The sequence below is a fragment of the Aeromonas sp. FDAARGOS 1411 genome (assembly GCF_019047125.1).
Classification (GTDB): domain Bacteria; phylum Pseudomonadota; class Gammaproteobacteria; order Enterobacterales; family Aeromonadaceae; genus Aeromonas; species Aeromonas veronii.
In genome coordinates, this window is sequence record NZ_CP077214.1 from 3,413,046 (window position 1) to 3,470,000 (window position 56,955).

General features: G+C 61.1%; 48 protein-coding genes, 1 tRNA gene and 3 rRNA genes (2 of these 52 running past the window's edge). 15 read left to right on the forward strand and 37 right to left on the reverse strand.

The window, feature by feature from the left end; translation table 11 throughout:
* The 6 genes from I6L41_RS15410 to I6L41_RS15435 all read right to left on the reverse strand — a co-directional run.
* A protein-coding gene (locus I6L41_RS15410) for an Rrf2 family transcriptional regulator (RefSeq protein WP_005339654.1) crosses the window boundary here: on the reverse strand, positions 1 to 98 show its start. 355 nt of this gene lie to the left of the window's left edge; only the first 98 of its 453 coding nucleotides appear in the window; its start codon is at positions 96 to 98; its stop codon lies beyond the left edge, outside the window.
* Between the two features lie 344 nt (positions 99 to 442).
* Positions 443 to 1,282: a PfkB family carbohydrate kinase gene (locus I6L41_RS15415; RefSeq protein WP_005339652.1), complete on the reverse strand. Its 840-nt coding sequence runs from the start codon at positions 1,280 to 1,282 to the stop codon at positions 443 to 445.
* Positions 1,283 to 1,388: 106 nt separating this feature from the next.
* A complete protein-coding gene (locus I6L41_RS15420; protein ID WP_033114758.1) occupies positions 1,389 to 2,360 on the reverse strand; it encodes a LysR substrate-binding domain-containing protein in 972 nt (323 codons plus the stop codon).
* Between the two features lie 154 nt (positions 2,361 to 2,514).
* On the reverse strand, positions 2,515 to 3,243 hold the full coding sequence (locus I6L41_RS15425) for a glutamine amidotransferase (protein WP_216959836.1): 729 nt from the start codon (positions 3,241 to 3,243) through the stop codon (positions 2,515 to 2,517).
* 83 nt (positions 3,244 to 3,326) lie between these two features.
* Positions 3,327 to 4,823 (reverse strand): CoA-acylating methylmalonate-semialdehyde dehydrogenase, encoded by a 1,497-nt coding sequence (locus I6L41_RS15430; protein ID WP_204384682.1) that lies wholly within the window; start codon positions 4,821 to 4,823, stop codon positions 3,327 to 3,329.
* Between the two features lie 91 nt (positions 4,824 to 4,914).
* Positions 4,915 to 6,246 (reverse strand): aspartate aminotransferase family protein, encoded by a 1,332-nt coding sequence (locus I6L41_RS15435; protein ID WP_139407028.1) that lies wholly within the window; start codon positions 6,244 to 6,246, stop codon positions 4,915 to 4,917.
* Positions 6,247 to 6,432: 186 nt separating this feature from the next.
* Between I6L41_RS15435 and I6L41_RS15440 the strand changes: the two genes are divergently transcribed.
* From I6L41_RS15440 to I6L41_RS15465, 6 genes are all read left to right on the forward strand, one after another.
* A complete protein-coding gene (locus I6L41_RS15440; protein ID WP_005339643.1) occupies positions 6,433 to 6,975 on the forward strand; it encodes a cupin domain-containing protein in 543 nt (180 codons plus the stop codon).
* 124 nt (positions 6,976 to 7,099) lie between these two features.
* Complete coding sequence (locus tag I6L41_RS15445) at positions 7,100 to 8,596, forward strand: aldehyde dehydrogenase (RefSeq protein WP_216959839.1); 1,497 nt, start codon at positions 7,100 to 7,102, stop codon at positions 8,594 to 8,596.
* A 126-nt stretch (positions 8,597 to 8,722) separates the two neighbouring features.
* Positions 8,723 to 8,893 (forward strand): hypothetical protein, encoded by a 171-nt coding sequence (locus I6L41_RS15450; protein WP_005341999.1) that lies wholly within the window; start codon positions 8,723 to 8,725, stop codon positions 8,891 to 8,893.
* A gap of 125 nt (positions 8,894 to 9,018) precedes the next feature.
* Positions 9,019 to 9,915, forward strand: a complete 897-nt coding sequence (gene rarD / locus I6L41_RS15455; RefSeq protein WP_005356175.1) for an EamA family transporter RarD — start codon at positions 9,019 to 9,021, stop codon at positions 9,913 to 9,915.
* 180 nt (positions 9,916 to 10,095) lie between these two features.
* A complete protein-coding gene (locus I6L41_RS15460) occupies positions 10,096 to 11,715 on the forward strand; it encodes a methyl-accepting chemotaxis protein (RefSeq protein ID WP_216959844.1) in 1,620 nt (539 codons plus the stop codon).
* 122 nt (positions 11,716 to 11,837) lie between these two features.
* The gene (locus I6L41_RS15465; RefSeq protein ID WP_216959847.1) at positions 11,838 to 12,947 is read left to right on the forward strand and encodes a YeeE/YedE thiosulfate transporter family protein; all 1,110 of its coding nucleotides are present in this window, start codon (positions 11,838 to 11,840) and stop codon (positions 12,945 to 12,947) included.
* Positions 12,948 to 13,026: 79 nt separating this feature from the next.
* Here the strand turns inward: I6L41_RS15465 and ompA are convergent, their stop codons facing one another.
* The 6 genes from ompA to ilvG all read right to left on the reverse strand — a co-directional run bounded on the left by ompA (position 13,027) and on the right by ilvG (position 20,811).
* The gene (ompA, locus tag I6L41_RS15470; RefSeq protein ID WP_216959850.1) at positions 13,027 to 14,121 is read right to left on the reverse strand and encodes a porin OmpA; all 1,095 of its coding nucleotides are present in this window, start codon (positions 14,119 to 14,121) and stop codon (positions 13,027 to 13,029) included.
* A gap of 301 nt (positions 14,122 to 14,422) precedes the next feature.
* Positions 14,423 to 15,943, reverse strand: a complete 1,521-nt coding sequence (ilvA, locus tag I6L41_RS15475; RefSeq protein WP_216959854.1) for a threonine ammonia-lyase, biosynthetic — start codon at positions 15,941 to 15,943, stop codon at positions 14,423 to 14,425.
* 3 nt (positions 15,944 to 15,946) lie between these two features.
* Entirely contained in the window at positions 15,947 to 17,788 is a 1,842-nt protein-coding gene (gene ilvD, locus I6L41_RS15480; RefSeq protein WP_216959857.1) for a dihydroxy-acid dehydratase, read from the reverse strand.
* 144 nt (positions 17,789 to 17,932) lie between these two features.
* Positions 17,933 to 18,877 carry a branched-chain amino acid transaminase gene (locus I6L41_RS15485; protein WP_216959860.1) on the reverse strand — a complete coding sequence of 315 codons (945 nt, stop codon included), beginning with the start codon at positions 18,875 to 18,877 and terminating at the stop codon, positions 17,933 to 17,935.
* Positions 18,878 to 18,889: 12 nt separating this feature from the next.
* Positions 18,890 to 19,168, reverse strand: a complete 279-nt coding sequence (ilvM, locus tag I6L41_RS15490) for an acetolactate synthase 2 small subunit (protein ID WP_005342011.1) — start codon at positions 19,166 to 19,168, stop codon at positions 18,890 to 18,892.
* Positions 19,165 to 20,811 (reverse strand): acetolactate synthase 2 catalytic subunit, encoded by a 1,647-nt coding sequence (gene ilvG, locus I6L41_RS15495; RefSeq protein ID WP_216959864.1) that lies wholly within the window; start codon positions 20,809 to 20,811, stop codon positions 19,165 to 19,167. Before ilvG ends, ilvM begins: the two co-directional genes overlap by 4 nt.
* Positions 20,812 to 21,195: 384 nt before the next feature.
* Between ilvG and I6L41_RS15500 the strand changes: the two genes are divergently transcribed.
* The 3 genes from I6L41_RS15500 to I6L41_RS15510 all read left to right on the forward strand — a co-directional run bounded on the left by I6L41_RS15500 (position 21,196) and on the right by I6L41_RS15510 (position 24,708).
* A complete protein-coding gene (locus I6L41_RS15500) occupies positions 21,196 to 22,710 on the forward strand; it encodes a YifB family Mg chelatase-like AAA ATPase (RefSeq protein WP_216959867.1) in 1,515 nt (504 codons plus the stop codon).
* Between the two features lie 126 nt (positions 22,711 to 22,836).
* Entirely contained in the window at positions 22,837 to 23,736 is a 900-nt protein-coding gene (locus I6L41_RS15505; protein ID WP_216959870.1) for an acyltransferase, read from the forward strand.
* A 6-nt stretch (positions 23,737 to 23,742) separates the two neighbouring features.
* Entirely contained in the window at positions 23,743 to 24,708 is a 966-nt protein-coding gene (locus I6L41_RS15510) for an acyltransferase (RefSeq protein WP_216959873.1), read from the forward strand.
* Here the strand turns inward: I6L41_RS15510 and I6L41_RS15515 are convergent.
* The 3 genes from I6L41_RS15515 to I6L41_RS15525 are packed head-to-tail and all read right to left on the reverse strand — an operon-like array spanning position 24,633 to position 26,099.
* Positions 24,633 to 25,127 (reverse strand): DUF523 domain-containing protein, encoded by a 495-nt coding sequence (locus tag I6L41_RS15515; RefSeq protein WP_216959876.1) that lies wholly within the window; start codon positions 25,125 to 25,127, stop codon positions 24,633 to 24,635. The genes I6L41_RS15510 and I6L41_RS15515 overlap by 76 nt on opposite strands.
* Positions 25,124 to 25,429: a hypothetical protein gene (locus I6L41_RS15520; protein WP_216959880.1), complete on the reverse strand. Its 306-nt coding sequence runs from the start codon at positions 25,427 to 25,429 to the stop codon at positions 25,124 to 25,126. Before I6L41_RS15520 ends, I6L41_RS15515 begins: the two co-directional genes overlap by 4 nt.
* 19 nt (positions 25,430 to 25,448) lie before the next feature.
* Positions 25,449 to 26,099, reverse strand: coding sequence for a DNA mismatch repair protein MutT (locus I6L41_RS15525; protein WP_201973365.1), 651 nt, complete (start codon positions 26,097 to 26,099; stop codon positions 25,449 to 25,451).
* Positions 26,100 to 26,173: 74 nt separating this feature from the next.
* Here I6L41_RS15525 and I6L41_RS15530 point away from each other — a divergent pair, with 74 nt between their 5' ends.
* Complete coding sequence (locus I6L41_RS15530) at positions 26,174 to 26,809, forward strand: nicotinamidase (RefSeq protein ID WP_005357452.1); 636 nt, start codon at positions 26,174 to 26,176, stop codon at positions 26,807 to 26,809.
* Positions 26,810 to 26,947: 138 nt separating this feature from the next.
* The gene (pncB, locus tag I6L41_RS15535) at positions 26,948 to 28,126 is read left to right on the forward strand and encodes a nicotinate phosphoribosyltransferase (protein ID WP_075116071.1); all 1,179 of its coding nucleotides are present in this window, start codon (positions 26,948 to 26,950) and stop codon (positions 28,124 to 28,126) included.
* Between the two features lie 72 nt (positions 28,127 to 28,198).
* Here pncB and I6L41_RS15540 read toward each other — a convergent pair whose 3' ends face one another.
* From I6L41_RS15540 to rph, 9 genes are all read right to left on the reverse strand, one after another.
* Entirely contained in the window at positions 28,199 to 28,807 is a 609-nt protein-coding gene (locus tag I6L41_RS15540) for a thiol:disulfide interchange protein DsbA/DsbL (RefSeq protein WP_005339604.1), read from the reverse strand.
* Positions 28,808 to 28,944: 137 nt separating this feature from the next.
* On the reverse strand, positions 28,945 to 29,934 hold the full coding sequence (locus I6L41_RS15545) for a serine/threonine protein kinase (RefSeq protein ID WP_216959882.1): 990 nt from the start codon (positions 29,932 to 29,934) through the stop codon (positions 28,945 to 28,947).
* A 103-nt stretch (positions 29,935 to 30,037) separates the two neighbouring features.
* Positions 30,038 to 31,489, reverse strand: a complete 1,452-nt coding sequence (gene ccoG / locus I6L41_RS15550) for a cytochrome c oxidase accessory protein CcoG (RefSeq protein ID WP_005356121.1) — start codon at positions 31,487 to 31,489, stop codon at positions 30,038 to 30,040.
* Positions 31,490 to 31,644: 155 nt separating this feature from the next.
* Positions 31,645 to 31,908 carry a YihD family protein gene (locus tag I6L41_RS15555; protein WP_005339598.1) on the reverse strand — a complete coding sequence of 88 codons (264 nt, stop codon included), beginning with the start codon at positions 31,906 to 31,908 and terminating at the stop codon, positions 31,645 to 31,647.
* A 30-nt stretch (positions 31,909 to 31,938) separates the two neighbouring features.
* Positions 31,939 to 33,093 carry a GGDEF domain-containing protein gene (locus I6L41_RS15560; RefSeq protein ID WP_005339596.1) on the reverse strand — a complete coding sequence of 385 codons (1,155 nt, stop codon included), beginning with the start codon at positions 33,091 to 33,093 and terminating at the stop codon, positions 31,939 to 31,941.
* A gap of 127 nt (positions 33,094 to 33,220) precedes the next feature.
* Positions 33,221 to 33,610, reverse strand: a complete 390-nt coding sequence (gene cueR, locus I6L41_RS15565; RefSeq protein WP_005356117.1) for a Cu(I)-responsive transcriptional regulator — start codon at positions 33,608 to 33,610, stop codon at positions 33,221 to 33,223.
* Positions 33,611 to 36,040, reverse strand: a complete 2,430-nt coding sequence (locus tag I6L41_RS15570) for a heavy metal translocating P-type ATPase (RefSeq protein ID WP_216959883.1) — start codon at positions 36,038 to 36,040, stop codon at positions 33,611 to 33,613. It abuts the gene before it with no gap.
* A 178-nt stretch (positions 36,041 to 36,218) separates the two neighbouring features.
* On the reverse strand, positions 36,219 to 36,872 hold the full coding sequence (gene pyrE, locus I6L41_RS15575) for an orotate phosphoribosyltransferase (protein WP_005356114.1): 654 nt from the start codon (positions 36,870 to 36,872) through the stop codon (positions 36,219 to 36,221).
* Between the two features lie 75 nt (positions 36,873 to 36,947).
* On the reverse strand, positions 36,948 to 37,664 hold the full coding sequence (gene rph, locus I6L41_RS15580; protein ID WP_026080315.1) for a ribonuclease PH: 717 nt from the start codon (positions 37,662 to 37,664) through the stop codon (positions 36,948 to 36,950).
* A 146-nt stretch (positions 37,665 to 37,810) separates the two neighbouring features.
* Here rph and I6L41_RS15585 point away from each other — a divergent pair, with 146 nt between their 5' ends.
* A complete protein-coding gene (locus tag I6L41_RS15585) occupies positions 37,811 to 38,674 on the forward strand; it encodes a YicC/YloC family endoribonuclease (protein WP_216959886.1) in 864 nt (287 codons plus the stop codon).
* A gap of 120 nt (positions 38,675 to 38,794) precedes the next feature.
* Here the strand turns inward: I6L41_RS15585 and I6L41_RS15590 are convergent, their stop codons facing one another.
* Positions 38,795 to 39,700 (reverse strand): LysR substrate-binding domain-containing protein, encoded by a 906-nt coding sequence (locus I6L41_RS15590; RefSeq protein WP_216959888.1) that lies wholly within the window; start codon positions 39,698 to 39,700, stop codon positions 38,795 to 38,797.
* Positions 39,701 to 39,820: 120 nt separating this feature from the next.
* On the opposite strand from I6L41_RS15590, the gene I6L41_RS15595 reads away from it, so the two are divergent.
* Positions 39,821 to 40,948 carry an S-(hydroxymethyl)glutathione dehydrogenase/class III alcohol dehydrogenase gene (locus I6L41_RS15595; protein WP_216959890.1) on the forward strand — a complete coding sequence of 376 codons (1,128 nt, stop codon included), beginning with the start codon at positions 39,821 to 39,823 and terminating at the stop codon, positions 40,946 to 40,948.
* 48 nt (positions 40,949 to 40,996) lie between these two features.
* Positions 40,997 to 41,833 (forward strand): S-formylglutathione hydrolase, encoded by an 837-nt coding sequence (gene fghA / locus I6L41_RS15600; RefSeq protein ID WP_216959893.1) that lies wholly within the window; start codon positions 40,997 to 40,999, stop codon positions 41,831 to 41,833.
* Between the two features lie 50 nt (positions 41,834 to 41,883).
* On the opposite strand, the gene I6L41_RS15605 is transcribed toward fghA, so the two are convergent.
* Positions 41,884 to 42,606: a head GIN domain-containing protein gene (locus I6L41_RS15605; RefSeq protein WP_216959896.1), complete on the reverse strand. Its 723-nt coding sequence runs from the start codon at positions 42,604 to 42,606 to the stop codon at positions 41,884 to 41,886.
* Between the two features lie 363 nt (positions 42,607 to 42,969).
* Between I6L41_RS15605 and ovoA the strand changes: the two genes are divergently transcribed.
* Positions 42,970 to 45,120, forward strand: coding sequence for a 5-histidylcysteine sulfoxide synthase (gene ovoA, locus I6L41_RS15610; protein WP_216959899.1), 2,151 nt, complete (start codon positions 42,970 to 42,972; stop codon positions 45,118 to 45,120).
* Between the two features lie 79 nt (positions 45,121 to 45,199).
* Here ovoA and I6L41_RS15615 read toward each other — a convergent pair whose 3' ends face one another.
* The 11 genes from I6L41_RS15615 to I6L41_RS15665 form a co-directional block, all read right to left on the reverse strand.
* Positions 45,200 to 46,150, reverse strand: coding sequence for a bile acid:sodium symporter family protein (locus I6L41_RS15615; RefSeq protein WP_058056266.1), 951 nt, complete (start codon positions 46,148 to 46,150; stop codon positions 45,200 to 45,202).
* A gap of 295 nt (positions 46,151 to 46,445) precedes the next feature.
* Positions 46,446 to 47,891 carry an amino acid permease gene (locus I6L41_RS15620; protein WP_040067598.1) on the reverse strand — a complete coding sequence of 482 codons (1,446 nt, stop codon included), beginning with the start codon at positions 47,889 to 47,891 and terminating at the stop codon, positions 46,446 to 46,448.
* A 166-nt stretch (positions 47,892 to 48,057) separates the two neighbouring features.
* Positions 48,058 to 48,396 (reverse strand): tRNA-binding protein, encoded by a 339-nt coding sequence (locus I6L41_RS15625; protein WP_216959904.1) that lies wholly within the window; start codon positions 48,394 to 48,396, stop codon positions 48,058 to 48,060.
* A 76-nt stretch (positions 48,397 to 48,472) separates the two neighbouring features.
* On the reverse strand, positions 48,473 to 49,918 hold the full coding sequence (locus tag I6L41_RS15630; protein ID WP_216959907.1) for an amino acid permease: 1,446 nt from the start codon (positions 49,916 to 49,918) through the stop codon (positions 48,473 to 48,475).
* Positions 49,919 to 50,021: 103 nt separating this feature from the next.
* Positions 50,022 to 50,477 (reverse strand): beta-galactosidase subunit beta, encoded by a 456-nt coding sequence (locus I6L41_RS15635; protein ID WP_216959910.1) that lies wholly within the window; start codon positions 50,475 to 50,477, stop codon positions 50,022 to 50,024.
* Positions 50,474 to 53,548: a beta-galactosidase subunit alpha gene (gene ebgA / locus I6L41_RS15640; RefSeq protein WP_216959913.1), complete on the reverse strand. Its 3,075-nt coding sequence runs from the start codon at positions 53,546 to 53,548 to the stop codon at positions 50,474 to 50,476. Before ebgA ends, I6L41_RS15635 begins: the two co-directional genes overlap by 4 nt.
* 321 nt (positions 53,549 to 53,869) lie before the next feature.
* Positions 53,870 to 54,835 carry a transcriptional regulator EbgR gene (gene ebgR / locus I6L41_RS15645; RefSeq protein WP_005342046.1) on the reverse strand — a complete coding sequence of 322 codons (966 nt, stop codon included), beginning with the start codon at positions 54,833 to 54,835 and terminating at the stop codon, positions 53,870 to 53,872.
* 165 nt (positions 54,836 to 55,000) lie between these two features.
* Positions 55,001 to 55,115 (reverse strand): 5S ribosomal RNA (gene rrf / locus I6L41_RS15650).
* 27 nt (positions 55,116 to 55,142) lie between these two features.
* Positions 55,143 to 55,218 (reverse strand) — tRNA-Thr (locus tag I6L41_RS15655).
* 46 nt (positions 55,219 to 55,264) lie between these two features.
* Positions 55,265 to 55,379: ribosomal RNA gene (gene rrf, locus I6L41_RS15660) — 5S ribosomal RNA — on the reverse strand.
* A 120-nt stretch (positions 55,380 to 55,499) separates the two neighbouring features.
* Positions 55,500 to 56,955 (reverse strand): 23S ribosomal RNA (locus I6L41_RS15665) (it continues 1,434 nt past the right edge of the window).

Genomic DNA, 56,955 nt, shown 5'->3' on the forward strand with positions numbered 1-56,955 from the left:
TCGGCCACTTCGGTAATGGTCGACAGACGATCCCCCGGCTGAACCGCCAGGAAGGTCAGGGTACGCAGGGCGTAGTCGGTAAATCGTGTCAGTTGCATGGTCGCACTTGCCTCTTACTACAAGCCAGGAATCAGGACGACAACATTGAGCTAAGAGGCAGGAGACAACCGGTTTGCCTCTGTTTGCCAATTGGTTCGCCAGAGGGGGCCTGTCTCTTAATCTGAGTTGCGGAGTGACAGGTTAAGAGCAGCACAACCGGGTGTCGATGAAGATGCACATAAATCGACACTTTCTTTGATTGATCGCAAACTTGCCGGGTTAGCCCGGCGTTTGCCCGCTTTATGGCGGGTAAATCTCCCGAACCATCCCCCTCACCAAGCCCCTTCGACCAGCAGCCAGATGGCCCGCAAACCGCCCCTCAATCGACAGTCAAGGAGGTGGTTCAGTGGGGTTGTTTCAGCCAGTTTTTCAGGGCAACCGAGGGAATGGAGCTCTCGGAGGCGACAGCAAATGCGCCCCAGTCCACCGCGCACTGCAACGCATCCTTGATGGCCATGCCCCGCGCCAGACCGTGGATCAAGCCGCCGGCGAAAGCATCTCCCGCGCCCGTGGTATCGACCACCGAGACGGGCCGAGCGGCAACCCGGATCTGCTCATCGCCGTGGATCGCTACCGCCCCCGCCTTTCCTTCGGTCAACACCAGCCATTCGAGCTGCTCCCCCGCCAGCTGGCGGGCATGCTGCCAGGGGTCGCTCACCTCGCCGAGATCTGAGCGGGAGGCCACCAGCACATGGCAGGGACGGCGCGCTTGGCCGCCCTTGGGATACTGGGCCACCACGAAGCTCTTGCCGAGCATCTGGCGCATGTAGCTGATGATGGCGGTGCCGGGATAGTTCACATAAAGGCAATCCACCCCCTCCAGCGGCAGATCGCCGGGCAGATCGGGGCGCCGCGGGCGGCGCAGTATGGTGCGCTCGCCGGTGGAGTCCACCAGAATGAGCAGCTCGCCAGTCTCGCCGCCGAAGCGCTCGACATGGCTGCAATCCAGCCCGTAACCGGCCGCCTGCTCCAGCAGCCAGTCGCCGGTCTCGTCCAGCCCGATACGGGAAGCAATGGTCACCTCGTGACCAGCCCATACCAGCCCGATGCCGGTGTTGGCCGCGCCGCCCCCCAACCTGCGCCCCTGATCCACATATTGCAGCCGGGCCCCCGCCACCAGCGGTTCGGAGAGGGAGAGCACATGATCACAGTTGAGATTGGCAAGCAGCAGAATGCGGGACATAGAGACCTCGGACGATGGATATAGCCCAAAAGAGACAGGCTGAACCCCGAGTAGAGCCCAGCCTGACAGAAGAGACAACCGGCAGCGATCGGGAATCCGATCGGGATCAATAGATGGGCAGCTCCACCCCGGCCAGCAGCTCGTCGATGCGCGCCTGGGTCGGCTGCTGCATCACGCTCTGGATCACCTCCTTGGTGAGGTGGGGCGAGAAGGAGCTGATGAAGTCATACATGTAGTTCTGCAGCAGGATACTCTTGCTGAAGCAGATCTGGGCCGGGCAGGGCTTGAACAGGTGCTCCAGATTGATGGAGACCAGCCCGGGGCTGTCGGTGTCGTTGGCCACCAGCGAGGAGATGATGCCAATGCCAAAGCCCAGCTCCACGTAGCGCTTGATCACACCGGCATCCATTACCGTCATGTAGTAACTCGGGGTCAGCCCCGCCGCCTGAAACACCTCGTCCTGCACCTGACGACCGGTGGCACCGCTCTCGTAACTAAGGATCGGGTAGTGGCAGAGCTGCTCCAGCGTCGGCTTCTTCACCTTGGCCAGCGGGTGATCCTGCGGCACCACCAGCGAGAGGGTCCAAAGGTAGGCGGGCAACGCGATCAGCTCCTTGTCGAAGCCAATTTCGTGGGCAACGATGGAGAAATCGGAGTAACCCTTGCTGATCTGCTCCTTGCTCGCCGACATCACCGGATGGAGGTGGAACGAGATCTTGGGGTACTTCTTGGTGAAGTAGGTAACCGATTTGGGCAGCAGATAGCGGGCGATGGTGTGGGTAGTGTGGATGTTGAGGGTGCCCACGGTCGGATCCAGATACTCGCGGGAGATCGCCTTGATCTTGCTCTCGATGTTGAGCATCGCCTCGGCACACTTGATGATCTCCTCACCCACCGGGGTGATGCGGTGCAGATGCTTGCCACGGCGCTCGAAGATCCGCACTCCCAGCTCGCTCTCCAGCAGGCCGATCTGCTTGCTGACCCCGGGCTGGCTGGTATAGAGCGCATCGGATGCCACCGAGACGTTGAGGTTGTGGTCCCGGATCGCGATCAAGTACTTCAATTGCTGTAGTTTCAAGGCTTCACCCTCTCAAGCTGGTGCGGCGATCACGCCAGACAAACAGGCCGCCACAAAGGGCGGCCAGTGTATCATCCGATCCCGACATCTCAGCGCTTGATCCTTCATTTTGCTACAAAATCTAGCATCCGAAGGGGTGGCTGACAAACCGGGCTCAGGCCGCGCCAGCCCGCAGCGGCAGGATCCCCAGAAACTGCAGCAGCCACTGCATCATGGTCGCCGAATCCACCTCTCCCTCCAGCGAGGAGAGGCTGCTCTGGTAGCGCTCGTCGGGCAACAGGCCACGGCGCCGCTCGATCAGCGCCCGGTTGTACTCCACCGAGAACTCCGGATGCCCCTGAATGGCGACGATGTGATCCCCCTGCAAAAACATGAAGTTGGGACAAAAATCGTTACCCGCCAGTCGGGTTGCCCCCGGCGGCAGCAGGGCCACCTGATCCTGATGGCTGGCCAGAATGCGGATCTGATCCCGCGCCGGCGCCATCCAGGGCTCATCTGCCAACATGGGATGTACCGACACTCCCAGTCCCCACCCCTTGGTAGACTTCACCACCTCGCCACCGAGCGCCTGGGCGATCACCTGATGACCGAAGCAGACACCTGCCAGCTTGACGTCGGCATCGTGCGCCTGGCGGATCCACGCCCGCAGTGCCTGAATCCAGGGAATATCGCTGTAAGCATCGTGGCGCGAGCCGGTGATGAGCCAGGCATCGCACTCATGCAGCTCCTCCGGCAATTCCCCATCAAGAGCCGACCAGACCCGAAATTCCAGTTCGGGGGCCAGGGCCGCAAAGCCCCTGATAAACATCTCGGAGTAAACGGGGCCAAAACGATCCGCCAGATCGGGATCGAGCCGGTCACAATCGAGAATTCCCAATCGCATCTGTTGTTCCTTTACAGAGTTCGCCCCCGCCAATCATTGACCGGCGAGGGCAAGAGGTTAGGCCATGAGCACGCGCCAGCGCGTCACTTCATGGTCGGCATGGAGAACTCGGCACCACTACGCAGGCTCTGGGGCCAGCGCGCCGTCACCGTCTTCATCCGGGTATAAAAGCGAACCCCGTCCGGCCCGTGCATGTTGAGCGGCCCGAAGATGGAGCGCTTCCAGCCGCCAAAGCTGTGAAACGCCATCGGCACCGGAATGGGGACGTTCACCCCTACCATACCGACCTGCACCCGCGCCGTGAAGTCCCGCGCAGTGTCGCCGTCACAGGTAAAGATGGCGGTACCGTTGCCGTACTCGTGTTCGTTAATGAGGCGCAGCGCCGTCTCGTAGTCCGGCACCCGCACGATGGAGAGCACAGGGCCGAAGATCTCCTCGCGGTAGATGCGCATCTCGGGGGTCACCTCGTCAAACAGGCAGCCACCGATGAAGTACCCCTCGTCGTGGCTCAGCGTGCGGCCATCGACCCGCAGCGTGGCTCCTTCGGCCACCCCCTGATCCACGTAGCCGCGTACCTTGGCCAGATGCTCCTTGCTGATGAGCGGCCCCATTTCGTTCTCCGGGCTCTGGCCCAGCCCCGGGCCCACCCGCAGCTGTTCCACCAGCGGCGTCAGCTTGGCCACCAGCGCATCGGCGGTCTCGTCACCCACCACCACGGCTACCGAGATCGCCATGCAGCGCTCGCCCGCTGCCCCATAAGCAGCCCCCATCAGGGCGGAGACCGCCTGATCGAGATCCGCATCCGGCATCACCACCATGTGGTTCTTGGCACCGCCCAGCGCCTGCACTCGCTTGCCATGGGCCGAGGCGGTGGCATAGATGTACTGGGCAATGGGGGTGGAGCCGACAAACGACACGGCACCGACCCGCGGATCGGTCAGCAACACATCCACTACCTCCTTGTCACCGTTCACCACGTTGAGCACGCCATCCGGCAGACCGGCCTCCTTGAGCAGCTCGGCCATCCGCAACGAGAGGGAGGGATCCTTCTCGGAGGGTTTAAGAATGAAGGTGTTGCCGCAGGCGATGGCGACCGGGAACATCCAGAGCGGCACCATGGCCGGGAAGTTGAACGGGGTGATACCGGCGCAGACCCCCACCGGCTGCATCATGGAGTAGCTGTCCACACCGCGGCCGACGTTGAGAGAGTGTTCCCCCTTGAGCAGATGGGGAATGCCGCAGGCAAACTCCACCACCTCCAGCCCGCGAGTCAGCTCACCCTGCGCATCGGAGAAGACCTTGCCATGCTCGCGACTGATCAGCTGGGCCAGCTCGTCCCTGTGCTGCTCCATCAACTCCTTGAAGCGGAAAAAGACCCGGGCCCGCACCAGCGGCGGGGTTTGCGACCAGTCGGCAAAGGCGCGCTCGGCGATGGCGATCGCCTCCTGACACTCGGCGGCACTGGAAAGCCCCACGCTCCCCTGCTGCTTGCCACAAGCGGGATTGAAGATGGCCCCCTGGCGCTCGCTGCGACTCTCCTGCGGTTGGCCGTTGATGAAGTTGCTGACCCTGTATGTCATGTATCCTCCGTGATGACTGATGTCGTGGTAGCGCAGCGCTCGTCAAAACGAGACAACGCAAGGCCCCGCCAGAGCGGGGCCACCAAATGGGTTAGGGTTGTGCCTGCAGGGCATCCTGCAGCAGGGTGAAGAGATCGTCGATCTGGCTGCGCTCGATGATGAGAGGCGGCGACAGGGCGATGATATCGCCGGTCACCCGGATAAGCGCCCCCTTCTCGAAGCAGCGGACAAACACCTCGTAGGCGCGCTTGCCCGGCGCATCCGGCATGGATTCCAGCTCGATACCCGCCACCAGTCCGTAATTGCGCACATCCTTCACATGCTTGCAGCCCTTCAGCGAATGGGCCGCCTCCTCCCAGTAGCCCGCCAGATCGGCGGCGCGGCTGAGCAGGTTCTCGTTGCGATAGATCTCGAGGGTCGCCAGACCCGCGGCTGCAGCCACCGGATGGCCGGAGTAGGTGTAGCCGTGGAACAGCTCGATGGCCCCCTTGCCCGCCGCCATCATGTCGTCATAAATGTGCTTCTGCACCAGCACCGCCCCCATCGGGATAGCGCCGTTGGTGAGCCCCTTGGCGCAGGTGATCATGTCGGGGATGACATCGAACTCCTGCGCGGCGAAGGGGGAACCGAGACGACCAAAACCGGTGATCACCTCGTCAAAAATCAGCAAGATGCCGTGCCTGGTGCAGATCTCCCGCAGCCGCTTGAGGTAGCCTTTGGGCGGCATCAGCACGCCGGTACTGCCGGCGATGGGCTCGACGATCACCGCCGCGATATTGCTGGCATCGTGCAGGAAGACGATCTTCTCCAGCTCGTCGGCCAGCGCCACATCCTCCTCAGGCAGCCCTTTGGTGAAGGCATTCTTGGCGATGTTGAGAGTATGGGGCAGATGATCCACCCCGGTCAGCAGGGAGCCGAACCACTTGCGGTTGCCGGGAATCCCCCCCACAGAGATGCCGCCAAAGCCGACCCCGTGATAGCCACGCTCGCGGCCAATCAGCCGGGTGCGAGTGCCCTGACCGCGGGCCCGCTGCCAGGCCAACGCAATCTTGAGCGCGGTATCGACCGACTCGGAACCGGAGTTGGTGTAGAAAACGTGGCCAAACCCCGTGGGAGCGATCTCCACCAGCCGGTTGGCCAGCTCGAACGGCAGGGGGTGGCCCATCTGGAAAGTGGGGGCAAAATCGAGGTGGGAAATCTGCTGGGAGACCGCCTCGGCAATCTCGCGCCGACCATGGCCCGCGTTGCAACACCAGAGTCCGGCTGTACCATCCAGTATCTTGCGGCCATCCTCTGAGTGATAATACATCCCCTCTGCCGACTTCAGGATGCGCGGCGCCGCCTTGAACTGCTGGTTGGCGGTGAACGGCATCCAGAAGGCGGACATGTCGGAGGGCGTATTGATGTCGCTGATCGGTTTCATGGTCACCTCATCCTTAAGGTGTTTAGCAACTGTCGGCCAATGCCTATTAAATTAAACACCTGAATCCATAAAAAAGGGCCCGTTATCGCCCTGTCTGGTGCCACCCCTAGCTAGACGCATCAGCAGGGTGGTATAAGATATTTAACACAATTTTAATAATAGTAAACAGTCAAGGAGTGTCTATCGATGGATATCGGTCACCGCCTCAAGGCGGTTCGCACCAAGGCGGCCCTCTCCCAGCGCGAGCTGGCCAAGCGCTCCGGTGTGACCAACGGATTTATCTCCCAGATCGAGAAAAATCAGGTGAGCCCCTCTGTCGCCTCCCTGCGCAAGGTGCTGGAAGGCATCCCCATGTCGCTGGCCAGCTTCTTCACCGAAGAGACTGAAATGGGCACCGAAGTGATCTTCCGCGCCGCCGATATGCCGGATCTCGGCACCCATCCCATCAGCTACCGGCTGGTCGGGCACAGCCGCGCCAACCGCGCCATCGGCATGTTGCAGGAGGTGCTGCCACCTGGCGCCGACACCGGCGACGACATGCTGAGCCACGAGGGTGAAGAGTGCGGCATCGTCATCAAGGGCGAGGTTGAAGTGACCGTGGGCGAGCAGATCTACCTGCTGGGCGCCGGGGATGGCTACTACTTCGACAGTCGCACCCCCCACCGTTTTCGCAATAGTGGCGAGCAGGAGTGCGTGCTGATCTCGGCCAACACCCCCGCCAGTTTCTGACATTCAGACGCGCATCGGCAGGGGGGCAATGTTTAATGAATTGTTACAAGATGGATTTACAAGCGGCAGGATGTTTAGCATATTGATACGCGGAAACTGACTTTTGCCGGTTCAAGGAGTGAACATGAGTGACCTGACCCTGGCCCAGTGGCAACACAAGGCCGCCCATCTGACCCTGCCCTCGCAAGCCTTTATCAACGGCAGCTATCGGGATGCCGTCAATGGCGCCACCTTCGATTGCATCAACCCGGCGAACGGCAAGCTGCTGACCAAAGTGGCGGCCTGCGACGCCGCCGATGCCGAACTGGCGGTACAGGCTGCCCGTGACGCCTTCAACGACAAGCGCTGGAGCGGCCTGCCGCCGAAACAGCGCAAGCAGATCATGCAGCGCTTCGCCGAGCTGATGCGCCTCAACAAGGTTGAGCTGGCGCTGCTGGAGTCGCTCGATATGGGCAAACCCATCGGCGATGCCATGGGCTATGACGCCCCCGCCGCCGCCAACTGCATCGCCTGGAACGCCGAAGCGATCGACAAGATCTACGATCAGGTCGCCCCGGTGGAGGAGTCAGCACTGGCACTGGTGACCCGCGAAGCACTCGGGGTGGTTGCCGCCATCGTGCCGTGGAACTTCCCGCTGGTGATGGCCTGCTGGAAGCTGGGCCCGGCGCTCGCTACCGGCAACTCGGTCATTCTCAAACCTTCCGAAAAATCGCCCCTGACCGCCCTGCGCATCGCAGGTCTGGCCAAGGAGGCGGGTATTCCTGACGGCGTGTTCAACGTGCTGCCGGGCTTTGGCCATACAGTGGGCAAGGCGCTGGCCATGCATATGGATGTGGACTGCATCACCTTCACCGGCTCCACCAAGATCGGCAAACATCTGGTGGAGTGCTCTGGCAAGTCCAACCTCAAGCGCGCCTTTATGGAGTGCGGCGGCAAGAGCCCCAACATCATACTGACTGATGCGCCGGATCTGGACGCCGCGGCCAAGAGCGCCGCTGGTGCCATCTTCTACAACCAGGGCGAGGTGTGCACCGCCGCCTCCCGCCTGCTGGTGCAAAACAGCATCAAGCCGCAATTTATGGAGCGACTGCTGGCCCATGCCCGCGAGTGGATCTCGGCCAACCCGCTCGACCCTGCGACCCGCATCGGCGCCATGGTGGATCACATCCAGATGGAACAGGTGCTGCGCTATATCGAGATTGGCAAGCAGGAGGGGGCCAAGCTACTGCTGGGCGGCAACCGCACCAATATGGAGAGTGGCGGCTTCTATATCGAACCCACCATCTTTGACGACGTGACCCCGCAGATGCGCATCTTCCGCGAGGAGATCTTCGGCCCTGTGCTGGCGGTGACCGGCTTCGATACCATGGAAGAGGCCATTGCGCTGGGCAACGACACCGACTATGGGCTGGCAGCGGCGATCTGGACGGCGGATCTCAACAAGGCGGTGAAAGGTTCCCGCGCCCTGCGCGCCGGTACCGTGTTCGTCAACAACTGGGATGGCGGCGACATGACTATGCCGTTTGGCGGCTTCAAACAGTCCGGTAACGGCCGCGACAAGTCACTTCATGCGCTGGAGAAGTACACCGAGCTGAAAAGCACCTGGATTCAGCTGGAATAACACGACAAAGCAGCACTATCGGATCAAAAAGGGGGAGAAATCCCCCTTTTGCATTTTTGGCCTTCCATCACCGGGCTCAATCCTTATAATGATAAAAAAGCCAACATGTTAAATATAAAGACAAAAATGCTATTTTTTCTGGGAAGCGTACTTTTTCTGGTGATCGGTTTGCCCCTGCTGTTCTTCGTGCTGGGGCACGGCGAGGCCTACGTGACCTGGGGCCCCTGGATCTCCGCCATCGCCCTGATGTTGTGGTTGTTGATGGACGTCGACAAGATCCGCCGCGGTAAAGGTTGACCGGCCAGCCACTCGCTTCCTTCCCCTCAAACTTCGTTTATTCGCTTCTTTCCCCGCAAAAGGATCGCTACACTGATTTTTTGCGATGTTTTCCCGCATCCAACGCTTCAGTAAAGGTCATCCGCATGCCGCAACAGATCCAGCGTCAGGGCGTCATCTACGCCCTGTGCGCCTATACCCTTTGGGGCATAGCCCCCATCTATTTCAAGACCATCTCTGCCGTCCCGGCCGCCGAAATCCTGACCCACCGGATGATCTGGTCCTGCGTGCTGCTGATGGTACTGACCCTGGCAGGCCGTCAGTGGCACAAGGTGCAGGCGGTGCTGCGCCAGCCAAAAGTGTTGCTCACCCTGGCGTTTACCTCGGTCACCGTCGGCGGCAACTGGCTGCTGTTCATCTGGGCCATCAACAACGGTCATATGCTGGATGCCAGCCTCGGCTACTACATCAACCCGCTGTTCAACGTGCTGCTGGGGATGGTGTTTCTGAGCGAGAAGCTGCGCCGCCTGCAGTGGTGGGCGGTCGCGCTAGCCTTTGCCGGGGTGGCGATCCAGCTTATCGCCTTTGGCTCCTTGCCCTGGATTGCGCTGGTGCTGGCGTCAAGCTTTGCCATCTATGGGCTGGTGCGCAAAAAACTGGCCCTCGATGCCCTCACCGGTCTGCTGATCGAAACCATGATCATGCTGCCGCCAGCGGCCATCTATCTGTGGGGCTTTGCCGACAGCCCCACCAGCCATCTCACCCAGAACGACTGGCACCTCAACCTGCTGCTGATCGCCGCAGGCGCCGTCACCACGGCCCCCCTGCTTTGCTTCACCGCCGCCGCGACCAGGCTCAAGCTCTCCACCCTGGGCTTCTTCCAGTACATAGGCCCCAGCCTGATGTTCATCCTCGCGGTCACCCTCTATGGGGAAGCGCTGGCGATGGACAAACTGCTCACCTTTGCCTGCATCTGGAGTGCGTTGGTGCTGTTCAGTCTGGATGGGCTGCGCAGCGGCAAAGCCGCGCCAAGCCGGACCTGACACCGCCTCACCACCATCGACCCCGGCTCATCAGCCGGGGTTCTTTTTCGTGCCACCAGCGGCCTTCAGACTGCGACTTCCCCTTCTCCAGAGCCGACTCGCCATCAACAGACCATACCCGAGTCTCACTATCCCGCCAGAGAGCTATGCTATCCATGAACGGAGCCGAATGGAGGCAACATGCTCAAGCACATTCACGACAGATCCCTGCTTTTTGGTCAGGTTCTGGGGATCATGGTCATTATCACGCTGATCTCCATCAGCTTTTTCGGGCTTTATTCGGTCCGGAGCGCAGCCGATCAGATGGGACAGGGGAAGGATGTGGTAGCCGATATTCTGCCGCCGCCCCTCTACCTCATCGAATCCCAGTTGCAGGTCTACACCCTGCTCCATGCCAAACCGGAGGAGCGGGAGGCCCTGCTGCAAACCCTCGCCCGACTGCAGCAAGAGTTCGAGAGCCGTAACCGCTTCTGGCAAGAGAGCAGCCTGAACGAGCCCCTCAGGGAGCTGCTGCTGGGGGAGCAAAAAGTGCAGGGGGAGCTGTTCTGGCAGTTGCTCAACGACAAGTTTGCCCCCGCCATCAAGGCGGGGGATCTGGCGCAGGCGGGCGCGCTTGCGGCACGCCTGCACACCCTCTATAACGCCCACCGGCTAGGGGTGGACGCCACCGTCATCCGCGGCAACGAGTATGCCGCCGAGCAGATGGCCCATCTCGCCAACACCACCCAACTCTGCTACGGCCTGCTGTTGTGCGCTGCACTGCTGGGGGCCGGGCTCATCTTCTGGCTGGGACGTCCCACCCAACAGCGACTGCTGGCCGCAGGCAAGGCCACCGCCGCCATCGCCGAAGGGGAGTTGAACCGCCCCATGCCGGAGCCGGGCCTTGATGCCATCGGCGAGCTGATCCGCCAGATCGGGGCCATGCGTGACCAGCTGGCAACCCTGGTGGAATCGCTGCAACGCAGCGCCAGTACGCTGGATGATCGCGCCACCAGCCTGACCGCCATGGCACAACGGCACACCGATGACAGTCAGGCACAGGTCGGAGCGGCCCAACATATCGAACAGGCCATCGAGCAGCTCACCCACTCCATTGAACAGGCGGGTAGCCAGCTGCATCAGGTAGGGGAGCAAACCCTGCAGTCAGCAGAGCGGGCACAAGAGGCGACACTCGCCATCCACACCGTGGAACAGGTGATCGGGGAGCAAGTCACGGGAGTGAAGCAGGTCTCCCATACCATTTCGGATCTGGCCGGCCTCTCGCAGCAGATTGCCGGGCTGGCGGGCGCCATTCACGATATTGCGGAGCAGACCAATCTGCTGGCGCTGAACGCTGCCATTGAAGCGGCACGGGCAGGTGAACAGGGACGCGGTTTTGCCGTGGTGGCCGATGAAGTGCGCTCGCTGGCGACCCGCACCGGCAGCGCCACCACCGAGATCAACACCATCATCGGCAAGATTCAGGATGTCAGCCTGCGCGCCGCCAGCGAGATGGATACCGAGCTGGCCCGGGTCGAACAGGCGGTCACTCATACGATGACAGCGCGCCAGAGCGTCGCCCGGATCGCGCAGAGCTGCGAGGAGATCAATCAGCGCATCGCTCAGGTCGATCAGTTGATGAGCGATGAGACCCGGCTGGTGCAGGGGATCCACCATCAGGTCGGCGAGATGTCGCGGTTGGCGGCCGAGGCCAACCAGAGCGCCAGTCAGGCCGCCGAAGAGGCGACCATGGTCGCCCAGCACGCCCGCATCCTGACCAGGCAAACTCACCACTTCCATCTCGACACCACCCGCCATTGATCCCCGGCGCTGACGGGAGTCAGCGCCCCCCTTTTTCTCTGCACTGGTTAAATGGGTAGCATTAGACTCCATGAGGGAATAGGATCCGCCCCTCTAAAAACCAACTGCAAGGATCAACTGACATGACTCGAAAATGGTCGCTCCCCATCGTGGCAATCGCGGGGGGAGCGTTACTCTGGCTTGGCAACACCTTTGGTATGAAATGGGCTCTGATGGCCCTGATCGGATTCGGCTTCGGCTTCACCCTCTCCTTCAGCCGCTTCGGCATCGTGTTCGGTTGGCGCGAGATGCTGACCAAGCGCAACAGTTACTACGTGCGGGTTCACCTGCTCACCATCGCCATCGAGATTCTGCTGTTCACCACCTTCCTCTCCTTTAGCCACGCCCTGTTTGGCGATGCCATGGTGGGTAACGTGATGGCTATCGGCATTCCCTTCATCGTCGGTGCCTTCCTGTTCGGCATCGGCATGCAGCTGGCAGGCGTCTGCGCCACCGGCACTCTCTACTGCTGCGGCGAGGGACAACCCCGCTTCTGGCTGGTGCTGATCTGCTACGGCATCGGCACCCTCATCAGCAACCAGTTCCGCCCCGAACTGGAGGCTACCTTCTCCAGCCATGTGGTATTGGCCCGGGATCTGACCGGCAATATCTGGAGTGGCATGCCGCTCAATCTGGCGCTGGTCGCTGCGCTGTTCCTGCTGTTTCGCAACAGCGAACTCAAGCGCACCGGCGAGCTCAAGCCCCTCTTCAGCGGTGGCAACCTGTTCTGGCGCGATGGCCGCTTTACCGTGCTGACCGGCGGCATCATCATCGCCCTGCTCAACTCGTCCGTGGTCGCTCTGCACGGCTCGGCCTGGACCATCACTGGCGCCGTCTATGACATGGCGCTGCGCGGCGCCTCCCTGTTTGGCCTGTTCGAGGGGAACCCGAAACTGACCCAGCCGCTCTTCATCAACCCCATGGTCGGCATGTTCTGGCTCGGGATTCTGGGGGCCATGCTGGCGCGCTGTTTGAGCGGTGGCGGCAACTTCGCCCCGATGCGGATCGGCAACAGTCTGGCCTCCATCATCGGCGGCCTGTTGATGGGGATGGGGGCTATGTACGCCGCCTGCAACCTCGGCGGTTTCTTTGATGGCACGGCATCTGGCAGCCTGCACGGCTGGGTCTGGATGTTGATGGCCCTCGCTGGCAGCCTCATCGGCATTCGCCTGCGCCCACTGTTCGGGCTCTGAGGCTCGACATCGTAAACACCCCATAAGAAACGGGAGGCCAAGCCTCCCGTTGTTGTATTTATCGATCCCGTCGCTCTGCTTATTGGACAGGCTGGGAGACCCCTTCCAGATGGATTTCTACCCGGCGATCCGGTGCCAGACAGGCGATCAGCTCCTGTTTGGAGCGGCTGGCACAGCTGCTGCCAGTGACCGGATTGGCCTTGCCACGCCCCTCGACCCGTACCTTGTCGGCATACAAGCCTTTGGATACCAGATAGCTGGCCACACTCTGGGCCCGCTTCTCGGAGAGGGCCAGGTTGTAGTTGTCGGAGCCGATGCGGTCGGTATAACCGATGACAGTTGCGACGCCATCTTTCGGATTGGCCGCCACAATCTGGCTGAACAGGGCATCGAGCGCCTGATTGGCAGCCGGCTTCAGGGTCGCCTTGTTGAACTCGAACAGCACATCGGAACTCAGACTGAAGGTCTTGGGCTCAACCACGGCTACAGGTGCCGGTTCGGCGGCCGGAGCGGGCGCCGGTGCAGCGACCTCGCCACCTTGCTGACCGAAGCGATAGAGCATTCCGAACGAAATCAGTCCGTTATCCATCTCGATACCGGAGCGATCGAGAGAGGCATCTCCCAGCGGCGTGGTGTACTGGTACTCCAGACGGGCAGCCCAGTCACGATCGATGGCATATTCGGCACCCAGCGCACCAACGAAGGCAGCGCCATGCTTTTTACCGGTCTCGCTGGTATTGGCGAAGCTGATCTCGCTATCCGTCCAGGCATAGGCGCCGCCCAGTCGCCCATAAAGATCGAGCACATTTGTTGCCGGGAAGCTGATCTTCATGGTGGCCTGAATCATCTGGCTCTTGGCTTCGGTCTTGAGGGTATTGGCGCCAGTGCCCGAAGTGGTGTCGTATTTGCCAAGCCAGTCATAACCCAGCTCGAAGCCCAGATTGGGGTTGAGCTGGTAACCGGCGAACAGACCCAGACCCAGATCATCCGTGTTCTCACTGGTATTACCCAACGTCTGGGTAATCGACTCGGCATACTGGTTGTGGTCAACGCCATAGTAATTGGACCAACCGGCCTTGCCACCGACATACCAGGTATTGTCCTGAGCGGCGGCATGTACGGCTCCGGCCGCCAGCAAACCACTGACCAATACGGCAAGCATGGATTTATTCATATTTTCGCCTCTGCAATAAGTCGTTATGGGCGCCTGAGTGCGCACTTTCCCTGTGTGAAGCCGTCAGGCGGCCTCTCCGCTATTCAGGGTATCCCATCCGAACGCAGCCTCAAATGACCAAGCCATCAGGAGTGTGAGCTTGCCAGCAATATCCGGCGTAAAAATCACCTGTGTACCTATTCACACTGTTTTGCCAGCTAAACCATGACGTTGCGTCGTACGGAGTGAACCTATCCACACGCAGCAATAGAAAAGGGAGGCATAACGCCTCCCTCCCGATGAGTTGTTGCAGCCCCCTTGCTCAACTGGCCAGGAACAGCCGGTAGGCGGGGTCGTCGCTCACCTCTTTCCAACCGTAGCCAATCTCGCGCAGGTAGTCGTGGAAGGCTGCCACGTCTTCATCCGGCAGCTCGAAGGCGCAGAGCACCCGGCCGTAGTCAGCACCGTGGTTGCGGTAGTGGAACAGGCTGATGTTCCAGCGACAGCCCAGGGTCTCGAGGAAACGCATCAGGGCACCCGGCTGCTCCGGGAACTTGAAGCTGTAGAGCCGTTCACCGAGGGGCCGGGCCGGGCGGCCACCAATCATGTAACGCACGTGATTCTTGGCCAGCTCGCTCTCGGTCATGTTGACCACCGGATAGCCGTTGCCGCCGAGTTGATCGATGATCTGGCCGAGCTCTTCGTCACCACCGGTGAGGCGCACCGAGACGAACAGCGACGCCTGCTCGGCATCCGCATAGCGATAGTTGAACTCGGTCACCATGCGTGGTCCGAGCTGACGGCAGAAGTCGAGGAAGGCCCCTTTGCGCTCGGGGATAGTCACCGCCAGCATGCCCTCGCGCTTCTCGCCAATCTCGCAGCGCTCCGACACGTAGCGCAGGCTGTGGAAGTTGACGTTGGCGCCGGACAGAATGGCTGCCATCCGGCCACCCCTGACCTGCTCCCGCTCGCTGTAGGCTTTGAGGCCAGCCAGCGACAAGGCCCCCGACGGCTCGGCGATGGCGCGGCAGTCATCGAAGATATCTTTCAGCGCGGCGCAGATCTGGTCGTTGGAGACGGTCACTACCTCGTCCAGATACTGGTTGCACAGGCGGAAGGTCTCCTCGCCGATGCGCTTGACCGCTACCCCGTCCGCAAACAGCGAGACCCGCTCCAGATTGACCGGCTCGCCAGCCGCCAGCGCGGCCTTAAGGCAGGCGGAGCCCTCCGCCTCCACCCCGATCACCTTCACATCCGGCAGCAGCTGTTTGATGTAGACCGCCACCCCGGCGGCCAGCCCACCGCCGCCCACCGGCACGAACACGTGAGTGAGGTGGGTATCCTGCTCCAGCAGCTCCTTGCCGATGGTGCCCTGCCCGGCGATCACCTCGACATCGTCAAACGGCGGGATCAGGGTGTAGCCCTCCAGCTCGGAGAGGCGGCGACTCTCGCCGTAGGCCTCGTCGAAGCTGTTGCCAAACAGCATGACGTTGCCGCCCTGACGGCGCACCGCATCGATCTTGATGTCCGGCGTGGTCTTGGGCATCACGATGATCGCCTTGATGCCGAGCTTGGCCGCCGACAGGGCGACCCCCTGCGCGTGGTTGCCGGCGGAGGCGGCGATGACGCCGCGCGCCTTCTGCTCCTCGGTCAGGGTGGCGATCTTGTGGTAGGCGCCACGCAGCTTGAAGGAGTGGACCGGTTGCAGATCCTCCCGCTTCAGGCTGACATGGTTGCCGAGTCGCTCGGAGAGTTTCTTCAGGGTTTGCAAGGGGGTGACCCGCGCCGCCTCATAGACGGGAGAGAGCAACACCTTGCGTAGATAATCCGCCGCAGAGACCATGGTTTATTCCCCCAACAGGGTGCGATCACGCACCGCGCCCTTGTCGGCGCTGGTGGCGAACATGGCGTAGGCGCGCAGGGCAAAGGAGACCTGACGCTGACGATCGAACGGCTTCCAGCCACGGCCTTCCACGGCGACACGGCGGGCGGCCAGCACGCTGTCGGCTACCTCCAGCACCATGCTGCGGGCCGGGATGTTGATGCTGATGATGTCGCCATCCTCCACCAGACCTATGGTGCCACCAGAGGCGGCCTCCGGCGAAACGTGGCCGATGGAGAGACCCGAAGTACCGCCAGAGAAGCGGCCATCGGTGATCAGGGCGCACGCCTTGCCCAATCCCATGGATTTCAGATAGGTGGTGGGGTAGAGCATCTCCTGCATGCCTGGGCCCCCTTTCGGCCCTTCGTAGCGGATCACCACAACCTCGCCCGCTTTCACGGTGCCGTCGAGGATGCCGCTCACCGCGCTCTCCTGACTCTCGAACACCCGGGCCGGACCACGGAAGGTGAGGTTCTCCTCATCCACCCCGGCAGTCTTGACGATGGCGCCGTTGACCGCGAGGTTGCCGGAAAGCACGGCAAGGCCGCCCTCCTGGCTGTAGGCGTTATCCAGCGAGCGGATGCAGCCTTCGGCTCTGTCCAGATCCAGCTCTGGCCAGCGACAATCCTGACTGAACGCCTTGGTGGTGCGGATACCGGCAGGGCCGGCGCGGTAGAAGTCCACCACCTCCTGACTCGGCTGGCGGCTGACGTCATATTCATTGAGCTGTTCGACAAGAGAGCAACCCAGCACGGTGCGAGTATCCCCATGCACCAGACCCGCTTTTTCCAGCTGGCCCAGAATGGCGACCACACCACCGGCGCGGTGCACATCTTCCATATGGTACTTCTGGGTGGAGGGCGCCACCTTGCAGAGCTGCGGCACCTTGCGCGACATGCGGTCGATATCGGCCATGGTGAAGTCGACCCCGGCCTCCTGCGCCGCCGCCAACAGGTGCAGCACGGTATTGGTAGAGCCGCCCATGGCGATATCGAGCGCCATGGCGTTCTCGAACGCCGCCTTGGTGGCGATGTTGCGCGGCAGTGCCGAGGCATCGTCCTGCTCATACCAGCGCTTGGCCAACGTCACGATGCGCTGGCCCGCCAGCTTGAACAGCTGCTCGCGATCGGCGTGAGTCGCCAGCATGGAGCCGTTGCCCGGCTGGGAGAGGCCGAGCGCCTCGGTCAGACAGTTCATGGAGTTGGCGGTAAACATGCCGGAGCAGGAGCCGCAAGTAGGGCAGGCACTGCGCTCCACCTGTTCGCTCTGGGCGTCCGACACCTTAGGATCGGCCCCCTGAATCATGGCGTCCACCAGATCCAGCTTGATGATCTGGTCGGAGAGCTTGGTCTTGCCCGCTTCCATCGGGCCGCCGGAGACGAAGATCACCGGAATGTTGATGCGCAGGGCAGCCATCAGCATCCCCGGGGTGATCTTGTCGCAGTTGGAGATACAGACCATGGCGTCGGCGCAGTGGGCGTTGACCATGTACTCCACCGAGTCGGCAATCAGCTCTCGCGATGGCAGGGAGTAAAGCATGCCACCGTGGCCCATGGCGATGCCGTCATCCACGGCGATGGTGTTGAACTCTTTGGCCACCCCGCCGGCAGCTTCGATCTCGCGGGCCACCAGTTGCCCCAAGTCCTTGAGGTGGACGTGACCCGGTACGAACTGGGTGAAGGAGTTGACCACGGCGATGATGGGTTTGCCGAAATCCTGATCGGTCATTCCGGTGGCACGCCACAGGGCGCGGGCCCCGGCCATGTTACGTCCGTGGGTGGTGGTGGCGGATCTCAACTTCGGCATTGTCTCTACTCCCTGAATGCCCATATGGGCTCGATGCGTTATGCGGTGATGATACGAGTGGATCGGAATCGATCCTGGTGAAGGCTCCTCTGGAAAGCGCTCACCAGAAGCGACTCGGGGAGGCATGACGCCTCCCCTCTCTTATCAGTCGTTGACGGGCGTCAGCCAGCCCCACTTGTCTTCGGTCTGGCCGTTAAACAGGCCAAAGAAGGCGTTCTGCAGCTGCTCGGTCACCGGGCCACGGCTGCCAGCGCCCACCTTCATCCGATCGACGGAGCGCACCGGGGTCACCTCGGCGGCGGTGCCGGTCATGAAGATTTCGTCTGCCACATAGAGCGCCTCACGGGGTAGCGCCTGCTCGCGCACCTCATAACCGAGATCGCGGGCCAGCGTCATGATGGTGTCGCGGGTGATGCCGGGCAGGATGGCGGCGGTAGCGGGCGGGGTAAACAGCACGCCGTTCTTCACCAGAAACAGGTTCTCCCCCGCCCCTTCGCTCAGGTAGCCGTTCACATCCAGCGCCAACCCCTCGGCGAAGCCGTTGCGCTTGGCCTCGCGGCTGATCAGCTGGGATGACAAATAGTTGCCGCCCGCCTTGGCACCGGTGGGAATGGTGTTGGGAGCGAGCCGGTTCCACGAGGTAACGCAGACATCCACCCCGTTTTTCAGCCCCTCTTCCCCCAGATAGGCGCCCCATGGCAAAGCAGCCACCATCAGGTCAGCCTTGGCATCCAGCGGCGGATGCAGCCCCAGCCCCACGTTGCCGACAAAGGCCAACGGGCGCAGATAGCCGCTCTTCAGGCCGTTCTCGCGCACCACGGTGCGGCAGGCTTCATTCACTTCGGCCTCGCTGTAGGGGACGTCCATCCAGTAGATTTTGGCGGAGTCGAACAGGCGGCGGGTGTGCTCCTGCAGACGGAAGATGCAGGTACCCTTGGGGGTATCGTAGGCGCGCACCCCTTCGAACACCGAGGAGCCGTAGTGCAGGGCGTGGCTCATCACGTGTATCTGGGCATCCTGCCAGGGCACCAGTTTGCCGTTGAACCAGATGTATTGGGGGTGAGTGGCGGATTGGGAAGGCTGTGACATTGGCTTGGCTCCTTAAGCTCTGATCCGGGGTTGCTGTTCCAGTGCATCGACCCGGGAGACGTCCACCAGCTTCACCAGCTGGCTCCACAACTGCTGGATGGGACGCACCGACTCGACAGTAACCGTGATCCGCAGCTGTTGGCAATCCTGCTCCATGTTCAGAGCGCAGAGATTGAAGCCGCGGTGGCGCACCACCCGCAGCACGCGCTCCATCACTTCGGGTCTGGGCTGGGCGTGGATATGCAGGGTGTGCTGTGCAAATGCTGGTTGTGCAAGGGTGTGCGGGTTCATGGGCGTTGCTCCATCATCTGGTGGTTGGCGACTCCCGGCGGAACCAGGGGCCAGACGTTTTCTTCCTCTGAAATAGCCACATGCAGCAGATAGGCACTCTTGCTTGCCAGCAGGCGATCGAGGGCACCGGCTATCTGCTCCTTGCATGTGATGGTCTCGCCCGGAATGCCGAAGGCGGCAGCCAGCGCGACGAAATCGGGGTTGTCGGAGAGGATGGTCTCGCTGTAGCGGCCGTCGAAGAACAGCTCCTGCCACTGGCGCACCATGCCGAGGCGCTGGTTATCCAGCAGCACCATCTTCACCTTGAGCTGGGCGCGGCGGATGGTGCCGAGCTCCTGCACGTTCATCATGAAAGAGCCGTCGCCGCTCACCAGCACCACTTCATCCTGCGGGCGCGACATCTTGGCGCCGATGGCGGCAGGCAGACCGAACCCCATGGTGCCAAGACCGGCGCTGGAGAGGTGGTTGCGCGGGCTGGTGAAGCGCATGTGCTGGGCCACCCACATCTGGTGCTGACCCACATCGCAGGCCACCACGCTGGTATCAGGCAGCCTGGCGGAGAGCTGTTTGAGCAGGGCCGGGGCATAGATGGCCTGACCCGGATGGTCGTAGCGAAACGCATATTCGCGGGCCATGGCGGCGCAGTGTTCACGCCAGGGGGCGATGTCGAGAGTCATGGCGAGGCGCGGCAGCACCTGTTTGAGATCCGTGGTGATACCCACCTCGGCAGCGCGGCGCTTGCCGAACTCGGCGGCATCCACATCGAGATGGATCACCTTGGCCTCGGGGGCGAACTCTTCCAGCTTGCCGGTCACCCTGTCGTCGAAACGGGCGCCCACCACCAGCAGCAAATCGCACTGCTGCACCGCATAGTTGGCCGCCTTGGTGCCGTGCATGCCGAGCATGCCGAGGTAAACGGGGCTATCGGGGTCGAGCGCGCCAATCCCCTTGAGGGTGGTGACCGCTGGCATGCCGGTGGCGGCGGCAAAGTCACGCAGCTGCTGCTCGGCATTGGCCATGCCCACTCCGCCACCGACGTAGAGTACCGGGCGCTTGGCGGCAGCCAGCAGGGTGCGGGCTGCGGTCAGCTCCGAGGGATTGAGTACCTCCGGCTCTTCCACTGCAAACAGCGGGCTCTGGGGCGGCACGGCGGCCAGCTGCACATCCTTGGGGAGATCGATCAGCACAGGGCCGGGGCGCCCTTCGGTGGCGATGGCAAAAGCTTCTGCCAGCACCCGCCCCAGATCGGCGGCATCGGTCACCATGAAGGAGTGCTTGGTGCAGGAGAGAGACATGCCGAGCACGTCGACCTCCTGAAACGCATCGGTGCCGATGGCGGAACAGGGCACCTGCCCGCTGATGGCCACCAGCGGCACCGAATCGAGCAGCGCCTCCGCCAGACCGGTTACCAGATTGGTGGCGCCGGGGCCGGAGGTGGCGATGCAGACTCCCACCTGACCGGAGGCGCGGGCATAACCGACCGCGGCCATGGCGGCACCCTGCTCGTGGCGGCAGAGCTGATGGGCCAGACCACCGTCATACAGGGCATCGTAGACCGGCATGATGGCCCCGCCCGGGTAACCAAACACCTGGGTCACACCCTGTTTCTTGAGAGCCTGTACCAAAAACTGCGCGCCGTTCATGTGGAAAATCCTGTCCTTTGGTCGAAAAAAAACCCCCGAGCTGTGAGGCTCGGGGGTCGCTTGTTTCGTTCTGTCCGGTGGTGGGTCTATCCCTTGTTCCGTGCAGCTAAACGAGCCCCGAGCGGTGAGATAATAATCACCACTAGGACCACAATAATGCTGACGAAACGGGAGACCATGTTCATAGTTACAACCGGAAATCCTGTGAAATTGGGGCGGTTTCTACCGCGAATGGCTATTAGAACTAGCACGGTGATTTTTATTGGGCAAGCCTTTTTTCTGTGACACCCCACTGATTTTGGCTATTCCCCAGCCGGAACTCTGGAATAAAAAACCAACAAAAAGCAGTTAGTCAGAACATATATCAACTCAAGGACGGGATTTATGTCATTAGCTGTGGTTTATAGCCGTGCCAGCCTCGGGATCGCGGCCCCGCAAGTTACAGTGGAAGTTCACCTCTCCAACGGCCTGCCCGCCTTCAACATGGTCGGCCTGCCGGAAACCTCGGTGAAGGAGTCGCGGGATCGGGTCCGCAGCGCCCTGCTCAACGGCAATTTCGAGTTCCCGAGCAAACACATCACGGTCAATCTGGCCCCCGCCGATCTGCCCAAGGAGGGGGGCCGTTTTGATCTGGCCATCGCCATCGGTATTCTTGCCGCTTCCAAGCAGATACCTGCAAAATATCTGCTCGATCACGAATTTTTAGGGGAGTTGGCCCTGACAGGCGAAATTCGTCCCGTACTCGGGGTACTGCCTGCCGTACTCGCCTGCCGGGATGCGGGACGCACCCTGCTGGTACCGCGAGAGAACGGCCCCGAAGCCTCCCTCATTCAGGATGCCGAGGTGCGCACCGCCCATCAGCTGCTGGTCGTCACCGCCTGGCTGGCGGGCCAGTACGAACTGCCGCTGCCGGATCCCCAAAACGCGGAGAGCCTGCCCGATGTACCGGATCTGCAGGATGTGATCGGTCAGTCTCAGGCCAAGCGGGCGCTGGAGATCGCCGCCGCCGGCAGCCACAACCTGCTGTTCATCGGCCCGCCCGGCACTGGCAAGAGCATGCTGGCGAGCCGCCTTCCCGGCATCTTACCGCCGCTGAGCGAGCAGGAGGCGCAACAGACCGCCGCCATCCACTCCATCGGTGGCCTCACCCCGCGCGCCGGTCACTGGCACCACAGACCCTATCGCACGCCGCACCACAGTGCCTCGGCGGTGGCGCTGGTGGGAGGCGGCAGCCACCCAAGACCCGGCGAAATATCGCTGGCCCACAACGGAGTGCTGTTTCTCGACGAGCTGCCCGAGTTCGAGCGCAAGGTGCTCGACTCCCTGCGCGAGCCGCTGGAGACGGGCCACATCACCATCAGCCGGGCCGCCCGTCAGGTGGATTTCCCCGCCCGCTTCCAGCTGGTGGGCGCCATGAATCCCAGCCCCTGTGGCCACTATGGCGATGGCCAAACCCGCTCCAGCCCGGATCAGATCCTGCGCTACCTCGGCAAGCTCTCCGGCCCCTTTCTCGACCGCTTCGACCTGACAGTGGAGGTGCCGCTACTGCCCAAGGGGAGCCTGACCGGCAAGGCGGAACGGGGAGAGTCGAGCCAGCAGATCCGCGATCGGGTACTGGTGGCGAGAGAGCGCATGCTGAGTCGCAACGGCAAGCTCAACAACCTGCTGGATAGCCGCGAGATTGAGGATATTTGCCGACTATCACCACAAGATGCCGAATTTTTGGAGAACGCCATCCAGAAGCTGGGGCTCAGCATCCGGGCCTGGCATCGCATCCTGCGGGTGTCACGCACCATCGCCGATCTGGCCGGGCAACCCGCCATCGGCAAGGAGCATCTTATCGAGGCGCTCGGTTATCGCGCCATGGACAGGCTGCTGTCGCGATTGCGCAGCAGCTGACAGAAGGGAAAGGGTAAGTCCAACCCCGTAACGGCTCTGAATGGTCTCACGGGCAATCGGCTGATATTATGGCCACAGATCTGACCACTTGATGGCCCTTTATCGACAGCAAGACGGACCCGACTCATGCCCAACAAGCTGACAGAGCGACTGCGCGGCAGCCTCTCCACCCTGCTCTATTTTTTCAACACCCTCTTCTGGTTTGTCCCCATCTTCTCGCTGGGTCTGCTCAAGCTCCTGCTCCCCCTCAAGGGGTGGCGCACCCTCTGCAACTGGCTGCTCGATGGCTGTGCCAGCTGCTGGATCGGTTTCAACAATCTGATCCAGAAAACCATCATCAGAACCCCTTTCGATGTGGTCGGAGTGGACAAAGGGCGCCGGAATGAGTGGTATATGGTGATTGCCAACCATCAATCCTGGGTCGACATACTGGTACTGCAGCGGGTTTTTAACCAAAAAATCCCCTTCCTGAAGTTTTTCCTCAAGAAAGAGCTGATTTGGGTACCTTTTCTCGGTCTGGCATGGTGGGCGCTCGACTTCCCCTTCATGCGGCGATATTCCAGAAAATTTCTGGAAAAACATCCCCATCTGAAGGGAAAAGACATTGAAACGACCCGTAAGGCCTGCGCCAGGTTCCGCCACATTCCTGTGAGTGTGATGAACTTCGTCGAAGGCACCCGCTTCACCGGCAGCAAGCATCAGAAGCAGGGCTCGCCCTATCGTCATCTGCTGCTCCCGAAAGCGGGGGGCATCGCCTTTACTCTGGCCGCCATGGGTGATCAGTTGCATCAACTGGTGGATGTCACCATCGCCTATCCGGACGGCATCCCCAGCTACTGGGACTTCATGTGCGGCCGGGTCGGGCAAATAAAGGTTCAGGTCCGCTATTTGCCGATCGACCGCAAGCTGGTGGGGGATTACTTCAATGACCCCGAGTTCCAACAAGAGTTTCAACAGTGGTTGAACGGGATCTGGCACGAAAAGGACCAGACCCTGAGCCAACTGCTGGCAACCAAGGCGCAGTAAACATTCATGCTATCCCTGCTTCCCGGCCCGCTGGTGCTGATCATCAGCGCGGGCCTGACCATCCTTTTCACCGCCTTGTGCGCCAGCCTGATCCTGCTGGTGTCGCTGGCCAAACTGCTGCTGCCGATCCCGGCCTTTGGTCGCGCCTGCAGCCGCCTCAACAACCGCTTCATGAGACTGTGGCTGGCCTGCAATGCGCTGGTGATCCGCCTCACCACCCGTATTGACTGGCAGGTGGAGGACAATACCAAGCTGCGCAAGGATGGCTGGTATCTCATCATCAGCAACCATATGAGCTGGACCGATATCGTGGTGCTCGGCCACCTGTTCCGCGACCGGCTGCCGGTGCCCAAGTTCTTTATGAAGCACGAGCTGATCTATATCCCGCTGTTGGGGCTCGCCTGCTGGGGGCTCGATATGCCCTTTATGCGTCGCTACTCACGGGAGTTTTTGCTGAAGAACCCGCACCTGCGCGGCAAGGATATCGAGACCACCCGCAATGCCTGCGAGAAGTTTCGCCATATCCCCACCACCGTCATCAACTTCGTGGAGGGGACCCGCTTCACCGAGGCGAAGCGCGATGCCTCCCGCTCCCGATACCAGCATCTGATGCCGCCCAAGGCGGCGGGGCTGGCCTTCACCCTGGCGGCCATGGGGGAGCAGTTCGACAGCCTGATCAACGTCACCATCCGCTATCCGGACAACGCCGAGACCCCGTTCAAGGACTTCCTGATGGGACGGGTAAAACGCATTCAGGTGCGGATCGAGGAGCTGCCGGTGGATGAGGCGCTGATTGGGGATTACTTCAACGACAAGCAGTTCAAGCGCGGTTTTCAGGAGTGGCTAAACCAGCGCTGGCAGGAGAAGGACGAGGTGCTGGAGGGGTGGCAGAGCGGTCAGTCACCGCTGCCGGTTGCCGCCAAATCCGGGGAGGAATCCAAAGAGAGCGCAGAAGCCAACTCGGCCAACTGATTTTCGGAAAAGACAGCAATCCCGTGGCGGCGCAGCAGGGCGGTGGTCTTGCCCTCGCCCGCCACAGAGACCCCCTCAAAGCGGCCGTTATAGATACGGCCGCTGCCACATGAGGGGCTCCCCTCTTTCAGCAGCGCGAAGCGAATGCCCTGCGTCTGACAGATTTCCAGCGCCAGCTCGGCGCCACGGTCGAACTCGGCAGTCACATCCAGCCCGCTCGCCGTCACTACGCGCTCGCCCTGCCGCTCGGCAGGAGGGCGAGGGGTCGGCAAACCGCCAGCCACTTCGGGGCAGAAGGCCAGCGCCCGCCCCTCGGCACCCAGCGCACTCAGCCAGTCGCTGACGATCCCCTTGCTCTGGCCGTCGTAACGCACCGGCTGACCCAGCAGGCAGGCGCTAACTAAAACCTTCCCTCTCATACTTCTGCTCTATGAATTTTATTGAACCCAACCCATCCGGAATTTTTTGCTGTTTCAATAATGAAATCCATGTCTATCAAATCACCATCGGACAATAATTCTTCACTCATTTCTACAGAACAATAAAAGCACTGTTCATTTTCTGCCCACCCAACAGTCGCTAGTGTGTAGACTTGCATATCTTCATGCAAACGGAGCCCAACAAATGGAACGAAGGGCAAGCTAAGCTCTTTGGCGCCAGCACAAAAACAGGTTTTATCCACATCTCGCACAATTAGCGAAAGTTTCACTTTGTAATTCATAGCAACAACGATCTCTCTTTTACGCTTCTGCTCCGTGCATCACCTGATCGAACATCACGCAGCAGGGGCTCTCCAGCCGATAGAGAATGGCGGGGCGCTGTTTGCCGGTGCGCTTGCGGCCGGTATCCACCAGAATGTCGGCGCGATGGATCCGCTTGCGAAATGCCGCCGTATTCATGGGTGTTTGCAGGATGATTTCGAAGGCGCGCTGCACCTCGGATAGGGTGAACTCGGGCCCCAGCAGTTGCAGCGGCAGGGTGCTGTAGCGGCTCTTGATCCGCAGCCGCTCCAGCCCCTTGGCGATGAGCTGGGCATGGTCGAAGGCGAGGCTCAGCCCCGGCAGGTTGGCGAGTGGATGCCAGCAGCCGTGGATCGCCTCCACTTCCGGATCCACAAGGCAGAGATAGACCAGGGTCGTGGACCAGCCGCGGGGATCCCGCTCCAGATTGCCGAGAGTGCAGACCTGCTCGCTGTAGCAGTGACCGAGCCCCCACTCCGCCAGCAGACGGCGCTGGGCGGCATCCAGATCCCGATCCCGGGTCTCGTCGATGCGCAGCGCCGGCAGTTGCCAGCAGTGGGCAAAGGGGGGGCGATCGCGGGTCTCGAGCAGCAGCTCGAGCCGCTCCTCATGCAACCGCAGCACCACCATATCCAGACTCATTCTCAGCATGCCGATCGCCCTGCTCGCCTTCCATTAATGTTTGGTAGATAATATCACACGAATAGTATGTGCAGGAGCCAATCATGGGAACCGTCGCCAGCCTGGATATTGATGCGCAGAAGGGCTTTACCCCCCTCTGCCCGAACGAACTGCCCGTCGCGGGCGGTGATGATATTGTGGCTGCGCTCAACGCTCAGGCCACCCTCGCCACGCTGCGGATCGGCAGCAAAGACTCTCACCCTGCCAATGCCGACTGGGCCGTCTCTGACCCCGCTGGCATGCTGCTGCCGCTGGATCTGCCCAACGCAGACCTCACCTGGCCGGTGCACTGCGTACCGGGTAGCAAGGGCTTCGAGCTGCTCGACGGCCTGCCCGCCCCCATCGACTATGACTTCTTCGTCTGGAAGGGGGTCGAACCGGATCTCCATCCCTACGGCACCTGCTTCCACGACCTGGCAGAACGGCGCAGCACCGGACTCATCGAATTCCTGCAAGCCCGCAAGGTCGATACCGTACTGGTCGGCGGCCTCGCCACCGACTACTGTGTCAAAACCAGCGTGCTGCAACTGCGTCGCGCCGGTTTCCGGGTGATCGTCCATCTCGATGCCTGCCGTGGCATCGCGCCCGCGACGGTTGCCAGCGCCCACACCCAGATGATCGAGGCTGGTGCCGAACTGGCCCAGACCCTGATCGATGTACAACGCCTGCTGGACGCCTGATATGCCACCGATTCTTACCAGCCTGCTCGATACCGACGCCTGCACGTTACATATGCGGCAGGGGAACTCCATCGTGCTCACCAGTCTGCGAGGAGCCTGATATGCCCCCAATCCTCACCAGTCTGCGAGGAGCCTGATATGCCCCCAATCCTCACCAGCCTGCTCGACACCGATGCCTACAAGCTGCATATGCAGCAGGCGGTGTTCCATCGCTATCCGGATGCCGAGGTGGTGGCCGAGTTTCACAGCCGCAATGAAGAGGATCTGCTGCCCATGATGGGGCAGATCGAGGAGCAACTGCGCCTCGCCGGTTCCCTGCGACTGACCAGGCCAGAGCTCGATTTTCTGGCCGAGCGTCCCTTCTTCACTCCTGACTACCTCGACCACCTGCGCCGCAAGCCGCTCGACGCCTCCCTGCTCAAGGTGTTCGAGCAGGATGGCCGCATCAATGTGCGGGTCGAGGGCCCGTGGCAGGATGTGATCCTGTGGGAGATCCCGGTGCTCGCCATCATCAGCGAGATGCGCAACCGCTTCCGCTACCCCCAGTTCGGCGTCAGCCACGCGCTGGATCGGCTCGATCAGAAGATCGATAAGCTGGAACGGGAGCTGAGCAGCGACGAGATGAGCGAGTTCAACCTCATCGACTTCGGCACCCGCCGCCGCTTCTCCCATGCGGTACAGGATGCGGTAGTGGGTCGCCTCAAGGAGCGTCTGCCGGCGTTTCGCGGCACCAGCAACTATATGCTGGCCCAGAAGTACAAGCTGCCCGCGGTCGGCACCCAGGCCCATGAGTGGTTCCAGGCGCACCAGCAGCTCGGCTTCCCGCTGGAGCACAGCCAGCGCGCCGCCCTCACCAGCTGGCTGGACGAGTTCACCGACCATCTCGGCATCGCCCTGACCGACTGCATCACCATGGATGCCTTCCTACGGGACTTCGACTTCGAGCTGGCCAGCAGCTATCAGGGCTTGCGCCACGACTCCGGCGATCCCGTGGTGTGGGGCGAGAAGGCGATCAGCCACTATCAGCGCCTTGGCATCGACCCCACCGACAAGACCCTGGTCTTCTCCGACGGGCTCAACCTCGACAAGGCGGTGCAGCTGTTCCGTCACTTCCGTGGTCGCATCAACACCAGTTTCGGCATCGGTACCAAGCTCACCTGCGATCTGCCCGGTGTCAGCCCGATGAACATCGTCTTCAAGCTGATCGAGTGCAATGGCGGCCCGGTCGCCAAGATTTCCGACAGCCCGGGCAAGACCCTCTGCCGGGACGCGGAGTTTATCCGCAACCTCAAACAGGCGTTCCACGTCGGGGTCTGATCTTCCCGAACACCAGAAAACAAAAAGCCCGCCGGTTCGCACCGGCGGGCTTTTTTATCGACTCAAGGGGTATCAGTCTTTCTTGGCCAGCAGGAACTGCACCAGCTTGTTGAACTGCTCTTGAGAGGTGATGGATTCAATCTTCACCATGTACTTGCCGTTCACCAGGAAGGCCGGTACACCGCGAATGTTGTAGCTCTCGGTGTTGCGATCGAACTGGGAGACCATGCCGGAGACGGCGAAACTGTCGACGGCACCGTCGAACTCTTCAGCCGGTACGCCGTTGTCCACGAAGATCTTCTTCACATCGTCACGGCTCATCGGCGGCTGACGCTGGGTGTGGATCTTGGTGAAGATGGCCGGAGTCAGCTTGGCTTCGGCATTGAGCAGGCTGGCAACGGCATAGGCACGCTGCATCTCGGGGCCCATTTCGCGGCCGAGGAAGGCAACCGGGTTCTTCTTGAGGGGCACACCCTCTGGCAACCCGGCCTTCAACTGTTCAACGATCGGTTCGAAGGTAGCGCAGTGCGGGCAGTAGTAGGAGAAAAACTCCATCACTTCCGGCTGGGCACTGCCAGTCTGTTTGACCACATCGTAGTTGACGCCTTCCTTGAACTCGGGGGCGGCGTGAACCATGGGGATCATCAGCATGGCAGCAAGGAAAAATAGAACTTTTTTCATGATGTTTCCTGTTAAGGGATCACTGTGAGGCACGCCCGGCGAACCGAAGCAGTGCCAAGCCTATTGTTTCGCCATGCTGACGTCAATGGCCAGGGCCGGAGATCGAGTCCCGCTTGCCGCGCAAGATCCCTTCTATTTCACCAGTTTGGCATCAGACTCAGCGGCGGTGCCTTCAGCGCCTCCAGCTGATCATGCAGGGTCGCTATCTGTTGACGCCAGTAGTGATCGGTATTGAACCAGGGGAAGTGACGGGGGAAGGCGGGATCTTCCCAGCGCCGCGCCAGCCACGCCATGTAGTGAACGATGCGCATCGCTCGCAGCGGCTCGATCAGCGCCAGCTCCCGCGAGTCGAACTCCATAAACTCCTCGTAGCCCGCCAGCAGGGTGTCGAGCTGGATCTGCTGCTCGTGGCGCTCGCCGCTCAGCATCATCCAGAGATCCTGAATCGCGGGGCCAGTGCGGCAATCATCGAGGTCGACAAACATGGGGCCATCACGCCACAGGATGTTGCCCGGATGGCAATCGCCATGCAGGGAGATCTGCGCCACATCCAGGGTCATGACGTCGCTCACATGCTTGATCAGTTCGTCGAGCACCCCGAAGAATTGCTTCGCCAGCCCGCTTGGCAGCCACTCGCCAGACGCCAGCAGCTGACGCGGTTCGTGCAGCATGCTCTCCACATCGAGCCGCACCCGATGATGAAACGGCTTGCTGGCGCCGATCTGATGAATGCGACCGAGGAAACGCCCCACCCACTCCAGCTGGTCGAGGTTATCCACCTCGAACTGGCGGCCACCAACGCTCTGCCAGATGGCAAAGGGGTAACCCTCGTGCTCCAGCAGGGTCTCGCCCGCGAAGGCGAGCGGTGCGGCGACCGGGATCTCCGCCTCCGCGAGGCGGGTGGCAAACTCGTGCTCCTCGAGGATCTGGGCCCGGCTCCAGCGGCCGGGACGGTAGAACTTCACCACATAGCGGAGACGATCCTCATCCTGAAACTGGTAGACCCGGTTTTCGTAGCTGTTGAGCTCGATAAGGCCGGAGTCGAGCCGCAGGCCACTGAGATCGAGCGCATCCATGATGAGGTCGGGATTGAGGTCGGAATAGTTGAAACGCATGTCATCCACCATAAGAAAGGGGCGCCGTTGCGCCCCATTCTATCACTACTGACCGGCATTGCCGTGCTCACTGGTGACCGGACTGGTGTCACGCCCGGCCCGCAATCACACGCAGTTACAACCGGCTGATAAACTTGCTGCCCTGGCGCAGATTGCCCTTGCTGTCATCGGGCGCCGCCCCCTCCCGTTTCAGCACGAACTGGATATCCAGCGCCGGCCGTTTCAGGTTGTATGGATCGACCGCCAGACTGACCGGCAGGGTGTAGATCTCGCCCGCCTTCAGGGTCACTTCACGGGGGCCGAACCACTGATACTCGGGCAAGCCCTCCACATCCAGCTGGTAGGTCTGGGACTGCAGGGTCTTGTTGAGGATCTTGAGGGTGTAGGTGTTCTCAATCAGCCCCTCGCTGTTTTCGCGGAACAGCTGGTTGCGATCCCGCAGGATATCGAGCCCCATCGGCATGATGGACATGGCGTTGTAGACAAATACCCCCAGCATCACCGCCATCACCAGCCCGTAACCAATCAGCTTGGGCCGAGCCACATGGGTGGAGTCGTTGGCCAGCTTGTGCTCTGTGGTGTAGCTGATAAGCCCTTTCGGATAACCCATACGTTCCATGGTCTGGTCGCAGGCATCGACGCAGGCACCGCAGTTGATGCACTCGTACTGCAGGCCGTCGCGGATATCGATACCGGTCGGGCAGACCTGTACGCAAAGATCGCAGTCGATACAGTCACCCAATCCCATCGCCTTGGGATCCGCCTTGCGGGAGCGGGCGCCACGGGTCTCGCCACGCTTGGTGTCATAGCCGACGATGAAGGTGTCCTTGTCGAACATGGCGGACTGGAAGCGGGCGTAGGGGCACATGTGGATACACATGATGGCACGCATCCAGCCTGCATTGCCGTAGGTGATGATGGTGAAGAAGAGCACCCAGAACAGCACCCATCCGCTGGCCTGCAGGGTGAAGAGGTCTGGCACCAGTTCAGTCACATCCTGGAAGTAGGCGACGAAGGTCAGGCCGGTCACCAGCGAGATCGCCAACCAGGCCAGATGCTTGGCCCCCTTGCGAGCCAGCTTCTCGCCGCTCCAGGGCGCCTCGTCCAGCTTGCGCCGCTTGTTGGCGGGCCCTTCCAGCTTCTCTTCAAACCAGATGAACATGAAGGTCCAGACCGTCTGCGGGCAGAGATAGCCACACCAGACCCGACCGAGGAAGGTGGTAATAAAGAAGAGTCCGAAGGCGGCGATCATGAAGAGCCAGGCGAGCAGGGTCAGATCCTGCGGCCAGATGGTGGCGCCAAAGATATGGAACTGCTGGTGACCGAGGTCGAACAGCACCGCCTGTCGCCCGTCGTAACGCAGCCAGGGCAGCAGCACGAACAGCGCCACAAAGAACCAGCCCATGGCCTTGCGCATCCGCTGCCAATACCCTTTCTGGGCCCGCACATAGATGCGGTTGCCCGGGTTGAATCTGTCGTCGCTGGCTTTGAACGTATTGGGGTTGAAGGTCCCGGTTACGCCCTTGTCGGTGACGTCCTTGATATCGATTTTATCGTGATCGGCCATTGCAAGACATCGCTCCCTTATTTGTTATGGAGCGGATTATATCTTAAACAGCATGATAATTGTGTGGATTAGATGTATCTAATATTGGGGTTGGATCGCAATTTTCGGCAACAAAAAAGCGCATCACCACGAGGTGATGCGCTTCCGCTAAAGATTCACTTGATTCCGCGCGCCTTGAGCAGTGCCTCTTTGAAATCGGGCACATGATCCTTGGCCAGACCGGGGATCATCGCCTGCTTGTCGGATTCCCGCATCTTGAGGTGATAGATCAGCATGTCGTCGGTCAGCTCGGACAGAGGCCCTTCAAATCCCGCTTCTTGGGCCAGTTTGGCAACAAACTGCACCAGGCTGAGATCCTGTTCCTTGATCCAGGCAGGCTGCAACAACTCCAGCAGCTCTTCGATACGATGACATTGCATAGACAACCTCTTTAATCTGTCACGTTAAATTCAGGCAACCTTACCCATCAAGGCTACTTCGATTCGATCCCGCCCATTATGCTTGGCCTGATAGAGTGCCGCATCCGCTTTTTGGATCAAATCGGCGATTTTCATGCTGTTGTCCGGTATCAGTGTCGCAACACCAAAACTACATGTGACCCGACCGGAGACCAGCGATTTCTGGTGCGGGATGGCCAGCTCCTTGAGCGCCTGCCGCACATTGTCCGCCACCTGCAGTGCCCCCTGCATGCCGGTGCAGGGCAGCAGCAAGGCGAACTCTTCGCCCCCGTAACGGGCCGCCAGATCGTCCTCGCGCCGCTCCACCTCGGCCAGCAGCCCCGCCACCTGTTGCAAACAGTCATCCCCCAGCTGATGGCCGTAGAGATCGTTGAACTGCTTGAAGTAATCCACATCCACCAGCACCAGCGACAACGGCGCCCGGGCGCGATGGCAGCGCCGCCAGGCCCGCTCCAGAGAGTCGTCGAGATGAGCGCGGTTGGCGATGCCGGTCAGGCCGTCGAGGCGAGAGGTGAGGCGCAAATGCTCGGAGACCGCCTTCAGCTCGGCCACCAGCTCGGCGTTGGAGAAACGGTGGTGGAGCGAGGCGATCTGATCCCGCCGCATCCGGCGCAACAGGGTCGGCAGAAAGACAAACAGATAGCCCGCCAGCATGCAGGAGACGATCCGCTCCTGCTCGTTGCCATTGCCCAGCTCGAACAGCATCGCCATACCCAGCGGCAGGGCGGAACCATAGAGGGTACGGCGGCTACCAAACAGCATGATGGCGCTGCCGGTAAGAATGAGGCTGGAGAGCATCATCATGGCTGCCCGATAGGTATCGGGCAGCTTGTCCATGTAGAGCAGCACCCCGAGGGCCCAGATGATGGAGGTGATGGTGGCTCCGATAAAGAGCTCCCGCTCCAGCACCGGCAACGGCGTCTGGTGCAGGCGGGCTCGACGCCAGCGCAGGTGCCAGCCCCGACCCAGCAGCCACAGGAAAGTGCCTGCCAGCCAACCGAGCGCTTCGATGGCGGGTAGATAGTCGTGAAACAGCAGACTCCAGCCAAATGCCAACACGCCCAAACAGGGGAGACTGAACGATGCATGGGTATAGAGCTGGGCCATAATGGCCTGCTTAACCTGGCGTGTCACACTCTGGGTCAACTGAGTACTCCTGTACAAGAGCCGAGCAGTCTACCATTACCCCCTGACCCGCAACAATAAAGCGCCGCTTATTAAGAAGTTAATCAATCAATAACGATTTCTTCTGCGCTGGCAGGTGAGTCCTTGCTCACCCCTTCTCCAATTCGTCGAGGATCGGGCACTCGGGATTTTCATCCCCGTGGCAGCAGCAGACCAACCCTTCCAGGGAGGTAAGCATGGCCTGCAAACCGGCAATGCGAGCGCGCAGATCGACGATCTTCTCCTGCGCCAGCTTCTTCACCTGGGCGCTGGTTCTGTGTTCGTCCCGATAGAGCGCCAGCAGCTCCTGACACTCCTCCAGATTGAAGCCGGTCTCCCGCGCCCGCTTGACGAAACGCAGCTCCCGCAGCGCCCCCTCGGTGTAACTGCGATAGCCGTTGTCACTGCGTACCGGGGCTGTGATGAGGCCAATGCTCTCGTAATAACGGATGGTCTTGGCGGTCAGCCCAGTGGCCTTGGCAACCTTGCTGATGTTCATTTATGCCTCCTTACTGATCGGGTTGGATGCTGGCCCGTGCGCCGCCCTGGGCTGCCAGCGTTTCAATAACAGGGAATTGCTCAAAACGGTAATGCTGCTCAGGGCCATGGCCGCCCCCGCCAGCTCGGGGCTGAGGTAGCCCAACGCCGCCAGCGGAATACCGATGATATTGAACACGAAGGCCCAGAACAGATTCTGCTGTATGGTGCGCCAGGTCGCCGCCGAGATGTCGATGGCATCGGCCACCAGCCGCGGGTCAGATCGCATCAGAGTGATGGAAGCAGTCTCCATCGCCACATCGGAGCCGGAGCCCATGGCGATGCCGACGTCCGCCGCCGCCAGCGCCGGGGCATCGTTCACCCCGTCCCCCACCATGGCTACCAGCCCGCGAGTTTGCGCCCGCAGCGCCTCCACTTTCTCCACCTTGCCCGCTGGCAGCACGGAGTCAAAGGCCCCGTCCAGCCCCAGCTTGGCGGCGATATGGGCCACCGGTGCCGGTGCATCGCCACTCACCAGCCAGCTGGCGATGCCGCGCTGACGCAGGGTGGCGATGGCTTCCGGACTCTCGGGGCGCAGGGTATCGGCCAGCGCCGCTATGCCGGCCACCACGCCGTCGATGGCCACCCAAACCCGGGTCGCCCCATCGGCGGCTTGTTCATCCTGTTGCGGCATTTCAATCTCGAGCTGGGCCAGCAGGGAGCCATTACCGATGGCGACCCTGTGGCCCGCCACCTGACCGACAATACCGACCCCGACCCGCACCTCCACTGCCTCCGGCTGGGGCAACGCCACTTCTGTGCCGACGGCCTCCCGCATCGCCAGTGCCAGCGGGTGTTCGCTCGCCTGCTGCAGGGCGGCGGCCAGATGCAACTGCTCGTCATTGCCGCTCCAGCTGGCCAGCACCGGCTTGCCCTGAGTCAGGGTGCCGGTCTTGTCGAAGATCAGCGCCTTGATGGCGTGGGCCTTCTGCAGGGTATCCACATCCTTGATCAGAATGCCGTGGCGCGCCGCGACTCCGGTACCGGTGACGATGGCCGCCGGGGTCGCCAGCCCCAGCGCACAGGGGCAGGCGATCACCAGCACCGCCACAGCCGCCAGCAAGGCCTGACCGAAGTCGTTGCTGATGGCGTACCACACCAGCAGGGTGAACAGGGCGATGGCCATCACCACCGGCACGAACACGGCGGAGACCTTGTCCACCAGCTGCTGCAGCGGCGCCTTGCCCATCTGGGCGCTCTCCACCAGCGCGATGATCTTGCTGAGGCTGGAATCCTCCCCCACGGTCGTGGCTTCGATCTCCAGCACGCCGGAGCGGTTGATGGCTCCGCCCAGCACCTTGTCGCCCGCACTGCGCGGCACCGGCAGACTCTCGCCGGTGAGGATCGACTCATCCAGCTCGCTGGCGCCGCTCACGATTTTGCCGTCCACCGGCACCCGCTCACCCACCAGCACCTGCAGCCGATCACCGCGCAACACCTCGTCGACGGCGACACTCTGCCAGCTCTCGCCACGCCAGACGGTGGCGGTTTCCGGCCGCAGCGCCATCAGTTCGCGAATGGCGGACTGGGTGCTGCGTCTGGCCCGTGTCTCCAGCAACTTGCCGAGAGAAATCAGGGTGATGATGATGGCGCTCGCCTCGAAATAGAGCTTGCCGCTGGCAGCCATCCCCAGCGTCAACAACAGATAGAGGCTGTAGAAGTAGGCGGCGCTGGTGCCGGTTGCTACCAGCACATCCATATTGGCTGCGCGGTTCTTGATGGCGAGCCAGGCGCCGCGATAGAAACGGGCCCCGATCCAGAACTGCACCGGGGTGGCGAGCAGCAGCTCCAGCCAGGCGGGTAGATGCCAGGGGAACAGTCCGGCCATGGCCAGCATCCCCACCAGCAGCGGCAACGTCAGCAAAGCCGAGACGATGACCCGGGTTTGAGCCTGACGGGCAGTAGCGGCCTCCTGCGCTTCCCGCTCCAGCAACTGCTGGCGACGGCCGCTGGCCGAGCCTTGTGCCAACTGGGCGCCAAAGCCGAGCGCTTCGATCTGCTCGCGCAAAGCGGCTGGCGTCTGCATCCCGGGGACCAGCACGATCCGGGCCTGTTCGATGGAGAAGTTGACCTCGGCCGAGATAACGCCGGGCAGCGCGGCCAGCATCTTGTTCAGTCGAGCCGAACAACCGGCACAAGTCATACCGGTAATTTGAAACAAAAAGGTCTCGCTGCCGTAGTCGTAACCCTGACTCTTGATGCTGTCGAGCACCGCAGACAGGCGATCGGGGCTGGCCAACTCGATGGCCGCCTGCTCCAGCGCGAAGTTGACTGTGGCCTCGACCCCTTCAAGCTCGTTGAGGGCGGTCGTGATGCGGCCTGCGCAGTTGGCGCAGCTCATGCCGCTGAGCGGCAACTGCAGATGAATGGGTGATTGAAGATGAGTGGTCATGTTGTTCCTCCCCGGAACCCGTCGGCACCACAAAACGCCGACGGGTAAACCCTAACCTTTACTGTAAGGGTAAGCTCAAGCCACATGATCCACTTTTTGCAGATGAAAAAACGGCGCCCGTTTGCTGCCAGAGAGCAAACGGGCGCCGCATTCAGCTATTGCGCGGTGTGAGCGGAGTTCAGATACCGTACTGGGCGCGGTAAGCCTTCATGGCAGCCAATTGCGCCGCCAGCTCCGGCTGCTCGGCCTGCTTCTCTTCCAGATAGGCAATCAGGTCGCTCATCTGGATGATGGCGATGATGTGGGCGCCGTAGTCACGCTCCACCTCCTGAATGGCGGAGAGCTCGCCCTTGCCCTTCTCCTGACGGTCCAGCGCGATCAGTACGCCAGCCAGCGAGGCGCCGTTGGCCTGGATCAGATCCATGGATTCGCGGATAGCGGTGCCGGCGGTGATGACGTCATCCACCAGCATGATGCGCCCCTTGAGCGGGCTGCCCACCAGATTGCCACCCTCGCCGTGATCCTTGGCCTCCTTGCGGTTGAAGCACCAGGGCACGTCCACATCGTGCTGCTCCACCAGCTGCACCGCGGTAGCGGAGGCGATGGGGATCCCCTTGTAGGCCGGGCCAAACAGCACATCGAACTCGATACCGGCATCCATCAGAGCGGCGGCATAGAAGCGGCCGAGACGGGCCAGATCGCGGCCGCTGTTGAACAGACCGGCGTTGAAGAAGTAGGGGCTTTTACGACCGGATTTCAGGGTAAATTCACCGAATTTGAGGACCTGTTTCTCCAGGGCGAACTCGATAAATTGACGCTGGTAGGCTTTCATTCTGGCTCCTTGCTTGGCTTGTCGTTGTCTTGTGTGGGGGTATAAAAAAACGCGGTCAATGCCGCGTTTTTAAAATTATGAAAGTGACTGCTTCTGCAGCGCAATGATGTCGGCAATGCCGCCCTTGGCGAGCGCCAGCATCTCCAGCAGCTCTTCGTGGGTGAAGGGCTCGGCCTCCGCGGTGCCCTGCACCTCGATGATGCGACCATCTTCGGTCATCACCACGTTCATGTCGGTCTCGGCGGCGGAGTCTTCGATGTATTCCAGATCGCAGATGGCTTCGCCCTGATACATGCCGACGGAAACGGCGGCGATCATCTGCTTGAGCGGGCTCTGCTTGATCATGCCCTTCTCGACCATCCAGTTCAGCGCATCCACCAGCGCCACGCAGGCACCGGTAATGGAGGCGGTGCGGGTGCCGCCATCGGCCTGTAGCACGTCACAGTCAACGGTGATGGAGTGCTCGCCCAGCGCTGTCAGGTCTACCGCCGCGCGCAGGGAGCGGGCGATCAGCCGGGAGATCTCCAGAGTACGGCCACTCTGCTTGCCGGAGGCCGCTTCGCGGTTCATCCGGGAGTGGGTGGAGCGCGGCAGCATGCCGTACTCGGCGGTGACCCAGCCCTGATTCTTCCCTTTCAGGAAGCGCGGCACGCTGGTGTCGACGCTGGCGGTGCAGAGCACGCGGGTGTTGCCGAATTCCACCAGCACGGACCCTTCAGCATGCTTGGTGAAGTGGCGGGTAATGGTGACCGGACGAAGCTGCGCGGCAGTGCGATCGCTTGGACGTGACATGGGACGGACCTCTGGGCTGGCTGAATTGGCGCAGGAGTATAAGCCATCGCGGCCCAAATATCAGCCGCTAAAACCAACACTTCGGCTGACGCATCGGCCCCCGCTGGGTATAATCCCGCCACACTTCATCAAGCCCGGAACAATCAATGATTCACAGCATGACCGCCTACGCCCGCAAGGAACTCAAGGGCGACTGGGGCACAGCCGTTTGGGAAATTCGTTCGGTAAACCAGCGCTATCTGGAAACCTACATTCGCCTGCCGGAGCAACTGCGCAGCCTGGAACCGGTTCTGCGTGAGCGTTTCCGCGCCAAGCTGCAGCGCGGCAAGGTGGAGTGCAACCTGCGTTTCGAAGCCGCTCAGGCCGCTGCCAGCCAGCTGCACATTAATGAAGAGCTGGCCAAGCTGATCATCGACAGCGCCAACTGGGTAATGAAAGAGGCGGGCCAGGGCCAGCTCAACCCGGTCGACGTGCTGCGCTGGCCGGGTGTCATGGCTGCCGCCGAACAGGACATGGACGCGGTTGCCACCGAGCTGCTCGGCGGTTTTGACCAGACCATGGAAGATTTCCTCGCCTCCCGCGCCAGCGAAGGGGCCAACCTCAAGGCGCTGATCGAACAGCGTCTGGCCGGTATTCAGGTGGAAGTGAAGAAGGTGCGCGAACACCTGCCACAGATCATCGAATGGCAGCGCCAGAAGCTCACCGATCGTCTGGCCGAAGCCAAGGTCGAGCTGGATCCGGCCCGCATCGAGCAGGAGATCGTGCTGCTGGCCCAGAAGATCGACGTGGCCGAAGAGCTGGATCGTCTGGAGATGCACATCAGCGAGACCAACAAGATCATGAAGAAGGGTGGCGCCTGTGGCCGTCGTCTCGACTTTATGATGCAGGAGTTCAACCGCGAGTCGAACACGCTTGGTTCAAAGTCGATCAACGCCGAAGTGACCCAGTCCGCCGTCGAGCTGAAAGTCCTCATCGAGCAGATGCGCGAGCAGATCCAGAACATCGAGTGATGGGTCACTGACCATCCGGTTGTTACCTGCAAAAGAGCCCTTGATTCCTCAAGGGCTCTTTTATTTTCCGGCCATCGCACCTGTCGCCCACCACCGGTGAGTCAACGGGCGAGGAGCACCCTAGCCTATCGGCATCACCAGCGCCGGTTGGTGCGGGTCGCTCAGCCGCTCGGCCAGATAATCCACCAGCAGTCGCACCTTGGGGGAGAGGTGGCGGTTGTGGGGATAGAGGGCCCAGATCCCCTCCGCCGGCGCTCGCAGTTCCGGCAGCAGCTCGATCAGCTCGCCTCGGGCCAGATGGTCGCTCACGTAGTAGTCCGGCAGCTGGATGATGCCGATCCCCTTGAGCGCCGCATCCAGCAGGGCATGGCCGCTGTTGCACTGCAACAGGCCGCGCACCCGCACGCTGTGGGGGCGGCCATCCAGGGTGAAGTGCCACTCGTCACTGTTGCCCACCAGGCAGGTGTGGCGGGTCAGCTCGGAGAGGCTGTTGGGCATGCCGTGGCGGGCGGTGTAGGCCGGTGAGGCGCAGACATAGGGCACCCGCTGCGCCAGCTTGCGCGCCACCAGGCTGGAATCCTTGAGGTGGCCGAGCCGCAGCGCCAGATCGTAGCCCTCGTGCACCAGATCCAGCAGCTGGTTGGTGAGATTGAGGGTCACCTCCAGCTGGGGGAAACGCACCATGAAGTCATTCACCAGCGGGGCGATGCGGCTCTCGCCGTAGGAGACGGGGGCCGTGATGCGCAGCGACCCTTGCGGCACCGCCTGATGGCGCCCCACCGCCAGCTCCGCCTCGTAGAGGTTGTCGAGCAGCTGGCGGCAGTGGCGATAGTAGATCTCGCCAAGCTCGGTGAGCCGCACTTGACGGGTGGTGCGCAGCAGCAGCTTGGCCTGCAGCCTGTCCTCCAGCTGTGCCACCTGACGGCTCACTTGCGCCACCGACACTCCCAGCTTGCGCGCCGCCGGGGTAAAGCCCCCCTGCTCCGCCACGCTGACAAATTCACAGATCCCTTCCCAGCCGAACATTATTACCTGTGTGTAAAAGTGATTTGAGATTTGCCCTCATTATCACCAAATCGGCGGGAAACTACACTGAATGCCCGAACTCATCTCTGTTCACCCTGCTCAACAAGAAGGATGTCATTCATGACACAGGTTCAAAGCATCAAGTGTAAAGCCGCCATCGCCTGGGGCCCGGGTCAGCCCCTCTCCATCGAAGAAGTAGAAGTCATGCCGCCGCAAGCGGGCGAGGTGCGGGTGCGCATCGTCGCCACCGGCGTCTGCCACACCGATGCCTTCACCCTCTCCGGTGAGGATCCGGAAGGGGTCTTCCCCTGCATTCTCGGCCACGAGGGGGGCGGTATCGTCGAATCGGTCGGCGAAGGGGTCACCAGCGTCAAGGTGGGGGATCACGTGATCCCGCTCTACACCCCCGAGTGCGGCGAGTGCAAATTCTGCAAGTCCGGCAAGACCAACCTCTGCCAGAAGATCCGCGCCACCCAGGGCAAGGGGTTGATGCCGGACGGCACCACCCGCTTCTCGAAAGATGGCCAGCCCATCTATCACTACATGGGCACCTCCACCTTCAGCGAATACACGGTACTGCCGGAGATCTCCATCGCCAAGGTCGACCCGGCCGCCCCGCTGGAAGAGGTCTGTCTGCTCGGTTGTGGCGTCACCACCGGCATCGGCGCCGTGATGAACACCGCCAAGGTGAAAGAGGGTGAGAGCGTCGCCATCTTCGGGCTGGGGGGCATCGGCCTCTCGGCGGTGATCGGTGCCCGTCTGGCCAAGGCCGGTCGCATCATCGCCATCGACATCAACGAGAGCAAGTTCGAACTGGCCCGCAAGCTGGGTGCCACCGACTGCATCAACCCGAACGATTACGACAAACCGATTCAGGAGGTGATCGTCGAACTGACCGATGGCGGCGTCGACTTCTCCTTCGAGTGCATCGGCAACGTTAAGGTGATGCGTGCGGCGCTGGAGTGCTGCCACAAGGGTTGGGGCGAGTCGGTCATCATCGGCGTGGCCGGAGCGGGTCAGGAGATCAGCACCCGTCCGTTCCAGCTGGTGACCGGTCGGGTCTGGCGCGGCAGCGCCTTCGGCGGGGTTCGCGGTCGCAGCGAACTGCCGAGCTATGTGCAGCGCTATATGCAGGGTGAGTTCCGCCTCAATGACTTCATCACCCACACCATGCCGCTGGAACAGATCAACGAGGCGTTCGACCTGATGCACCAAGGCAAGAGCATCCGCACCGTCATCCACTACTGAGCATGATCACCCCGCCCGCCATCGTGGGCGGGGCGCAGGAGTCCTTCGATGAATCTGGAGATTATCAGCAGCAACAAGAGCTTCGGCGGCTGGCACAAGCGCTATCGCCACCACGCCAGCGTGCTCGGCTGCGAGATGAATTTTGCCATCTATCTGCCGCCCCAGGCCCTCACCGGCCAGAAGGTGCCGGTGCTCTACTGGCTCAGCGGCCTCACCTGCACCGATGAGAACTTCATGCAGAAGGCGGGTGCCCAGCGTATCGCCGCCGAGCTAGGCATCGCCCTGGTGGCGCCGGACACCAGCCCCCGCGGCGACGGCGTAGCGGACGATCCCGGTTATGACCTCGGCATGGGCGCGGGCTTTTACGTCAATGCCAGCCAGAGCCCCTGGCAGGCGCACTACCAGATGTATGACTACGTCACCCGCGAACTGCCTGACTTGATAGAGACCCACTTCCCGGTCTCGACCCGACGCGCCATCAGTGGCCACTCCATGGGCGGTCACGGTGCGCTGATCGCCGCGTTGCGAGAGCCCGGTCGCTACCGCTCGGCGTCGGCCTTCAGCCCGATCTGCCACCCGAGCCGCTGCCCCTGGGGCCAGAAGGCGCTCGGGGCGTATCTCGGCAGCAATCCTCTGCTGTGGCAGGAGTGGGATGCCTGCCAGCTGCTGCGCCACCAGCCGGTCACGCCGCTACCAACCCTGGTGGATGTGGGGCTGGATGATCCCTTCCTCGCCGAGCAGCTGCATATCGATGCGCTGGCCGAGGTGGCGGCCAGCAAGGAGTGGCCACTGGAGCTCAACCGCCACGAGGGCTATGACCACAGCTACTACTTCGTGGCGAGCTTTATCGAGGCGCACCTGCGCTTTCACGCCCGCCACCTCTGATCAACACAGGCCCGTTGCGGGCCTGTTTCAGTTGTGGTGATCGGTTGATATCAGCTGCCCGCGCGGGTCACCCCGCCGGAGCCCATGATCTGCTGCTCCACCTTGGGATCGCCCCAGTAGGCGATGTTGCCTGAGCCGGCGATGCCGACTTTCAGCGTCTCCTGCGCCCGTACCGCCACATCACCGCTGCCGGCGATATTGACCTCTACCTCCTTGCCGCGCATCTCGCTCCCGAGCACGTCGCCAGATCCGGCAATGTTCAGCTCGATGGCCTGTGCCGAACCGCTGCCCAGCTCCAGACTGCCGGTGCCAGCGATATTTCCTTCCAGCCGTTTCAGCTCCAGCTGACTGGCAACGATGTCACCGGTACCGGCCACCGACAGCACCAGCTCATCGCCCTTGAAGCCGCTCAGATCGCCGTTGCCGGTCCCGGCCAATGCCAGTTCGTTCAACACCGGCAAGGTGATGGTCAGCTCCAGCGGCTCGGTAGGATCGAGCCGGTAACCCTCCTTCACTTCGATCTCCAGCTTGTCGCCGCTCTCGGTCAGCTCCAGATAGGGCCGCAGGTTCTCCTGCCCCTTGATCAGGATACCGCGCGGCTCCCCCGCGACCAGATGGAGGGTGGCAGGCACCCCCGCCAGCACCCGGGTCACCCCGTCACCAAGCGCCTGCTGGCGCTCGACCACAGCCCCCGTTCCGGTCACTCTGGTCTGATCCAGCCAGTGACACCCACTGAGCCCAACCATCAACATGACAACCATCATCCATTTCATCGCTATTCTCCTCCTTATGTGTTGGCCATCCAGGGCCAATTGGTTTTCATGCTCTGCAAAGCGTGAGCCAAAAATTAACCTAATGATTCAAAAGGAAATAACTTTTTCACCCAGAACAGAACGAAGAATTAAGAGAGCCATTTAGACCATATTTTGGTGAAAATAACCATTCTCGAACGGATATGATCGTGGCTGATTGGCGGGTCGTCCTGCCGGTCACTACGCTGACAGCCCGCAGAAGTTTTTAATTGCCCTGCCAGTCTGTTGAGCCAATAGTGGTACTTCGTGCGTACCAAGCTCTCCATTGAGGTAATCTCATTACCACTGTCTTGTCAGTCTTCACTGCCAACAAGGAGTCAGAGCGTGACCCAAGCAAGCCCTCTCTATTCCACTGCCACCGGTCTGCCGGAGCCGACTCGCACCCCGTTTCTGACCGGCAGCGATCCCGAGCAGAAACGGCGCGAGCTGCTCGCCTACTTCTGCCAGACCTTCGATCTCTACGACTCGCTGTTCGACTGTCTGGCCGATGAGCGGGCCTGGTTCAACAAGGCGATCCCGCTGCGCCACCCGCTCATCTTCTACTACGGCCACACCGCCGCCTTCTTCATCAACAAACTGCTGGCGGCGCGCCTGATCGACCAGCGGCTGGATGCCCGCATCGAGGCCATGGTTGCCATCGGGGTGGACGAGATGAGCTGGGACGATCTGGACGAGACCCACTACGACTGGCCCAAGGTCAGCGAGCTGCGCAGCTATCGGGCCCAAGTCCGTTCGCTGGTGTGCGATTTCATCCGCCAGATGCCGCTCACTCTGCCCATCGACTGGCAGAGCCCGGCCTGGGTGATCCTGATGGGGATAGAGCACGAGCGCATCCACCTCGAGACCTCCAGCGTGCTGATCCGCCAGTTGCCACTCGCCTGGGTGCGGCCGCAGCCTTATTGGCCCGCCTGCACCGAAGCCCGCCACCACATTGATCAGGTGCCCGCCAACAGCCTGCTGCCGGTGGCCGGCGGCAAGGTGCGCCTTGGCAAGCGGGACGCCACCTACGGCTGGGACAACGAATATGGCGAGCGCCAGATCGAGCTGGCCCCGTTTCAGGCCAGCCGCATGCTGGTGAGCAATGCCGAGTACCTCGCCTTTGTCCAGGCGGGGGGCTACGGCCAGCAACAGTGGTGGGATGAGGAGGGGTGGAGCTGGTGCCAGTACGCCAAGGCGCAGATGCCCACCTTCTGGGTCGGCGACCCCACCGAACCCGGGCAGTTGCAGCTGCGGCTGATGACCGAGCAGGTCGCCATGCCATGGGACTGGCCGGTGGAGGTCAACCAGCTGGAGGCGGCTGCCTTCTGTCGCTGGAAGGCGGCCCGGACCGAACTCCCCATCCAGCTGCCGAGCGAGGCGGAATGGATGCTGCTGCGCGAGCAGCTACCCGGCGATCAGCCGGACTGGACGGAGGCACCCGGCAATATCAATCTGGCCCGTTTCGCCTCCTCCTGCCCGGTGGATGCCTGCCCGCAAGGGGAGTTCTTCGATCTGGTGGGCAATGTCTGGCAGTGGACCAGCACCGCCATCGATGGCTTCGACGGCTTTAAAATCCACCCGCTCTACGACGACTTCTCCACCCCTACCTTTGATGGCAAGCACACCCTGATCAAGGGCGGCAGCTGGATCAGCACGGGTAACGAAGCGCTCAAATCCTCCCGTTACGCCTTCCGGCGTCACTTCTTCCAGCATGCGGGTTTCCGCTATCTGGTCTCCCGTTATCAGGAACCCGTTATCGTGAATCCCTATGAAACCGACACGCTGGTCGCTCAGTACCTCGACTTCCAGTACGGCCCGAGCCACTTCGGGGTAGCCAACTACGCCAAGACGCTTGCTGATCTTGCTGGCGAGCTCTGCAGCAACCACCAGCGGGCGCTGGATATCGGCTGCGCCACCGGCCGCGCCAGTTTCGAACTGGCCCGCCACTTCAAGCATGTGGACGGGGTGGACTACTCGGCCCGCTTCATCGATGTGGCGCTGGCCCTCGCCAGCCAGGACAGCTTCCGCTACGCCATTCCGCTGGAGGGTGAACTGGTGGAGTATTGCGAGGCGCGCCTGTCGTGCCACGGGCTGGGGGCGAGTCAGGCTGAGCGCATCCACTTCAGTCAGGGGGATGCCTGCAACCTCAAGCCCAAATATGACCACTACGACCTGGTGCTCGCCTCCAATCTGATCGACCGGCTACGGGAGCCCGCCCGCTTCCTGCGGGACATAGCTCCCCGGCTGCGCAGCGGTGGCCTGCTGGTGCTCACCAGCCCCTATACCTGGCTGGCGGAATATACCCCGCCCGCCAACTGGCTCGGCGGCATTCGCGAAAACGGCGAGGCGCTCACCACCTATCAGGCGCTGCAACGGCTGCTGGCGGCGGAGTTCGAAGAGCACTGCCCGCCGCGGGATGTGCCCTTCGTCATCCGCGAGACCGCCCGCAAATACCAGCACACGGTGGCGCAGCTGACCGTCTGGCGCAAACGCTAATCCGCCGGTCGGCATGCAGATGAGAAGAGGGAGGCCAACGGGCCTCCCTCTTGTTATGGCAGTCAAAACGGCGCGAGTATCAATGCCCCTGCTCGTGATAGCGGCGTGCCAGCACGGCGCAGACCATCAGCTGGATCTGGTGGAAGATCATCAGCGGCAGCACCATCACCCCGACGCTGGCGGCCGGGAACATGACGTTGGCCATCGGCACCCCGTTGGCAAGACTCTTCTTGGAGCCGCAGAAAACGATGGTGATCTCGTCCGCCTTGTCGAAGCCGAGGCGGCGGCTGATCCAGACGTTCCAGCAGAGCACCAGCGCCAGCAATACGCAGCTCAGCAGCACGATACTGGCCAGATCGTACCAGCCTACTTGATGCCAAATCCCCTGCACCACCGCCTCGCTGAAGGCGACGTAGACCACCAACAGGATGGAGCTCTGATCCAGCTTGCCGATGAGAGGCCGATGGCTGTCGACCCAGCGCCCGATGAGCGGACGCGACAGGTGGCCGACCACGAACGGCAGCATCAGCTGCATCATGATGGACTGGATAGAGTGCCAGGTGTCGATCCCCTCCCCCTGCACGTGGATCATCATCCCCACCAGCACCGGCGAGAGGAAGATGCCGAGGATGCTGGAGGCCGAGGCGCTGCACACCGCCGCCGACACATTGCCCCCCGCCATGGAGGTGAAGGCGATGGCCGACTGCACGGTGGCAGGCAGGGCGCAGAGATAGAGGAAGCCGAGGTAGATGGCAGGGCTCAGCCAGCTCGGCACCAGCGGGGTGAGCAGCAGCCCCAGCAGCGGAAACAGCACGAAGGTGCTGAGCATCACCACCAGATGGAGCCGCCAGTGGCCGAGGCCTGCCAGCAGGTTCTGGCGCGACAGCTTGGCGCCATGCATGAAGAACAGCAGCGCCACCGCCAGCTTGGTCAGCAGACCGAACCAGACGGCTACCTGCCCCTCGCAGGGAAAGAGGGAGGCCAAGGTGACCACCGCAATCAGCACAACAGTAAAGGGATCCAGACGCACGAAAGGTCTCCATCAGAAGGGCATCCTGCTGCCGTGGCGACAATCAGGATTGGGGAGGACAAGAAACGGAGCGGGAGATGTCTGGCACCTCCCGCTAAAACGAACCTCCAGCTTACCCCGATAACGGAGAGGCGCAACGTTGTGCTGCGGTTAATTGTTCATCAATGCTTAACGCCGTCGCCATATCGAGCAGCAAAAGTTGACGATAAAACGGCTGTGACAGCTACCCAACGGCTAAAAATGGATAAAAAAACGGGCGACCAAGGCCGCCCGTTCCGCTTCTTCGCTCAGCCGATCAGCGCTGGCTGGCCAGCTTGCCGTTGCCGGTTTTCTTCTCATTGCCGGCGAGCTTGCGAGCCTGCCGCTTCTCGAAGCGGGAGATCCACCAGTAGGCCAGCGCCGAGAAGACCGCGGTCATAAAGACGTTGATGAAGAAGGCGCGCACCAGATCCACTCCGGCCGGGAAGGCGGAGGCGCTCATGCTCACCACGAAGATGGCGATCAGCACCGACACCACGCCCATCCCGAACTTGCGCGACCCCATGCGGAAGTCGCGGGGGGTGTCGTCATGTTTCCAGCGGAACACGAAGTAGGCCACCATGATGAAGATCGGCGGCAACATGGCGGTGCCGGCGGTGAGGTTGATGGCGGTGTTCATCATCTGCTGCACCGACTCGGAACCGAAGCCGTTGACCACCAGCATCGCGAACACGAAGACAAACTGCCACCAGGCGGCGCGCACCGGCACGCCGTGCTCGTTGAGCTGGGTGGTCTTCTCGCCGTAAACCCCCTGCGGGATCTCGGAGAAGTGGATCTTCACCGGCGCCGAGGTCCACATCATCATGGAACCGAACATGGCGATAAACAGCACCACGCCGACGAAGCGGCCAACCAGCGCCTCGGAGAGCCCGAAGTACTGCGCCATGCCGGTGAAGATCTCCACCATGCCGCCGGCATAGGTGAGGCTCTCGCGCGGCACGAACACGTTCACCAACAGGGAACCGACCGCATACATGGCACCGATGACGATACCCGCACTGATGATCACCTTGATGAAGGACTTCTGGCCGCCCTTCACGTCATTGAGGTAGGCCGCCGCCGTTTCGGCACCGCCCGCCGCCTGGAAGATCCAGCACATGATGCCGAGGGTCGCCCAGTTGACGGTGGGAGTCATCGCCTCCAGCGTGATGGGCTGGGCCGGCACATGATCGCCACTCAGGGCCATCAGGGCACCCAGCACATAGATGGCGAACAGGGCAAATACCCCGTAGGCCACGATCTCGGCAATCTTGCCGAGCCAGCTCGCCCCCTTGGTAGATATGTGGGTCGCCGCCGCAAACAACACGATGGAGATGATCGAGGTGACCATGGGCGAGAAGCTGTACTCATAGCCCAGCATGGCGTAGGAGGCGTAGGCGATGACGTTGGGCAGCAATGAGACGAACCAGAACAGGTTCACGAACCAGTAGAGAAACGAGCCCAGATAGGCCATCCGGGTGCCGAGCGGTTTTTTCAGCCAGTCGTACATCCCCGACTCGGAGTTTTTGTTGGCCGAAACGAACTCGGCGATGATGAAGACGAACGGAATGAAGTAGACGATTGTCGCCAGCAGGAAGATGGGGGCGGAGCTGAGCCCCAGCTCGATGTTGTTGTTGACGATGTTGCGCACATTGAACACGGCGGCAAAGGTCATCGACAACAAGGCAAACTTGCCTATGGTGCCGCGTACGGATTCAGACATGGTGTCCTCCAGTGGACTCGCGCTCCCTGCGGGGAGCGCTGTGACTCTGTGATGTGTTCGGCAAGGGTCTGTCGGCCCCGCGCTTTACTCTCTTGTTATGATCGGGCCGCGTGGACGGCCTCGTTGCTGAACCGGTGTAGTCTCCCGCACCGGCTCGCAATACCATTCAGACGATCGGAGTGCCCGGCGCCATCGGCACCCGCGGTTGCAACAGCACGCTCTGGCTCTCGTCCGGGGTCTCGGCGCAGAGCAACATGCACTCGGATCGCTCGCCGCGCATCCTGGTGGGCTTGAGGTTGGTCAGCACCACGACCTCGCTGCCCATCAGCTCCTCTTCGCTGTAGTAGGGCACCAGACTGGTGACGGTCTGCAGCGGCCGCTCGCCACCCACGTCGATCTGGATGATGTAGAGTTTGTCGGCCCCGGGGTGACGCACCACCTCCAGCACCTTGCCCACCTTCATCTCGACCCGCTTGAATTCGGCAAACTCGATCGTCTCGCTCATTCTCTTTTCCTTTTCTGGTTCAACGGTTTGCGGGTGGCCAACGGCCACCCGGTTTGATTGGGATTCAATGCCGTGCCTATGGCGTCTGCATGGCAACCTGTGCTGTCGGCTGGGCCTCTTTGGCACGCGCTTCGGCGCTGAGGGAGGCCTCGTATCTGTTGTATTTCCACCAGGCGAAGCCGAGGAAGATCACGATCCCGCCGACGTTGTAGAAGACGATGGTCATGATGTCGGCGCCGGTCGGGAAGGTGGAGGCGAGGAAGCCCACCGAGAAGATGGCGATCAGCACCGAGACCACGGCGATGCCGGTAGTGCGCGAACCCATCTTGAACTCACGCGGCAGGTGATCGAGCTTCCGGCGCAGATTGAGGTAGGCCAGCATGATGAACAGCGGCGGCAGCATGGAGGCGGCAGCGGTCATGTTGATAACGGTGTTCATCAGATCCTGCGCTGTGTTGGAGCCCAGGGTCGGGATCACCATCAGCGGCAGCACGATGAGGTACTGGATCCAGGCTGCGCGGGCGGGCACGCCGTTCTCGTTGAGCTCGACCGTCTTCTTGCCGAAGATGCCGGACGGGATCTCGGAGAAGAAAATCTTCACCGGGGTCGCGGTCCACATCAGCAGGGAGCCGAACATGGCGGTGAAGGAGACCAGCCCGACGAAGCGGTTCATCAGGATCTCCGGCAAGCCGAAGTAAGCCGCCAACCCCTCGAACACCTGCACCGAGCCGCCGGTATATTTCAGGGTGTCGCTGTGGACGAACACGTTGATCAACAGCGATGCAATGGAGTAGAGCACGCCGATAAAGATCCCGGCGACGATGATCACCTTCACGAAGGATTTGGAGCCGCCTTTCACGTCATTGACGTAGACCGCCACCGACTCGGCGCCACCGGCTGCCATAAAGATCCAGGTCGTAATACCCAGGAAGGCCCAGCTGAAATCGGGGATCATGGCCTCTACCGTGATGGGGTCGGCCGGTTGCACGCCGCCCACCAGTGCCGCACCCGCCAGCAGTATGTAGGAGAGGGTCAGCAGCAGCATCAGGGACGAGGTCACCGAGGTGATGGGACCGAGCATCTTGGCACCGTTGGTAGAGACGTAGGTAGCAAAGGCAAACAGCACCATGCTCAATGCCGTGGTCGCCACCGGAGTGAGAATGTACTCGTAGCCGAGAAAGGCATAGGAGGCGTAGGCGATAACCCGCGGCAGCAGCGAGGTGAAGAAGAAGAGGTTCACGAACCAGTAGGTGTAGGCGGAGATAAAGGCCCAGCGACCGCCGAGGGAGCTCTTCACCCAGGCATAAACACCCGCTTCGGAGTTCTTATTCAGTGACACAAATTCCGCAATGATCAGGCAAAACGGAATGAAGTAGAAAATGGTGGCCAGAAAGAACATCGGGGCCGAGGCCAGACCGATTTCGATGTTGTTGTTGATGACGTTGTTGAAGCTGAATACCGCCGCGAAGGTGAGCGACAGCAGACCAAACTTGCCTATCGTATTCCGTTTGGAATCAGACATGGTGCATCTCCAGACCTGTAGTTATCTCAGCGAAATGGCGGGGCATGATTTGTAGGGTGAGCCCCGCCCTTCCGGCTTTTGTCAGTGCAGAACCGGCGGCTTGTTATTTGTTCTTGAAGTAGCCGCCTTCGACGGTGACCTTGATGATCACCTTGCGCACCGGCCCGTCGCCGACGAAACGGTAGGCCTCGTCGTTCTCGAAGATCACCACCTGACCGTTGCCGACTTTCTGGCGCTCGCGCACCTCGCCGGCCAGCCACTCGCGGTCGGTGGTGTCGTCATAGGCCTGCTCGACCGCCAGCTCGCTCTTGGCAGCCCACTCCACCGTCTCTGCCCCTTCCAGGTAGTAGTGAACGTCGAAGTAACGGCGCTGCCCCTCGAACAGGGAGGTGGCCGGGCTGGCCCCCTCCTGCAAGCGATAGGTGAGGGAGTCACCGATGGAGTGGCAGATGCCGGGTTTGAGGTTCGGCAGGTTGTTGATGGCCTCCACGCAGCGGCCCCACTTCTTGCCTTCCCGGTAGATGTTTTTGAACAGGGTCAGGTTGTCCAGGGTGATCATGCGAGGTTCCTCCCGCCGTTGATGGTGAGATCGAGCCCGGCCAGCGCAGCCGGATTGAGGTTGCCACGGGCGATGGGTAGCAGGGTCAGGCCGAAGCGGAATGGCTCGAAGCGCACCCGCCAGGAGTCCAGCACTTCGGAGCCCCAGGAGTTGGAGCCCAGCCCCAGCACCTTGTGATCCAGATTGAGGGTGAGATAACCGCAGGGCTCCAGCTCGTTGATGTGCTGCGCCGCGTGGATATGCTCCCAGCTGTAGGGCCAGACGCTCAGGTTGATGGGGGCATCGGGTCGCACGTAGAGACCGGCGCCGTGGCGGTTGGTCAGGGTCGCCCAGCGCACCTGCTGGCGGTTGCCGTTGTCCTGCGGGAAGGGGTAGTGCTCCCACATCTCGCTGACTGTGCTCTGGAAGCTGTCGATCCAGTTGCTCTGGCGGCTGTCCTGATAGTTTTCGCCCGGCCCCATGCCGTAGTAGTGCACCCGGTCGAGATCCTGACGAATGCCCAGCTCGAAGCCGATCTTGGGAATGATGTCGTCATAGCCGCCGTAGGGCTGGCCGGACAGAGCCACGTGCAGCTGACCGTTCGGGCTCAGGGTGTAGACGTAGCGGCAGCGCATGCCAAAGTCGAACACCGGCGGTGCGATCAGACTCTCCACCGTTACCTCGACCGCCTCACCCAGCTGACGCCAGCTCAGGGTGCGGAAGTGCTCCTGCATGATCTGCAGGTGGTTCGGGTGCCACAGGCTCTCGTACTCCTGCTTGTGGTTGTCGATCATCGGCTTGAAGAAGGTGAGGCGCGGCGAGCGCTCAATCAGCTCGATACCATCCTGCTGCCAACTCACCAGTTTGCCGTCGAGGCGCGAGAAGCGCAGGGCAAAGCCGCTGCCGCTCAAGGTCAGCGCGAGGCGCTCATCGGCAATCTGCAACGGAGTGGCGTTGGGGTTGGCAAAGGGCTGCAACTGGCGAGTCGATGCCTTCAGCTGGAACTGGTACTGGCCCAGCTCGTGCTCCGCCGCGCTGTAACGGGTGGCAGTGGCCTTGATGACCCGCAGTTGGACGAAGGTTTCCCGCCCATCGAGAGCGGGCAGTTCGAGTTGCAGATCTGTGGTGGCACCGGGAGCCACCCCTTCCAGCCGGATTTGCTGGCTGGCCAGCAGCTCGCCCTCGGCCTTCACTTCGACCAGCAGGCGGATGTCGTCGAGAGTGGAGAACCAGTAGCGGTTTTCCACCGCCAGCTTGCCACTCGCCAGATCCAGCGCGCGCACCTTGACCGGGCAGATCACCTGCTTGTATTCGCGCAGGCCCGGCCCAGGGGTTTGATCCGGATAGATGAGGCCATCCATGCAGAAGTTGTAGTTGTTGGGGTAGTCGCCGTAGTCGCCGCCGTACTTGTAGACGGGGCGCCCCTGCTCGTCCTGATCCAGAATGCCGTGATCGCACCACTCCCAGATGTAGTGGCCCTGAATGTGGGGATGGCGGTCAAACACCTGCTGGTATTCGCTGAGGCCACCCGGGCCATTGCCCATGGCGTGGGCGTATTCGCAGAGGATGCGCGGCTTCTCCATCGGGAACTCGCCGAAGCAGTTCATCTGGGAGACGCGGGAATACATGGTACTCACCACATCCACCACCTCGGCATCGCGATCCTCTTCGTAGTGCACCAGCCGGGTCGGGTCGATCGCCTTGCAGCGCTGGTACATGGCTCTGATGTTGCAGCCGTAGCCGGACTCGTTGCCGAGCGACCAGATGATGATGGAGGGGTGGTTCTTCTGGGCGTGCACGTGGCGCTCGATGCGATCCACGAACACCGGCTCCCAGAAGGGATCGTTGGTGATGCGGCTGAGATCGCCAACGTTGGCAAAACCGTGGGTCTCCACGTCGGTCTCCGCCATCACGAACAAACCGTACTGGTCGCACAGCTCATAGAAGCGCGGGTCGTTCGGGTAGTGGGCGGTGCGCACCGAGTTGAGGTTGTGCTGCTTCATCAGCACGATATCGCGCTCCACCCGATCCATGCCGACCGCGCGGCTCTTGAGGTGGTCGTTGTCGTGACGGTTCACCCCGTGCAGCTTGAGGTAGTGGCCGTTGACGTAGAAAAGGCCATCCTTGACCTTGATTTCACGCACCCCGAGCCGCTGCGGGATCACTTCCAGCAGCTCACCCCGACCGTTGTAGAGGGAGAGTTGCAGCTGGTAGAGGTAAGGGTCTTCGGCACTCCACAGATGGGGGGGGGCCAGATCCAGCGTGAAGCGGCAATCACACTTGCCGTCGATGGCGAGATGATCGAGCGAGCCGCTGGCGATCTCGCTGCCCTGATCCAGCAGCGACCAGACCAGACGGTGATCACGGGCGGGCGCACCAAGATTTTCCAACTGGATATCGCAGCTCAGGGTGGCGCTTTGATTGTCATCAGCCAGCGCGGTGCGGATGAAGAAGTCCTGCACATGGGTGGCCGGTTTGCCCACCAGATAGACGTCGCGGAAGATCCCCGCCATCCACCACATGTCCTGATCTTCGATATAGGTGGAGTCAGCCCACTGCATCACCCGCACTGACAGCAGGTTCTCGCCAATGTTGGCGTAGGCACTGATATCGAACTCGGCGGTGAGACGGCTCCCCTTGCTGAAACCGACGTAGTGGCCGTTCACATAGACCTCGAAGTAGGTCTCCACCCCGTCAAACTTGATGATCACCTGCTCCCCATCCCAGGCCGGGCTCAGCGTGAAGCTGCGCTGATAGGCACCGGTGGGGTTGTTGGTCGGCACGAAGGGCACGTCGATGGGGAAGGGAAAACCTTCGTCGGTGTACTGCAGCTGGCCATGCCCTTCCATCTGCCACATGTTGGGCACGGTGATCTGGCCCCATTCGTTCATGGGACTGTGATAGAAGGCCTCCGGCACCTGCAGGGGGTGGTCGAAGTAGTGGAACTGCCACTGGCCGCCAAGGCTCAGAAAACGGCGGCTCAGCTCGCGCTGCATGGTGGCCGCCAGCGCGTGGTCGGCATAAGAGAAGAAGTAGGCGCGCGGAGCCAGCCTGTTTTCACCAACGAATTGGACGTTTTCCCAGTTATTCACATGTCCTCCCGGAACAAGGCAACGTTAACTGGGTAAACTCTAGATAAACATTTACTAAATATCAGCTTTGGATTGGTAAAGTTTTAACCTGATCACAATGAACAGATGGTTTTGTGAGCGAGATCAGAAGCGGGAGATAAAGGAGGGCAAGATATGGATGAGTGGCATAGATGTTGATAGCCGTTGGCTGAACTGCAATAAAATCAACTATAAAACAATATGATATGAAGTTGTTGGATGATATGGGAAAGAGGTTTACTTGGGAGAGGTGTCGCACCACCGCAAGATGGTGCGACTAAAAAGCAGGGTGTTTTACTAAAATCAGCGAGTGGTGCCACGCAGGGTCAGCTTGCTCGGTACCAACACCCGGAGTGGAATATCACGCTCGTCACGCAGCCGCTCAACCAACAAATTGACCCCCTGGGAACCCATCAACTCGGAGTGGATCCGCACCGTAGAGAGTGGCGGGAAGGTGAACTTGGCGGTCGGAATATCGTTGACGCTGATAAGCTCAATTTGCTGGGGAATCGCTAGTCCCTTCTCATGAATGGCACGCAGCACACCGATGGCGATGGAGTCGGAGGCGACGAACAGCGCCTTGGGCCAATCCCCTGCCAGCATCTCCTTCGCCAACTGGTAGCCGGAAGCGCTGGAGAAGTCCCCACGATAGAGATCGCTCTCCTGCACCACCCCCAGCCGCTGACCATAATCCCGGAAGGCCAGTTCGCGCAGATCCGGATTCTCATCCTGGCCACCGATATAACCGATGCGCTGGTGCCCCTGCGCGATGAAGTAATCGACAACCTGCTGGCTGATCAGTGCGAGATCCACATCGACCGAGTCGAACTCTCCCTGTGAACGGCAGTCGACAAACACCAGCTGGCTGGAACAAGCCCTTAGCTGGACGAGACGTTCGGCTGTGAGTGTGCCGACCACCAGAATGCCATCCACGGCGCTCAGCTCGCGCCCTTCACCACAGTTGTAGAGATGAGTCAGCTCGATATTGAGGCGGGCACTCTGGGTCTCGATACCATAACGGATGGCGAGATAGTAAGGGTCGTTGACCTCGGTACTCTGGGGATAGGCATAGACCACCAGAAAGTGCAGCTTGCTCTTGTGTACCCCCTTTCGGGCGCTGCTGGTCTTGTACTCCAGCCGTTCGGCAATCTCGAAGATCCGCTGCTTGGTCTCTTCCTTGACGCTCAGGCTGGGATCCTCGTTCAGTACCCGGGATACCGTGGCGAGAGAAACCCCCGCTTCCTGTGCAATTTCCTTCAACGTAGCCATCAATACCTCGCTGGCAGCATCACGTGTTAATCGGCAACGGCTAAAGAGTAACGGGCAATCCCTTGATAGCCCAGCACTTTTACTAAAATGCCGGCGGCAGTGCAGTTTTTTGGAAGACAGAAATGCAAAAAGGCCTCCCGAATGGGAGGCCTCTTCTAAAGAGGTGCCTGACAGTGTCCTACTCTCGCATGGCGAATGCCACACTACCATCGGCGCTACCGCGTTTCACTTCTGAGTTCGGCATGGGATCAGGTGGTTCCACGGCGCTATTGCCGTCAGGCAAAAGCTTCTAAAACTAACTTGAAAATGGTGCTGATACCCAGAATCGAACTGGGGACCTCATCCTTACCAAGGATGCGCTCTACCGACTGAGCCATATCAGCACACTAACCGGTAAAGACCACGCTGGGCGTAATCTTGAAATTGAGTGCCTGGCAGTGTCCTACTCTCGCATGGCGAATGCCACACTACCATCGGCGCTACCGCGTTTCACTTCTGAGTTCGGCATGGGATCAGGTGGTTCCACGGCGCTATGGCCGCCAGGCAAATTCTTAATCTAGAAAGCTGACGTGAATAACGAGGTTGCTCGTTGCTTGTCGTTATCACTGAATTAGTAGTTCGCTTGCTATCTGTTACAAGCCTTAGAACACTTCTTGGGTGTTGTATGGTTAAGCCTCACGGGTAATTAGTATGGGTTAGCTCAACACGTCGCCGCGCTTACACACCCCACCTATCAACGTTGTGGTCTCCAACGGCCCTTTAGGACCCTCAAGGGGTCAGGGATGACTCATCTCAGGGCTCGCTTCCCGCTTAGATGCTTTCAGCGGTTATCGATTCCGAACTTAGCTACCGGGCAGTGCCACTGGCGTGACAACCCGAACACCAGAGGTTCGTTCACTCCGGTCCTCTCGTACTAGGAGCAACTCCCTTCAATCATCCAACGCCCACGGCAGATAGGGACCGAACTGTCTCACGACGTTCTGAACCCAGCTCGCGTACCACTTTAAATGGCGAACAGCCATACCCTTGGGACCGACTTCAGCCCCAGGATGTGATGAGCCGACATCGAGGTGCCAAACACCGCCGTCGATATGAACTCTTGGGCGGTATCAGCCTGTTATCCCCGGAGTACCTTTTATCCGTTGAGCGATGGCCCTTCCATTCAGAACCACCGGATCACTATGACCTACTTTCGTACCTGCTCGACCTGTCCGTCTCGCAGTTAAGCTGGCTTATGCCATTGCACTAACCTCCTGATGTCCGACCAGGATTAGCCAACCTTCGTGCTCCTCCGTTACTCTTTGGGAGGAGACCGCCCCAGTCAAACTACCCACCAGGCACTGTCCGCGAGCCCGATTCAGGGCCCTGCGTTAGAACATCAAACATACAAGGGTGGTATTTCAAGGACGGCTCCAGCGCAACTGGCGTCACGCCTTCAAAGCCTCCCACCTATCCTACACATGTAGGTTCAATGTTCAGTGCCAAGCTGTAGTAAAGGTTCACGGGGTCTTTCCGTCTAGCCGCGGGTACACCGCATCTTCACGGCGAATTCGATTTCACTGAGTCTCGGGTGGAGACAGCATGGCCATGGTTACACCATTCGTGCAGGTCGGAACTTACCCGACAAGGAATTTCGCTACCTTAGGACCGTTATAGTTACGGCCGCCGTTTACCGGGGCTTCGATCAAGAGCTTCGCTTGCGCTAACCCCATCAATTAACCTTCCGGCACCGGGCAGGTGTCACACCCTATACGTCCACTTTCGTGTTTGCAGAGTGCTGTGTTTTTGATAAACAGTCCCAGCCATCTGGTCACTGCGACTCCCAACTGCTCCATCCGCAAGGGACTTCACTGTCAGGAGCGAACCTTCTCCCGAAGTTACGGTTCTATTTTGCCTAGTTCCTTCACCCGAGTTCTCTCAAGCGCCTTGGTATTCTCTACCCGACCACCTGTGTCGGTTTGGGGTACGATGACTTGTAATCTGAAGCTTAGAGGCTTTTCCTGGAAGCAGGGCATCAATGGCTTCCACACCGTAGTGTGTTCGTCTCGTGTCTCAGTGTTGTGTCTCCGGATTTGCCTAGAAACACCACCTACGCACTTTCACCAGGACAACCGTCGCCT

Bases quoted from the DNA above. Each gene is read 5' to 3' on its own strand.
- I6L41_RS15415 (WP_005339652.1), bottom strand. From the start codon at position 1,282: ATGTCCCGCATTCTGCTGCTTGCCAATCTCAACTGTGATCATGTGCTC.
- I6L41_RS15425 (WP_216959836.1), bottom strand. From the start codon at position 3,243: ATGCGATTGGGAATTCTCGATTGTGACCGGCTCGATCCCGATCTGGCG.
- I6L41_RS15430 (WP_204384682.1), bottom strand. From the start codon at position 4,823: ATGACATACAGGGTCAGCAACTTCATCAACGGCCAACCGCAGGAGAGT.
- I6L41_RS15435 (WP_139407028.1), bottom strand. From the start codon at position 6,246: ATGAAACCGATCAGCGACATCAATACGCCCTCCGACATGTCCGCCTTC.
- I6L41_RS15440 (WP_005339643.1), top strand. From the start codon at position 6,433: ATGGATATCGGTCACCGCCTCAAGGCGGTTCGCACCAAGGCGGCCCTC.
- I6L41_RS15445 (WP_216959839.1), top strand. From the start codon at position 7,100: ATGAGTGACCTGACCCTGGCCCAGTGGCAACACAAGGCCGCCCATCTG.
- I6L41_RS15450 (WP_005341999.1), top strand. From the start codon at position 8,723: ATGCTATTTTTTCTGGGAAGCGTACTTTTTCTGGTGATCGGTTTGCCC.
- rarD (WP_005356175.1), top strand. From the start codon at position 9,019: ATGCCGCAACAGATCCAGCGTCAGGGCGTCATCTACGCCCTGTGCGCC.
- I6L41_RS15460 (WP_216959844.1), top strand. From the start codon at position 10,096: ATGCTCAAGCACATTCACGACAGATCCCTGCTTTTTGGTCAGGTTCTG.
- I6L41_RS15465 (WP_216959847.1), top strand. From the start codon at position 11,838: ATGACTCGAAAATGGTCGCTCCCCATCGTGGCAATCGCGGGGGGAGCG.
- ompA (WP_216959850.1), bottom strand. From the start codon at position 14,121: ATGAATAAATCCATGCTTGCCGTATTGGTCAGTGGTTTGCTGGCGGCC.
- ilvA (WP_216959854.1), bottom strand. From the start codon at position 15,943: ATGGTCTCTGCGGCGGATTATCTACGCAAGGTGTTGCTCTCTCCCGTC.
- ilvD (WP_216959857.1), bottom strand. From the start codon at position 17,788: ATGCCGAAGTTGAGATCCGCCACCACCACCCACGGACGTAACATGGCC.
- I6L41_RS15485 (WP_216959860.1), bottom strand. From the start codon at position 18,877: ATGTCACAGCCTTCCCAATCCGCCACTCACCCCCAATACATCTGGTTC.
- ilvM (WP_005342011.1), bottom strand. From the start codon at position 19,168: ATGAACCCGCACACCCTTGCACAACCAGCATTTGCACAGCACACCCTG.
- ilvG (WP_216959864.1), bottom strand. From the start codon at position 20,811: ATGAACGGCGCGCAGTTTTTGGTACAGGCTCTCAAGAAACAGGGTGTG.
- I6L41_RS15500 (WP_216959867.1), top strand. From the start codon at position 21,196: ATGTCATTAGCTGTGGTTTATAGCCGTGCCAGCCTCGGGATCGCGGCC.
- I6L41_RS15505 (WP_216959870.1), top strand. From the start codon at position 22,837: ATGCCCAACAAGCTGACAGAGCGACTGCGCGGCAGCCTCTCCACCCTG.
- I6L41_RS15510 (WP_216959873.1), top strand. From the start codon at position 23,743: ATGCTATCCCTGCTTCCCGGCCCGCTGGTGCTGATCATCAGCGCGGGC.
- I6L41_RS15515 (WP_216959876.1), bottom strand. From the start codon at position 25,127: ATGAGAGGGAAGGTTTTAGTTAGCGCCTGCCTGCTGGGTCAGCCGGTG.
- I6L41_RS15520 (WP_216959880.1), bottom strand. From the start codon at position 25,429: ATGAATTACAAAGTGAAACTTTCGCTAATTGTGCGAGATGTGGATAAA.
- I6L41_RS15525 (WP_201973365.1), bottom strand. From the start codon at position 26,099: ATGCTGAGAATGAGTCTGGATATGGTGGTGCTGCGGTTGCATGAGGAG.
- I6L41_RS15530 (WP_005357452.1), top strand. From the start codon at position 26,174: ATGGGAACCGTCGCCAGCCTGGATATTGATGCGCAGAAGGGCTTTACC.
- pncB (WP_075116071.1), top strand. From the start codon at position 26,948: ATGCCCCCAATCCTCACCAGCCTGCTCGACACCGATGCCTACAAGCTG.
- I6L41_RS15540 (WP_005339604.1), bottom strand. From the start codon at position 28,807: ATGAAAAAAGTTCTATTTTTCCTTGCTGCCATGCTGATGATCCCCATG.
- I6L41_RS15545 (WP_216959882.1), bottom strand. From the start codon at position 29,934: ATGGTGGATGACATGCGTTTCAACTATTCCGACCTCAATCCCGACCTC.
- ccoG (WP_005356121.1), bottom strand. From the start codon at position 31,489: ATGGCCGATCACGATAAAATCGATATCAAGGACGTCACCGACAAGGGC.
- I6L41_RS15555 (WP_005339598.1), bottom strand. From the start codon at position 31,908: ATGCAATGTCATCGTATCGAAGAGCTGCTGGAGTTGTTGCAGCCTGCC.
- cueR (WP_005356117.1), bottom strand. From the start codon at position 33,610: ATGAACATCAGCAAGGTTGCCAAGGCCACTGGGCTGACCGCCAAGACC.
- I6L41_RS15570 (WP_216959883.1), bottom strand. From the start codon at position 36,040: ATGACCACTCATCTTCAATCACCCATTCATCTGCAGTTGCCGCTCAGC.
- pyrE (WP_005356114.1), bottom strand. From the start codon at position 36,872: ATGAAAGCCTACCAGCGTCAATTTATCGAGTTCGCCCTGGAGAAACAG.
- rph (WP_026080315.1), bottom strand. From the start codon at position 37,664: ATGTCACGTCCAAGCGATCGCACTGCCGCGCAGCTTCGTCCGGTCACC.
- I6L41_RS15585 (WP_216959886.1), top strand. From the start codon at position 37,811: ATGATTCACAGCATGACCGCCTACGCCCGCAAGGAACTCAAGGGCGAC.
- I6L41_RS15590 (WP_216959888.1), bottom strand. From the start codon at position 39,700: ATGTTCGGCTGGGAAGGGATCTGTGAATTTGTCAGCGTGGCGGAGCAG.
- I6L41_RS15595 (WP_216959890.1), top strand. From the start codon at position 39,821: ATGACACAGGTTCAAAGCATCAAGTGTAAAGCCGCCATCGCCTGGGGC.
- fghA (WP_216959893.1), top strand. From the start codon at position 40,997: ATGAATCTGGAGATTATCAGCAGCAACAAGAGCTTCGGCGGCTGGCAC.
- I6L41_RS15605 (WP_216959896.1), bottom strand. From the start codon at position 42,606: ATGAAATGGATGATGGTTGTCATGTTGATGGTTGGGCTCAGTGGGTGT.
- I6L41_RS15620 (WP_040067598.1), bottom strand. From the start codon at position 47,891: ATGTCTGAATCCGTACGCGGCACCATAGGCAAGTTTGCCTTGTTGTCG.
- I6L41_RS15625 (WP_216959904.1), bottom strand. From the start codon at position 48,396: ATGAGCGAGACGATCGAGTTTGCCGAATTCAAGCGGGTCGAGATGAAG.
- I6L41_RS15630 (WP_216959907.1), bottom strand. From the start codon at position 49,918: ATGTCTGATTCCAAACGGAATACGATAGGCAAGTTTGGTCTGCTGTCG.
- I6L41_RS15635 (WP_216959910.1), bottom strand. From the start codon at position 50,477: ATGATCACCCTGGACAACCTGACCCTGTTCAAAAACATCTACCGGGAA.
- ebgR (WP_005342046.1), bottom strand. From the start codon at position 54,835: ATGGCTACGTTGAAGGAAATTGCACAGGAAGCGGGGGTTTCTCTCGCC.